Annotated in this window: 57 protein-coding genes and 1 pseudogene (1 of these 58 only partly in view); 45 read left to right on the top strand and 13 right to left on the bottom strand. The window is 66.1% G+C overall.

Features of this window, described 5'->3' with window-relative positions:
* Positions 1–111 carry the 3' portion of a CinA family protein gene (locus tag IWX62_RS08760; RefSeq protein WP_196841017.1) on the top strand. 399 nt of this gene lie to the left of the window's left edge, so the window shows 111 of its 510 coding nt (coding positions 400–510); its start codon lies off the left edge, out of view; it ends in the stop codon at positions 109–111.
* 126 nt (positions 112–237) lie between these two features.
* On the top strand, positions 238–678 hold the full coding sequence (locus IWX62_RS08755) for a helix-turn-helix domain-containing protein (protein ID WP_333483312.1): 441 nt from the start codon (positions 238–240) through the stop codon (positions 676–678).
* A gap of 80 nt (positions 679–758) precedes the next feature.
* On the opposite strand, the gene IWX62_RS08750 is transcribed toward IWX62_RS08755, so the two are convergent.
* Positions 759–1,232, bottom strand: a complete 474-nt coding sequence (locus tag IWX62_RS08750; RefSeq protein ID WP_196841016.1) for a MarR family winged helix-turn-helix transcriptional regulator — start codon at positions 1,230–1,232, stop codon at positions 759–761.
* Between the two features lie 99 nt (positions 1,233–1,331).
* Between IWX62_RS08750 and IWX62_RS08745 the strand changes: the two genes are divergently transcribed.
* From IWX62_RS08745 to dapF, 7 genes are all read left to right on the top strand, one after another.
* Positions 1,332–1,550: a DUF3046 domain-containing protein gene (locus IWX62_RS08745; RefSeq protein WP_196841015.1), complete on the top strand. Its 219-nt coding sequence runs from the start codon at positions 1,332–1,334 to the stop codon at positions 1,548–1,550.
* A 190-nt stretch (positions 1,551–1,740) separates the two neighbouring features.
* Positions 1,741–2,814 carry a recombinase RecA gene (gene recA, locus IWX62_RS08740; RefSeq protein WP_196841014.1) on the top strand — a complete coding sequence of 358 codons (1,074 nt, stop codon included), beginning with the start codon at positions 1,741–1,743 and terminating at the stop codon, positions 2,812–2,814.
* 225 nt (positions 2,815–3,039) lie between these two features.
* On the top strand, positions 3,040–3,543 hold the full coding sequence (locus IWX62_RS08735) for a regulatory protein RecX (protein WP_333483335.1): 504 nt from the start codon (positions 3,040–3,042) through the stop codon (positions 3,541–3,543).
* A 202-nt stretch (positions 3,544–3,745) separates the two neighbouring features.
* Positions 3,746–5,095 carry a coiled-coil domain-containing protein gene (locus IWX62_RS08730; RefSeq protein WP_333483311.1) on the top strand — a complete coding sequence of 450 codons (1,350 nt, stop codon included), beginning with the start codon at positions 3,746–3,748 and terminating at the stop codon, positions 5,093–5,095.
* Positions 5,096–5,171: 76 nt separating this feature from the next.
* Positions 5,172–6,743 carry a tRNA (N6-isopentenyl adenosine(37)-C2)-methylthiotransferase MiaB gene (gene miaB / locus IWX62_RS08725; RefSeq protein WP_196841011.1) on the top strand — a complete coding sequence of 524 codons (1,572 nt, stop codon included), beginning with the start codon at positions 5,172–5,174 and terminating at the stop codon, positions 6,741–6,743.
* A gap of 2 nt (positions 6,744–6,745) precedes the next feature.
* Complete coding sequence (gene miaA / locus IWX62_RS08720; protein WP_196841010.1) at positions 6,746–7,675, top strand: tRNA (adenosine(37)-N6)-dimethylallyltransferase MiaA; 930 nt, start codon at positions 6,746–6,748, stop codon at positions 7,673–7,675.
* A gap of 43 nt (positions 7,676–7,718) precedes the next feature.
* A complete protein-coding gene (dapF, locus tag IWX62_RS08715) occupies positions 7,719–8,624 on the top strand; it encodes a diaminopimelate epimerase (protein WP_196841193.1) in 906 nt (301 codons plus the stop codon).
* A gap of 38 nt (positions 8,625–8,662) precedes the next feature.
* Here the strand turns inward: dapF and IWX62_RS08710 are convergent, their stop codons facing one another.
* The gene (locus tag IWX62_RS08710; RefSeq protein ID WP_196841009.1) at positions 8,663–9,271 is read right to left on the bottom strand and encodes a class I SAM-dependent methyltransferase; all 609 of its coding nucleotides are present in this window, start codon (positions 9,269–9,271) and stop codon (positions 8,663–8,665) included.
* A 132-nt stretch (positions 9,272–9,403) separates the two neighbouring features.
* On the opposite strand from IWX62_RS08710, the gene hflX reads away from it, so the two are divergent.
* Both hflX and IWX62_RS08700 read left to right on the top strand, forming a co-directional pair.
* Positions 9,404–10,948: a GTPase HflX gene (gene hflX, locus IWX62_RS08705; RefSeq protein ID WP_196841008.1), complete on the top strand. Its 1,545-nt coding sequence runs from the start codon at positions 9,404–9,406 to the stop codon at positions 10,946–10,948.
* Entirely contained in the window at positions 10,941–12,962 is a 2,022-nt protein-coding gene (locus tag IWX62_RS08700) for an ATP-dependent DNA helicase (RefSeq protein WP_196841007.1), read from the top strand. The genes hflX and IWX62_RS08700 overlap by 8 nt, the downstream gene beginning before the upstream one ends.
* A 75-nt stretch (positions 12,963–13,037) precedes the next feature.
* On the opposite strand, the gene lexA is transcribed toward IWX62_RS08700, so the two are convergent.
* Positions 13,038–13,694, bottom strand: a complete 657-nt coding sequence (gene lexA, locus IWX62_RS08695; RefSeq protein WP_196841006.1) for a transcriptional repressor LexA — start codon at positions 13,692–13,694, stop codon at positions 13,038–13,040.
* A gap of 452 nt (positions 13,695–14,146) precedes the next feature.
* Between lexA and IWX62_RS08690 the strand changes: the two genes are divergently transcribed.
* The 8 genes from IWX62_RS08690 to IWX62_RS08655 all read left to right on the top strand — a co-directional run bounded on the left by IWX62_RS08690 (position 14,147) and on the right by IWX62_RS08655 (position 20,269).
* Positions 14,147–14,506: a LysM peptidoglycan-binding domain-containing protein gene (locus IWX62_RS08690; protein ID WP_196841005.1), complete on the top strand. Its 360-nt coding sequence runs from the start codon at positions 14,147–14,149 to the stop codon at positions 14,504–14,506.
* A gap of 157 nt (positions 14,507–14,663) precedes the next feature.
* Entirely contained in the window at positions 14,664–15,773 is a 1,110-nt protein-coding gene (locus tag IWX62_RS08685; RefSeq protein WP_196841004.1) for a histidinol-phosphate transaminase, read from the top strand.
* Positions 15,774–15,856: 83 nt separating this feature from the next.
* Positions 15,857–16,474, top strand: a complete 618-nt coding sequence (gene hisB / locus IWX62_RS08680) for an imidazoleglycerol-phosphate dehydratase HisB (RefSeq protein ID WP_196841003.1) — start codon at positions 15,857–15,859, stop codon at positions 16,472–16,474.
* Positions 16,471–17,109, top strand: coding sequence for an imidazole glycerol phosphate synthase subunit HisH (gene hisH, locus IWX62_RS08675; protein ID WP_196841002.1), 639 nt, complete (start codon positions 16,471–16,473; stop codon positions 17,107–17,109). Before hisB ends, hisH begins: the two co-directional genes overlap by 4 nt.
* A 2-nt stretch (positions 17,110–17,111) precedes the next feature.
* Positions 17,112–17,270, top strand: a complete 159-nt coding sequence (locus IWX62_RS08670) for a hypothetical protein (RefSeq protein ID WP_196841001.1) — start codon at positions 17,112–17,114, stop codon at positions 17,268–17,270.
* A gap of 40 nt (positions 17,271–17,310) precedes the next feature.
* On the top strand, positions 17,311–18,069 hold the full coding sequence (priA, locus tag IWX62_RS08665; protein WP_196841000.1) for a bifunctional 1-(5-phosphoribosyl)-5-((5-phosphoribosylamino)methylideneamino)imidazole-4-carboxamide isomerase/phosphoribosylanthranilate isomerase PriA: 759 nt from the start codon (positions 17,311–17,313) through the stop codon (positions 18,067–18,069).
* On the top strand, positions 18,066–18,929 hold the full coding sequence (locus IWX62_RS08660; protein ID WP_196840999.1) for an SseB family protein: 864 nt from the start codon (positions 18,066–18,068) through the stop codon (positions 18,927–18,929). The genes priA and IWX62_RS08660 overlap by 4 nt, the downstream gene beginning before the upstream one ends.
* Positions 18,930–18,964: 35 nt before the next feature.
* On the top strand, positions 18,965–20,269 hold the full coding sequence (locus tag IWX62_RS08655; RefSeq protein WP_196840998.1) for an MFS transporter: 1,305 nt from the start codon (positions 18,965–18,967) through the stop codon (positions 20,267–20,269).
* Positions 20,270–20,308: 39 nt separating this feature from the next.
* On the opposite strand, the gene IWX62_RS08650 is transcribed toward IWX62_RS08655, so the two are convergent.
* The gene (locus IWX62_RS08650) at positions 20,309–20,755 is read right to left on the bottom strand and encodes a DUF1844 domain-containing protein (protein WP_196840997.1); all 447 of its coding nucleotides are present in this window, start codon (positions 20,753–20,755) and stop codon (positions 20,309–20,311) included.
* A 343-nt stretch (positions 20,756–21,098) separates the two neighbouring features.
* Here IWX62_RS08650 and infC point away from each other — a divergent pair, with 343 nt between their 5' ends.
* The 4 genes from infC to IWX62_RS08630 all read left to right on the top strand — a co-directional run bounded on the left by infC (position 21,099) and on the right by IWX62_RS08630 (position 23,901).
* Entirely contained in the window at positions 21,099–22,127 is a 1,029-nt protein-coding gene (gene infC, locus IWX62_RS08645; protein ID WP_442859250.1) for a translation initiation factor IF-3, read from the top strand.
* 111 nt (positions 22,128–22,238) lie between these two features.
* Positions 22,239–22,433 carry a 50S ribosomal protein L35 gene (rpmI, locus tag IWX62_RS08640; RefSeq protein ID WP_019483418.1) on the top strand — a complete coding sequence of 65 codons (195 nt, stop codon included), beginning with the start codon at positions 22,239–22,241 and terminating at the stop codon, positions 22,431–22,433.
* 97 nt (positions 22,434–22,530) lie between these two features.
* Complete coding sequence (gene rplT, locus IWX62_RS08635) at positions 22,531–22,947, top strand: 50S ribosomal protein L20 (protein WP_196840996.1); 417 nt, start codon at positions 22,531–22,533, stop codon at positions 22,945–22,947.
* Between the two features lie 45 nt (positions 22,948–22,992).
* Positions 22,993–23,901 carry a TrmH family RNA methyltransferase gene (locus tag IWX62_RS08630; RefSeq protein WP_196840995.1) on the top strand — a complete coding sequence of 303 codons (909 nt, stop codon included), beginning with the start codon at positions 22,993–22,995 and terminating at the stop codon, positions 23,899–23,901.
* A 10-nt stretch (positions 23,902–23,911) separates the two neighbouring features.
* On the opposite strand, the gene IWX62_RS08625 is transcribed toward IWX62_RS08630, so the two are convergent.
* Positions 23,912–25,132 carry an MFS transporter gene (locus IWX62_RS08625; protein ID WP_196840994.1) on the bottom strand — a complete coding sequence of 407 codons (1,221 nt, stop codon included), beginning with the start codon at positions 25,130–25,132 and terminating at the stop codon, positions 23,912–23,914.
* Between the two features lie 195 nt (positions 25,133–25,327).
* On the opposite strand from IWX62_RS08625, the gene IWX62_RS08620 reads away from it, so the two are divergent.
* Both IWX62_RS08620 and IWX62_RS08615 read left to right on the top strand, forming a co-directional pair.
* Entirely contained in the window at positions 25,328–25,729 is a 402-nt protein-coding gene (locus tag IWX62_RS08620; RefSeq protein ID WP_196840993.1) for a DUF6855 family protein, read from the top strand.
* A gap of 40 nt (positions 25,730–25,769) precedes the next feature.
* On the top strand, positions 25,770–26,213 hold the full coding sequence (locus IWX62_RS08615; protein ID WP_333483310.1) for a (deoxy)nucleoside triphosphate pyrophosphohydrolase: 444 nt from the start codon (positions 25,770–25,772) through the stop codon (positions 26,211–26,213).
* Here the strand turns inward: IWX62_RS08615 and IWX62_RS08610 are convergent.
* Positions 26,210–27,283 (bottom strand): Rv2578c family radical SAM protein, encoded by a 1,074-nt coding sequence (locus tag IWX62_RS08610; protein ID WP_196840991.1) that lies wholly within the window; start codon positions 27,281–27,283, stop codon positions 26,210–26,212. The genes IWX62_RS08615 and IWX62_RS08610 overlap by 4 nt on opposite strands.
* Before the next feature lie 81 nt (positions 27,284–27,364).
* Between IWX62_RS08610 and IWX62_RS08605 the strand changes: the two genes are divergently transcribed.
* The 4 genes from IWX62_RS08605 (at position 27,365) to pcp (ending at position 31,264) form a co-directional block, all read left to right on the top strand.
* Positions 27,365–28,363, top strand: a complete 999-nt coding sequence (locus IWX62_RS08605; protein ID WP_196840990.1) for an ABC transporter ATP-binding protein — start codon at positions 27,365–27,367, stop codon at positions 28,361–28,363.
* Entirely contained in the window at positions 28,360–29,205 is an 846-nt protein-coding gene (locus tag IWX62_RS08600; protein WP_333483309.1) for an ABC transporter permease subunit, read from the top strand. Before IWX62_RS08605 ends, IWX62_RS08600 begins: the two co-directional genes overlap by 4 nt.
* 103 nt (positions 29,206–29,308) lie before the next feature.
* The gene (locus IWX62_RS08595) at positions 29,309–30,508 is read left to right on the top strand and encodes a cysteine desulfurase-like protein (protein ID WP_196840989.1); all 1,200 of its coding nucleotides are present in this window, start codon (positions 29,309–29,311) and stop codon (positions 30,506–30,508) included.
* 111 nt (positions 30,509–30,619) lie between these two features.
* A complete protein-coding gene (gene pcp, locus IWX62_RS08590) occupies positions 30,620–31,264 on the top strand; it encodes a pyroglutamyl-peptidase I (RefSeq protein ID WP_196840988.1) in 645 nt (214 codons plus the stop codon).
* A 24-nt stretch (positions 31,265–31,288) separates the two neighbouring features.
* Here the strand turns inward: pcp and IWX62_RS08585 are convergent, their stop codons facing one another.
* The 4 genes from IWX62_RS08585 to IWX62_RS08570 form a co-directional block, all read right to left on the bottom strand.
* Entirely contained in the window at positions 31,289–31,591 is a 303-nt protein-coding gene (locus tag IWX62_RS08585) for a hypothetical protein (protein WP_196840987.1), read from the bottom strand.
* Positions 31,588–31,833 carry a hypothetical protein gene (locus tag IWX62_RS08580; protein ID WP_196840986.1) on the bottom strand — a complete coding sequence of 82 codons (246 nt, stop codon included), beginning with the start codon at positions 31,831–31,833 and terminating at the stop codon, positions 31,588–31,590. Before IWX62_RS08580 ends, IWX62_RS08585 begins: the two co-directional genes overlap by 4 nt.
* A gap of 247 nt (positions 31,834–32,080) precedes the next feature.
* Positions 32,081–32,725, bottom strand: a complete 645-nt coding sequence (locus tag IWX62_RS08575) for an SIMPL domain-containing protein (RefSeq protein ID WP_196840985.1) — start codon at positions 32,723–32,725, stop codon at positions 32,081–32,083.
* Complete coding sequence (locus IWX62_RS08570) at positions 32,722–33,180, bottom strand: DUF4157 domain-containing protein (RefSeq protein ID WP_196840984.1); 459 nt, start codon at positions 33,178–33,180, stop codon at positions 32,722–32,724. Before IWX62_RS08570 ends, IWX62_RS08575 begins: the two co-directional genes overlap by 4 nt.
* 143 nt (positions 33,181–33,323) lie before the next feature.
* On the opposite strand from IWX62_RS08570, the gene pheS reads away from it, so the two are divergent.
* Together pheS and pheT are read left to right on the top strand one after the other, a co-directional pair.
* Complete coding sequence (gene pheS / locus IWX62_RS08565) at positions 33,324–34,415, top strand: phenylalanine--tRNA ligase subunit alpha (RefSeq protein WP_196840983.1); 1,092 nt, start codon at positions 33,324–33,326, stop codon at positions 34,413–34,415.
* 2 nt (positions 34,416–34,417) lie between these two features.
* Positions 34,418–36,958, top strand: coding sequence for a phenylalanine--tRNA ligase subunit beta (gene pheT / locus IWX62_RS08560; RefSeq protein ID WP_196840982.1), 2,541 nt, complete (start codon positions 34,418–34,420; stop codon positions 36,956–36,958).
* Between the two features lie 98 nt (positions 36,959–37,056).
* On the opposite strand, the pseudogene IWX62_RS08555 reads toward pheT, so the two are convergent.
* Positions 37,057–38,023, bottom strand: a pseudogene (locus tag IWX62_RS08555) (quinone oxidoreductase family protein).
* A gap of 130 nt (positions 38,024–38,153) precedes the next feature.
* On the opposite strand from IWX62_RS08555, the gene argC reads away from it, so the two are divergent.
* The 10 genes from argC (at position 38,154) to IWX62_RS08505 (ending at position 48,553) form a co-directional block, all read left to right on the top strand.
* The gene (argC, locus tag IWX62_RS08550; RefSeq protein WP_196840981.1) at positions 38,154–39,185 is read left to right on the top strand and encodes an N-acetyl-gamma-glutamyl-phosphate reductase; all 1,032 of its coding nucleotides are present in this window, start codon (positions 38,154–38,156) and stop codon (positions 39,183–39,185) included.
* On the top strand, positions 39,182–40,351 hold the full coding sequence (gene argJ, locus IWX62_RS08545) for a bifunctional glutamate N-acetyltransferase/amino-acid acetyltransferase ArgJ (RefSeq protein ID WP_196840980.1): 1,170 nt from the start codon (positions 39,182–39,184) through the stop codon (positions 40,349–40,351). The genes argC and argJ overlap by 4 nt, the downstream gene beginning before the upstream one ends.
* A 38-nt stretch (positions 40,352–40,389) precedes the next feature.
* Complete coding sequence (gene argB, locus IWX62_RS08540; protein WP_196840979.1) at positions 40,390–41,298, top strand: acetylglutamate kinase; 909 nt, start codon at positions 40,390–40,392, stop codon at positions 41,296–41,298.
* On the top strand, positions 41,295–42,572 hold the full coding sequence (locus IWX62_RS08535; protein WP_333483308.1) for an acetylornithine transaminase: 1,278 nt from the start codon (positions 41,295–41,297) through the stop codon (positions 42,570–42,572). Before argB ends, IWX62_RS08535 begins: the two co-directional genes overlap by 4 nt.
* Positions 42,569–43,534, top strand: coding sequence for an ornithine carbamoyltransferase (argF, locus tag IWX62_RS08530; protein WP_196840978.1), 966 nt, complete (start codon positions 42,569–42,571; stop codon positions 43,532–43,534). Before IWX62_RS08535 ends, argF begins: the two co-directional genes overlap by 4 nt.
* Positions 43,531–44,055 carry an arginine repressor gene (locus IWX62_RS08525; RefSeq protein WP_196840977.1) on the top strand — a complete coding sequence of 175 codons (525 nt, stop codon included), beginning with the start codon at positions 43,531–43,533 and terminating at the stop codon, positions 44,053–44,055. Before argF ends, IWX62_RS08525 begins: the two co-directional genes overlap by 4 nt.
* Positions 44,056–44,130: 75 nt before the next feature.
* Positions 44,131–45,333, top strand: coding sequence for an argininosuccinate synthase (locus tag IWX62_RS08520; RefSeq protein ID WP_196840976.1), 1,203 nt, complete (start codon positions 44,131–44,133; stop codon positions 45,331–45,333).
* 2 nt (positions 45,334–45,335) lie between these two features.
* Positions 45,336–46,772, top strand: coding sequence for an argininosuccinate lyase (gene argH, locus IWX62_RS08515; protein ID WP_196840975.1), 1,437 nt, complete (start codon positions 45,336–45,338; stop codon positions 46,770–46,772).
* A 49-nt stretch (positions 46,773–46,821) separates the two neighbouring features.
* On the top strand, positions 46,822–47,577 hold the full coding sequence (locus IWX62_RS08510; protein ID WP_196840974.1) for a maleylpyruvate isomerase family mycothiol-dependent enzyme: 756 nt from the start codon (positions 46,822–46,824) through the stop codon (positions 47,575–47,577).
* 82 nt (positions 47,578–47,659) lie between these two features.
* Positions 47,660–48,553: an SRPBCC domain-containing protein gene (locus IWX62_RS08505; protein WP_196840973.1), complete on the top strand. Its 894-nt coding sequence runs from the start codon at positions 47,660–47,662 to the stop codon at positions 48,551–48,553.
* Here the strand turns inward: IWX62_RS08505 and IWX62_RS08500 are convergent.
* Together IWX62_RS08500 and IWX62_RS08495 are read right to left on the bottom strand one after the other, a co-directional pair.
* Positions 48,526–49,071 carry a methylated-DNA--[protein]-cysteine S-methyltransferase gene (locus IWX62_RS08500; protein ID WP_196840972.1) on the bottom strand — a complete coding sequence of 182 codons (546 nt, stop codon included), beginning with the start codon at positions 49,069–49,071 and terminating at the stop codon, positions 48,526–48,528. The genes IWX62_RS08505 and IWX62_RS08500 overlap by 28 nt on opposite strands.
* Positions 49,068–50,600 (bottom strand): DNA-3-methyladenine glycosylase 2 family protein, encoded by a 1,533-nt coding sequence (locus tag IWX62_RS08495; RefSeq protein WP_196840971.1) that lies wholly within the window; start codon positions 50,598–50,600, stop codon positions 49,068–49,070. Before IWX62_RS08495 ends, IWX62_RS08500 begins: the two co-directional genes overlap by 4 nt.
* Before the next feature lie 94 nt (positions 50,601–50,694).
* Here IWX62_RS08495 and IWX62_RS08490 point away from each other — a divergent pair, with 94 nt between their 5' ends.
* The 4 genes from IWX62_RS08490 (at position 50,695) to tyrS (ending at position 55,576) form a co-directional block, all read left to right on the top strand.
* Positions 50,695–51,330 carry a DNA-3-methyladenine glycosylase gene (locus IWX62_RS08490; protein ID WP_196840969.1) on the top strand — a complete coding sequence of 212 codons (636 nt, stop codon included), beginning with the start codon at positions 50,695–50,697 and terminating at the stop codon, positions 51,328–51,330.
* On the top strand, positions 51,327–51,893 hold the full coding sequence (locus IWX62_RS08485; protein WP_442859249.1) for an adenine phosphoribosyltransferase: 567 nt from the start codon (positions 51,327–51,329) through the stop codon (positions 51,891–51,893). Before IWX62_RS08490 ends, IWX62_RS08485 begins: the two co-directional genes overlap by 4 nt.
* A 76-nt stretch (positions 51,894–51,969) precedes the next feature.
* On the top strand, positions 51,970–54,222 hold the full coding sequence (locus tag IWX62_RS08480; RefSeq protein WP_196840967.1) for a HelD family protein: 2,253 nt from the start codon (positions 51,970–51,972) through the stop codon (positions 54,220–54,222).
* Positions 54,223–54,235: 13 nt separating this feature from the next.
* Complete coding sequence (gene tyrS / locus IWX62_RS08475) at positions 54,236–55,576, top strand: tyrosine--tRNA ligase (protein WP_333483307.1); 1,341 nt, start codon at positions 54,236–54,238, stop codon at positions 55,574–55,576.
* The last annotated feature ends 401 nt before the right edge of the window (positions 55,577–55,977 follow it).

Below are 55,977 nucleotides of genomic sequence, written 5' to 3'. Positions count from 1 at the left end.
GAGTACCTGTTCGAGGGCGACCGCGAGGAGGTGCGGCGGCGTGCCTGCCGCGCAGCACTGGACCAATTGGGTGCTTTGCTACGCCTGCAGGACGCAGGGAACAAATCCTAGGACCGAACAGTTATTATTACTGTCAGCCATTGAACAGGTTGACAGCTTAGGCTTGAAACTACGAAACCGGTACAGCTCCCTAAGGAGACCCCGGTTCAATTGCAACGAGGGAGCATGGCGATTCAGATGGTAAAGCAACCCGTATCCATAAACGGAGTAGTCCGTTGGCGGGATGTGGGGTTGGCGGAAGACGCACAGCGCAAGCCGAAGGAGCGCAAAATGGTAGTCCTACGCCATGAGATTGGCGATGTCCTGCGGGACGTCCGCCAGCGGCAGGGCCGCACACTGCGCGAGGTTTCACACAGCGCACGAGTCTCCCTGGGTTACCTGAGTGAGGTGGAGCGCGGCCAGAAGGAAGCATCCTCGGAGCTCTTGTCCTCTATCTGCACCGCACTGGACGTTCCGTTGTCCCTCATGCTCCGCGAAGTCAGCGAACGTCTCGCCGAGGCTGAGGGCGTGTCGGTACCCGACACCGTGCCCCAGGAATTCGCCAGGGCCTTTGTTGGCGACATCCCCGATGACCTTGCCACCGATTTCGGCCGCGGGCTGGCGGCGACGAACCGCTAATAGCGGGTTTGCAGCAGCCCTCAAGAACCGCTTCAACAAAACCCGCCGGGATCATGCCGGCGGGTTTTGTTATGGGCTGGTCACCACTTGTCTTTGGTGTACGTCTCATTGAGCTGGGCGATCAGCTGGCCGAGGGTGGTGAGGTCTTTGACGTCCCAGTCATCCATCAGATTGTGGAATGCTTCCTTGCGGGCGTTCTGAGCGGTCACCAACTGCTGCGAACCGGCGGGGGTCAGGGTGATGGACTGGGCCCGGCCGTCGAGCGGGTCGGCCTCCTTCTGCACCAGCCCCAGCTGCTCGAGCATCGCGATCTGGCGGCTGACGGAAGGTTTCCCGACGCCGATGCTCGCGGCTATATCGGTCAACCTCATGGCACCCTCCCTCTGCAGGATGACCAGCAGGCCGTAGGCGGCCGGTTCCATGTCCGGGTGGACACGCCGGGCCACCTTGTAGGAGTTGGATCGTGCCCTCCGCCACAACATGCTCAGTTGTTGCTCCAGCGCCTGAATGGCGGTGTCAACGGTGGGGTCGGCTTCACGATGCTCGGCTGTCATGTGGTTCATTCTATGGTGAGCGACACAATCGTCGGCGAACGGGTTTCGTTGTGGGAGTAAGTCGACTCCACGAGCCCCGGGAAATGAGAGGATTACTCCATGCGAACCAGTGCCTTTTGGCGGCTTATGGATGACGAGTTTGGCGGTGGGTATTCCCGCACCCTGGCCCGCACCGTTGTGTTGGCGGATCTCGGCGGCCGCACGCCGGTTGAGGCGCTCGGGGCAGGGATCAGCCCCCGCGATATCTGGGCGGCTGTGTGCGAGTTACAGGACGTCCCGCCCGAACGCCGGCTGGGCCGGGACATCACGCCCAAATAGCGCCCGTACGGCTCCTGACACGCCGCGCGAGTTATTCGAATATTTGTTCGGGTAGGACTATCATTTCTAACAGACGGTGGTCGTGGTTATCCACATACGCCGTGAAGCTTCTCAATTTGTCAGTGCCCCGGGCTACGGTCGAATTGAACACGAAAACGGCCATCACGGCCACAACAAACCGAGGTGAAGAATGGCCGCACCAGCAGACCGCGAGAAAGCACTCGAAGCAGCACTCGCGCAGATCGACAAGCAGTATGGCAAGGGCTCGGTAATGCGCCTGGGCGATGAGGTACGCGCCCCGATTGAAACCATTTCCACCAGTTCCATTGCGCTGGACGCAGCGCTGGGCATAGGCGGGCTTCCCCGGGGCCGGGTCGTGGAGATCTACGGTCCGGAATCCTCCGGTAAAACCACCCTGGCGCTGCACGCTGTCGCCAACGCGCAGCGCAACGGCGGCATTGCAGCCTTCATCGATGCTGAGCACGCCCTTGACCCCGAGTACGCCAAGCGGCTGGGAGTCGATACCGACGCCCTGCTGGTCTCCCAGCCGGATACCGGCGAGCAGGCGCTGGAGATCATGGACATGCTGATCGGCTCAGGATCGATCGACGTCATCGTCATCGACTCGGTGGCAGCCCTGGTGCCGCGCGCCGAGATCGAGGGCGACATGGGCGACAGCCACGTGGGTCTGCAGGCCCGGCTGATGAGCCAGGCGCTCCGCAAGATTACCGGCCGCCTTGCCCAGAGCAAGACCACAGCGATCTTCATCAACCAGCTTCGCGAGAAAATTGGTGTGTTCTTCGGTAGCCCGGAAACCACCACCGGCGGCAAGGCGCTGAAGTTCTACGCGTCCATCCGTATCGACGTCCGCCGGATCGAGACCCTGAAAGAGGGTGCGGTTCCGGTCGGAAACCGGACCCGCGCCAAGGTGGTCAAGAACAAGATGGCGCCGCCCTTCAAGCAAGCCGAGTTCGACATTCTGTACGGCTACGGAATTTCACGCGAGGGCGGGTTGATCGACGTCGGCGTCGAAAACGGCCTGGTCAAGAAGTCCGGTGCCTGGTTCACCTATGACGGAGACCAGCTGGGACAGGGTAAGGAAAACGCACGCAAGTTCCTGCTCGACAACCCTGACCTGACCGACGAGCTGGAACGCCGCATCCGCGAGAAGCTGGGTGTGGGAGTGGCGGCCGAGGACGCAACGGTCGAACCAAAGGCAAAGGCCGAGCCCAAGTTGAAGGCGGTTAGTGGAGAGAACCGCTAGGCAGTCATGGGGTTCGGGCAGAATGGTGGCTCTAGGGGCGGGCAGAACGCCAAGCGTCAGTCCGCTGCCGGTGCCGCCGGGAAATCCGTTGGAGGATCCTCCGGGTGGTCGTCGGATGGCGGGACAGCGGGAAACACAGAACGGAAACCGCGCCGCCAACGTTCGGGCGCCGGCGGAGAAGGCCCGGAACCCGACACAGACCCGTACGCCACAGCCCGGTCGATCGTGCTGCGCCAATTGACGCTTGCACCAAAGAGCCGCCACCAGCTTGCCTCCAAACTAGCGGAGCGGGAGGTGCCGGACGAGGTGGCAACTTCAGTGCTGGACCGGTTCGAAGAGGTCCAGCTCGTTGACGACGCCGAGTTCGCGATGATGTGGGTGCGTAGCCGGGCATCGGCTCGTTCGCTCGCCCGCAGCGCTCTGAAACGGGAGCTGGCCGAGAAGGGCATTCACGGCGAGCTCGCCGAAGAGGCGCTGGCCCAGGTGAGCGACGAGGAGGAGCGGGAGGCCGCCGAGCAGCTCGTCCGCCGAAAGCACAGGCCCGGTACGGTGTCACTGGATCGGGCAGCCCGCGACAAGGAGACCCGGCGCCTGGTGAGCATGCTCGGGCGCAAGGGATACGCGCCATCGTTGGCCTTCGGTGTGGTGAGATCCATCCTCGATGAGGCAGCCGACGACATGAGCGCTGCTGATGACGAGGGCACCGGCGACGGCCCTGATCCCGACTGACCTGAGCTCAACTGACCTGAGCTCAACTGTTCTGAGGCGCCTAGCGGGCGCGGCCAGTCCGTCATCATGGGTTAAGCCTCCGGTAGCCCGTTATCTATTCGTTCCCTTAATTGACGGGTAAGGGTCTGGCGGACCCCGAACACTGAACTGTAGGCTGAGCAGCGTCATGATCGGGTTGGGGCGGACATTAACTGCTGCACGGATGGGCGCTGGTGCAGCGTTAGCCGTGCTGGTGCTCGGCGCCTCGCTCCTCACTCCCGTTGCTCCCGCCGTCGCCCAGGATTTTCCGACCTGGGACGAAATCCGGGCAGCGAAAGACAACGCCACGGCCAAGCAGGACCACGTCCTGGAGATTGAAGCTCTATTGGAAGGGCTGCGATCGACCTCGGCAGAGCTTGGCGACGCGGCGGTGCAATCCGCAGCCGACCACAGCCGTGCAGCGCAGGAGCTGCAGGTCAGTGAGCGGCTCTCAGACACCCTGGCGGTCCAGTTGGCCAACGCGAAAGCCGAGTCGGCCGACCTCCATGAGGCAGCGGGCGCCGCTGCCGCCCTGTCCTACAAGACGGGAAGCACCAGTACCGGGATGCTGGTGTTGCTGGATCCCGAGGGCGCCATGGATCTCCTCGATCGGATGATGGTGCTGGAAACAGTGACCGACCGTGCCGCCGGTTCCTATACCGACGCCGTCGCCGCGGAGCAGGAAGTGGAATCCCTGCAGGACCGCTACGACGCCGCCACCGACCGACACCGTGAGCTCACGGCCGAAGCGGCCTCCCGCCTCGACGTCGCCCAGGACGACGACGCCGCAGCACGAGCCTCGGTCCAGGAACAGGAAATCCGTGCGGCTGAACTCTTCGAACAGCTCGCCGAGCTCAACGACACCACGGCAACCCTTGAGGCAAACCGTATCCAGGGCCTGCAGGAAGAAGCGGCTTTCCTCGAACAACAGGCAGCAGCGGAGGCCGCTGCGGTGGCCAGGGCCGCAGCCGAAGCCGCTGTTGCGGCAACTACGGCGCCACCGCGTGCTCCCGCGCCGCCGGCCCCTCAGTCTCCGGCCTCTCAGTCTCCAGCGCCTTTACCCATACCCATCCCTGGCCCGGCCCCTGCCCCGCCTCACGCTGAACCGGACCCCGGACCTGCGCCAAAACCACCGGCTCCTGCCCCGGCACCAGCTCCCTCGCCAAAACCGCCAGCACCGGCTCCTGCCCCGGCACCAGCTCCGCCAGCGCCCGCTCCGATCGTCGATGACCCCGCCGGAGCCCAGGCCTACGCTTCCTCCCGGCTCCCGTCGTTCGGGTGGAACGAAGGCGAGTTCCAGTGCCTGGTCAATCTATGGAACAAGGAGTCCCGGTGGCTGACCAGCGCGAACAATCCCTACAGCGGCGCCTACGGCATCCCCCAGTCGCTGCCCGGCAGCAAGATGGGCAGCGCCGGGGCTGACTGGCGCACCAACTACCGCACCCAGATCGAATGGGGGCTGGGCTACATTTCGGGCCGGTATGGATCACCGTGCTCCGCCTGGCAGCATTCCCAGCGGATGAACTGGTACTGACTGATTCACGGGTGCGGCGCAGACCCGGAGGTCCCGCCGATTGTGGGGGTCAGCGCGGCACACGTACCCTTAACGGGTGAGTCTCATTACCCCAACCCTTCCCACAGGTCCCGCCGCAGAACAGGCCGGTGTTCCTGGCGCATCCCCGCCGGAAGCGCAGCGCACCTACGAGGTTCGCACCTACGGTTGCCAGATGAACGTCCACGACTCGGAGCGCATCTCGGGTCTTTTGGAGGCCGCCGGCTATGCGGCGGCGACAGACGCGCAGGCCGACGTCGTCGTGTTCAACACCTGTGCTGTCCGCGAGAATGCCGACAACAAGCTCTACGGCAATCTCGGCATGCTCGCCTCCGTGAAGGAAACCCACCCGGGCATGCAGATCGCCGTCGGGGGTTGCCTCGCCCAGAAGGACCGCGACACCATCCTGAAGAAGGCGCCGTGGGTTGACGCGGTGTTCGGCACCCACAACGTCGGGGCGCTTCCGGCCCTGTTGGAACGTGCCCGCCACAACAACGAGGCGCAGCTGGAGATCCTCGAGTCCCTCGATGTCTTCCCCTCCACCCTGCCCACCAAGCGCGACGCCGTCTACTCGGGCTGGGTGTCCATTTCAGTGGGCTGCAACAACACCTGCACTTTTTGTATTGTGCCCGCCCTCCGGGGCAAGGAACGCGACCGGCGTCCCGGGGAAATTCTCGCCGAGATCGAAGCGCTGGTCGCCGACGGCGCTATCGAAGTGACCCTGCTGGGGCAAAACGTCAACTCCTACGGCGTTGAGTTCGGTGATCGGGGCGCCTTCGCGAAGCTCCTGCGCGCCTGCGGCGCCATCGAAGGACTGGAACGTGTCAGGTTCACCAGCCCCCATCCCGCGGCCTTCACCGACGACGTCATTGATGCGATGGCCGAGACACCCAATGTGATGCCCCAACTACACATGCCACTGCAGTCGGGGTCCGACCAGATCCTCAAATCCATGCGGCGCTCCTACCGGTCATCGAAGTTTCTCGGCATCCTGGACCGGGTGCGGGACAAGATGCCGCACGCCTCGATTTCCACCGACATCATCGTGGGCTTTCCCGGCGAAACCGAGGAAGACTTCCAGGCCACCCTCGACGTTGTCGAGAAGTCCCGCTTCGCTACAGCGTTCACTTTCCAGTACTCCAAGCGGCCCGGCACCCCTGCCGCCGACCTGCCGAACCAGATCCCGAAGGCTGTGGTGCAGGAACGGTTCGAACGCCTCACCGCGCTGCAGGATCGGATCGCGGCTGAAGAGAACTCCCTCCAGCTCGGACGCACCGTCGAACTGATGGTGACCGCCCAACAGGGCCGCAAAGCCAGCGAAACCCACCGCTTGTCGGGCCGGGCACGCGACCAGCGGCTGGTCCACTTCTCGGTACCCGACGGCGTCGACCCACCCCGGCCCGGCGACCTGGTCACCGTTACTGTCACCGAAGCCGCCGCGTTCCACCTGGTCGCCGACCCGACGTCGAGCGCTGACATCCACATCCGCCGGTCCCGGGCCGGCGACGCGTGGGACAGGTCGCAGGCCGACTCCTGCGGAGCGCCTGCACCCGGCGCGACCGGCCCAGACGCCCTCACGCCGGGTGCCGTGTTACTGGGGATGCCCTCGCTCCCGGTCCGCGGCGCCTGACGATGACCGCGGCGGACACGGCAAATCCACCCCTGATCGCCGTCGTCGGGCCCACGGGATCGGGGAAGTCCACCCTGGGCATTGACTTGGCACACCAGTTCGACGGCGAAATCATCAACGCCGACTCGATGCAGTTCTATCGCGGCATGGACATCGGCACCGCCAAGGTCACCGTCCAGGAACGGCAGGGGATACCGCATCACCTGCTGGACACCCTCGACGTGAACGAGGAAGCAAGCGTGGCGGCGTACCAGATGCAGGCGCGCGCCACGATCGCCGCCATCCGGGACCGGGGCAAGCTGCCGATCCTGGTCGGCGGGTCTGGCCTCTACGTGCGGGCGGCCCTCGACGTGCTGGAGTTCCCCGGCACCGACCCCGCCATCAGGGTCCGGCTGGAGGCCGACCTGGACCGCGACGGTGCCGACTCCCTCCGCCAGCGGCTGGCAGAAATCGACCCGGTCTCCGCCGGTCGGGACCTCGACGACCGGCGTCTGATCCGGGCGCTGGAAGTCCACGAGGTGACCGGCCGGCCCTTCAGCTCCTTCATGCCGCAACGCCACTACCACCAGCCGGCACTCCAGCTCGGTCTGCAGGTCGACCGCGCCCTCCTCAGGGAACGCCTGGCCGCGCGGGTCCACACCATGGTGGACGACGGGCTGCTCAACGAGGTGGCCACCCTGGATAACCACGGGCTTCGCACCGGCCGCACCGCGTCCAGAGCACTCGGCTACGCCCAATTCCTCAGGGTGCTCGACGGCGAGCTGACCCAGGACCAGGCGGCCAGCGACACCATCGACGCCACCCGTCGCTTCGCCCGGCGGCAGCTCACCTGGTTCCGCGCCGACCCGCGGATTACCTGGCTCGATTGGGAGGATCCGCACCTCACCTCCCAGGCCGCAGACCACATCCGGCGGACCTTCGGCCTATCCTAGACAGGTGACTACACCACCCGACACACTGGTTTCCCCCGCCCCGATGCCCCTCACCGGAGTGGCCTTCACCAAGGGGCACGGTACCGGCAACGACTTTGTGCTGGTCACCGACCCCGACGGCGAGTTGGAGATCGCACCCGACCATGTCAGGACCATCTGCGATCGGCATCGCGGGATCGGAGCGGACGGGCTGATCCGTGCCATCCGGTCGCATCACCTGCCCGAGGGCAGGGCACTGCTGCAAAGCGATCCGTCGGCCGAATGGTTCATGGACTACCGCAACGCGGACGGCTCCCTGTCGGAGATGTGCGGCAACGGAGTCCGGGTATTTGTTCACCTCCTGGTGTCGGCCGGGCTCCTCAGCCTCGCCGAGGGTGCCACAGCGTCGATCGCTACCCGCGGAGGGATCAAGCTGGTCGAGCGGTCCCCTGACGGCTATTCGGTGGATATGGGGCCCTGGGAGTTCATCTTCCCTGACGTCGCCACCGCGCGCGGCACTGACTGCCTGGTTGAGGCTGACGGGCTAGAGGTTCCCCGACCCGCCCTGTCCATCAGCATGGGCAACCCGCACACCGTGGTGGCACTGGCTGACCCCGCAGAGCTTGAGGCGACGCGTCTCGTTGATGCGCCAGTGGTCCAGCCACCCCCCGCCGATGGCACCAACGTCGAATTCGTGGTGCCCCGCGACCCCTTGGTGCAGGACGGTGTCGGCCAGGTCAGGATGAGGGTGCACGAGCGCGGCGTGGGGGAGACCCTGTCCTGCGGCACCGGGGCCTGCGCCGCCGCCGCAGCCACCCGGTTCTGGGCTGGAGCCGAAGCGCCCCTGGTCTGGAAAGTCGACGTACCCGGCGGCGTCGTCGGCGTCCGCTTCCACGCCGGACCGGACGGGCGTGAACACGTCAGCCTCAGCGGACCGGCAGTACTGGTGGCCACCGGTACGCTCCTGTAGGCGCGTACCACCCCGGACCGGGGCCTGGATCATTGGTTCTAGGCTGTGGGCCGCTCGACCCGGATAATCCTGAACGACTTCGAAGTGGCCGTCCTGGACACCGCGAAACCGTCGCCCAATTGATCGGCGATCCACTTCTGCAGCGAGTCAGCGCCCAGGTTCTTCTGCACCACCAGCCAGGCTGAGCCGGCAGGGGACAGCCGCGGAAGCCACTTCAGCAGCAGTGCGTGCAACTCATCCTTGCCTACCCGGATCGGCGGATTGGACCAGATGGTGTCGAAGGTCGCGTCGGCGTCGACCTCCTCCGGCCGCTGGACCAGGACCTTGCCCAGCCCCAACAGCTTCGCGTTCTCCGCAGTGAGCGCCAGGGCCCGTTCGTTGACGTCGATGGCGATCACTTCGGCGTCGGGCGCCTTGAGGGCCATCGTCAGCGCCAGCGGCCCCCAGCCGCAGCCAATATCCAACATCCGCGCGCCCACCGGATCTGGCGCCTCAGCGAGCAGGATGCGGGTGCCTTTGTCAATCGAATCAGAGCTGAAAATACCCGAGGAGGTCACCAGGGTGCGCTCCAGCCCGGCGAGTACCGTGCGCAGCGGTTTGCGGGTTTCCGGGCCAGACGGCTGGGCGCTGAAGTAGTGGGAATCCATAACAAACCAGCGTAGTCGAGGGGTTGAGGCTTTCCGGAACCCGGGCAGGCGCCGGATTGCGCGCTCAGTGAATCACCTCACCCGATGACTGTGGGGGAGACTACGATTGAGGAACACCACTTTAGGGAGCGTATGTCCACGAGTAACGGGGGACCGGCCACGCCGGAACCGGAGATCGGCCCAGCTGAAATTCAGGCAGTCATCGATAGGATCCTGGCCAAGGATGAGGCGGCGTCCGCGAAGGGTGCCGGAAACCGTTTCGCAGGTCCTTCCTCGGCGAACGACGGCGAACGGTCGTCCTACGATGGCGACCAACAGGATCTCGACGAACGACGCGCGCTGAGGCGCGTCGCAGGCCTGTCCACTGAACTCGAAGATGTCACCGAGGTCGAGTACCGGCAGCTCCGCCTGGAGCGGGTGGTCCTCGCCGGGCTCTGGAGCGAAGGCACCGCCGAAGATGCCGAGAACTCCCTGCGCGAGCTTTCCGCCCTTGCCGCCACCGCCGGCTCCGAGGTGCTCGACGGAATCGTCCAGCGGCGCCTCAAACCTGACCCCGGCACCTTCCTCGGCTCGGGTAAAGCCCAGGAGCTCAAGGACATCGTGGTCGCCACCGGTGCCGACACCGTCATCGTCGACAGCGAGCTCTCACCCTCCCAGCGCCGCGGGCTGGAGGACATCGTCAAGGTCAAGGTCATCGACCGGACCGCACTGATCCTCGATATTTTCGCCCAGCACGCCAAATCCCGTGAAGGCAAGGCGCAGGTTGAGCTAGCCCAACTCGAGTACCTCCTCCCCAGGCTCCGTGGCTGGGGCGACTCGATGTCCCGTCAGGCCGGTGGCCAGGTCGGTGGCGCCGGCGCCGGCATGGGCTCCCGTGGGCCCGGCGAAACGAAGATCGAGCTCGATCGGCGGAAGATCCGCACCCGGATGGCCAAGCTGCGCCGCGAAATCAGCGCCATGAAGCCAGCCCGCGAAACCAAACGCGCCAACCGCCGTCGTAATGAGATCCCCTCGGTAGCGATCGCGGGATACACCAACGCTGGGAAGTCTTCGCTTCTGAACCGGCTGACCGACGCCGGCGTCCTGGTCGAGAATGCGCTGTTTGCCACCCTTGACCCGACGGTGCGCAAGGCCGAGACCGCCGATGGGCTGGGCTATACCCTCGCCGATACCGTGGGGTTCGTCAGGTCGCTGCCGACGCAGCTCGTCGAGGCGTTCCGTTCGACGCTGGAGGAGATTGCCGACTCGGACCTGATCCTGCATGTGGTGGATGTATCCCATCCCGATCCGGAGGGTCAGATCGCCGCGGTGCGGGAGGTCCTTTCCGAGGTGGATGCCCGTAAAGTCCCCGAAATCATTGTCCTGAACAAGGCCGACGCCGCAGATCCCTTTGTGATCGAGCGTCTGCGCCAACGCGAACCACGGCACATTGTGGTCTCGGCCCGCACCGGGCAGGGCATCGCCGAGCTGCTGGAAGCCGTCAGCGCCGCTATCCCGCGCCCCAGCGTCAAACTGACCCTGCTGGTGCCTTACGAGCGGGGCGACGTCGTAAGCCGGCTGCACCAGTCCGACGCCGAAATCCTCACCCTCGAACACGTTGAATCGGGCACCCGCCTCGACGTGATGGTTCGTGAAGGTCTCGCCGCCGATCTGGAGGAATTCCGCCAGCATGCCTGACAGTGGCGCCACTGGGCCGCTGGAACTCCTCGATGCAGCTGTCGAAGCCATGGGCGGCGAGAACCGTGCCGGCCAGCACGAGATGACCCAGCGGGTCGCCGAGGCGTTGACCTCCGGTGACCATCTGCTGGTCCAGGCGGGCACGGGAACCGGGAAGTCCCTTGCCTACCTGATTCCGCTCATCTCCCACGCACTGACTCATGACAAGCCAGCCATCGTCTCCACGGCCACCCTTGCCCTCCAGGCGCAGATTGTTGGACGGGACGTGCCACGGCTGCTGAAAGCGCTCAAGGGGAAACTGCCCCGGCCAGTGGAGGTTGTGCTCCTGAAGGGCCGCGGCAATTACGTGTGCAAACACAAGACGGGCGGCGGTTTCCCCGAGGAAGGCGCACCCGAGGCGCTCTTCAGCATGGGAGAGGACACCGCAGCCCCGCACCCGGCGGCTGGCCCCGCCACACCGCTGGGCCGCGAGGTGGTCCGACTCAGGGAATGGGCTGAGACCACCGAAACCGGTGACCGTGACGAGATAACCCCCGGCGTCAGTGAGCAGGCCTGGCGCCAGGTGTCGGTAACCAGTATGGAATGTCTCGGCGCACAGAAGTGCCCGGTCGCCGCCGAGTGCTTCAGCGAACGGGCCCGGGCCAAAGCCGGGGACGCCGACATTGTCATCACCAACCACGCGATGCTCGCCATCAGCGCCTTCGAGGGGCTGGCTGTGCTCCCCGAGTACGACGTCGTCGTGATTGACGAAGCCCACGAACTGCATGACCGCGTCACCGGGGCGGTGTCCGGGCAGCTCTCCACCGGCATGATCTCCGCCGCGGCGTCAGCCGCGCGCAGACACCTCTCGGTCAGTGCCGAGCCACTGGACGCGGCGAACCGGTTCTTCGAGTCGACAGTGGAAGGGATTCCCTCGGGTCTGATGGCTTCGGGGCTGGATGAAGAGCAGGAATCGGCCATCACCCAGGTCCGGGAGGCCTGCCGTGCCGTCCTGTCCGATGCCAAGGGCGACGGCCCAACCCCCGCCGACGGCGGACGCCAGCTGGCCAAGTCCCATGTGCTGGCGGTGTTCGAACTGTGTGAACGCCTCCTCACGGCCACCCCCGCGGGCGAAGTGCTGTGGGCCTCACGGCCCAGCACCTTCTCGCCTGGCACCGGGTACTCCCAGCCCGACGACGCCGCACCGGCCACGATCAACATTGCTCCACTGTCGGTGGCAGGGAAACTGCGGGAGGGCCTGTTCGCCGATCACACCGTGGTGCTCACGTCGGCAACGCTGGCGATTGGCTCCGAGTTCGGCCCGGTTGCCGGGTCGCTGGGCCTGGCCGGAGCGTCGGCTCCCTCCTGGACGGGCGTCGACGTCGGCAGTCCGTTTGATTACCCGAGACAGGGCGTGCTCTACGTCGCCAAAGACCTGCCGAAGCCTGAACGGGGTACCTCGGCAGAACAGCTTGACGAACTTGAGGTCCTTCTCAAAGCGTCCCGGGGCGGCGCGCTGGGACTCTTCTCTTCCCGCCGGGCCGCCGAGGAAGCTGCCGAGGCGCTGCGTCCGAGGGTGGATTTCGAGATCCTGTGCCAGGGCGAATCCTCGATGTCAGCCCTGGTCAAACAGTTCTCCGATGAACCCGACACGTGTCTCTTCGGCACCATGTCCCTCTGGCAGGGCGTCGACGTCCCGGGCAGGTCCTGTCGACTGGTCACCATCGACCGGATACCTTTCCCCCGACCGGACGATCCCCTGATGACCGCGAGGACCAGGGCGGTGGCCAAAGCCGGCGGCAACGGTTTCATGAGCGTTTCAGCGACCCATGCCGCCGTCCGGTTGGCGCAGGGCGCCGGACGCCTCATCCGGGCGACCGAAGACAGGGGAGTAGTGGCGATCCTCGACTCCCGGCTGGCCAACGCACGCTACGGGTCGTTCCTGCGCGCCGCGCTGCCACCCTTCTGGTCGACAACCGATCGCGCGACCGCGGTGGGCGTGCTCCAGCGCCTGGCCGGAGAGCCTGGCACCTAACGCGGCCAATCGCCGTCCGAACCCCATACCGCCCGGGGTGGGGGTGGTGGGGGTGAGTGGGGAGGTGGTGTGATGCTAGAGAGCGCGCATCACGGAGACAACCTTGCCCATGATCGTGGCCAGATCGCCGAGGATCGGCTCGTACTGGGTGTTCTGCGGGAGGAGCCAGGTGTGGCCGTCGCGTTGCCGGAAAGTCTTCACTGTCGCCTCGTCATCCAACAGAGCCGCCACAATGTCGCCGTTCTGCGCCTCCTGCTGTCGGCGGACTACCACCCAATCGCCGTCGCAGATGGCCGCGTCGATCATCGAGTCGCCGTAGACGCGGAGCATAAACAGATCTCCATGGCCGACGAGTTGACGCGGCAACGGCATCACATCCTCGATGACCTGATCAGCCAGGACTGGCCCGCCTGCTGCGATCCGGCCAACCAGCGGCACCATCGCCGCGTCCACCGCACCGCCGATCCCCGACGGGCCGTGGGAATCTGATCCCTCGGGCGCCCTCTTGTGATCGTGGTCGAGTGTCAGCGGAAGCAGGATCTCCATGGCGCGGGGACGTTTCGGGTCACGGCGGAGATAGCCCATCCGTTCCAGCTGTGACAGTTGATGCGTCACGCTCGACAGGCTGGCAAGCCCCACCGTGTCCCCAATTTCCCGCATCGACGGCGGGTAGCCGTTTGTACCGATGGCCCGCTGGATGGTTTCGAGGATCTTCTTCTGCCGGGCTGTCATGCCCTTGGGCACCTGCCGGCCGCGGGGGCGACCACGCGTAGGAAGCGGAGCGGGGGCCTGATCTGAAGTTTGTTCATCCAGTGGTCCGTCGGACTCTTTCACGGTCTCGGTCCCTTCGATAAGAATCCATGTACCCCGGCTGATCCCTGGATTCAGGGCGCCGAGCTTATTTTGTCAGAGGCGGATGATGTGCTGATTTCTGCTGGAACCGAACGTTCATCCTTGCCCTAACGGTAGGGGAGTTGGGACACGTTTTCAAACATTTGTTCGATCGTGTCTCGACAAAGTTCGTCAATGAGTGCTAAAAATAAGAAAGCAGCAATTCGAAGATAAGTTCGAATGAAACAGGTCAGTCCTGTTTTCGCTCGAACACTACCTTCAACCGTCACGGTTGGTTCGGGTTGAAACCCGGATTCGAATGGACTGATTCGAGAGTACAGAGAGGTCTATCCATGTCTGTCATCACCACACATCAAAACTCCCCCGTCGCCGAGAACGGCGCGGCCAAGCTCCGACTCACCCGTAGGGGCAGGCTCCTGCTGGTCGGGCTGCCAATTGTCCTGCTGGCGTCTGCCGTCCTGATGTTGTCAGGGTTCTTCAACTCGCCCGCCAAGGCCGCAGCCGAGGGTGGAGAGGTCACACAGACCGTCAGCGTCAGCGTCGCCGCGGGCGAAACCATCTGGCAGATTGCCACTGAGTTCGCTCCAGACCGCGATCCGCGCGACGTGGTCTCCGAAATCGTTGAACTGAACAGCCTGGGTACCTCAGTTCTCCAGGCCGGCCAGCAGCTGGACGTCCCGACCAATCGGTAAGACCTTCCAGAGGACTCATACCCCAGAGACTCTTTCGAGTCGCGCCATCCACGGCGGACCGGCCAGCCAGTCTCGGCTGCCGGGAGTCCCTCGGGGCGGGACGTTCGAAGTTTCCCCTGATTCTGCTCTTGCACGGCTCGGCGCATAACCTTGATAGGTGAGTGAACAGTTTGAGCGGTTGAGCCGGTTGCCCCTGCGTGATGATCTGCGGGGTAAGCATCCCTATGGGGCACCCCAGTTGGATGTGCCCATCCTCCTCAACGTCAACGAGAACACCTACGGCGTCCCCGACGACGTCAGGCAGGCAATTGTTGATGCGGTCAGCCGGGAAGTCGGCGGACTCAACCGCTACCCTGACCGGGAGTTCAGTGACCTGCGGTCCAACCTCGCGCGGTACCTGGGCCATGGGTTGACGCCTGATAATTTGTGGGCAGCCAACGGCTCCAACGAGGTGCTGCAGCACCTTCTCCAGGCCTTCGGTGGGCCGGGCCGGTCGGCGATCGGTTTCCCACCGACCTACTCCATGTATCCTCTGCTCGCCAGCAGCACCGGCACGCGCTACATCCCCGGTGAAGGCAATGAATCGTTCACCTTGGGCGCCGAAGACGCCGCGCGTCAGGTGCACGACTCCGGCGCCAACGTAGTCTTCCTCTGCTCGCCCAACAACCCGACGGGGACCGCCCTGGGCCTGGATGTGGTGGAAGCCGTTTACGAGGCGAGCGGTAAGGCCAACGCCATCGTGATTGTTGATGAGGCCTACGCTGAGTTCGCCCACTCAGACACCGTCAGCGCTTTGACGCTGTTGAAGGGACGTGAGCGTCTTGTGGTGTCCCGCACCATGAGTAAGGCCTTTGCCATGGCTGGCGCGCGGCTTGGCTATCTGGCGTCTGCACCAGAGGTCGCTGACGCGCTACGCCTCGTCCGGTTGCCCTACCACCTGTCAGCCATCACCCAGGCGGCTGCCAATGCGGCGTTGACACACTCGACCCAGCTGCTCGCCAACGTGGAAGACATCAAGACCCAGCGCGACCGGATCGTTGAGAGCCTCCGGGCATTGGGCCTGACTCCTGCGCCCTCGGATGCGAACTTTGTCCTGTTCGGTGGGCTTGAGGATCCGCAAGGGATCTGGCAGGGCCTCCTCGAGGCAGGGGTGCTGATTCGCGACGTCGGCATTCCGGGCCATCTGCGGGTCACCGCAGGCACCGAGACGGAGACCACAGTGTTCCTTGACTCCCTTAGCGCCCTGCTGGGGAAAACCGTCTCCTAGACTGGTAGGGGGCCCTCTCGATGCGGCACCCGCATGAGCCATCTACCGTCACCCATCTGCTACGTACCAATCGAAGGATAGCCATGAGCGTGGAAACCACCGTCGGACGCACCGCGAGCCGGGAACGGACCACCAGCGAATCGTCAGTGTTCGTCCAACTGGATCTCGACGGCACGGGTCGCGCAGAGATCAGCACCTCTGTGCCCTTCTATGACCACATGCTGACCGCTCTGGCCAAGCACTCGCTGATCGACCTGACGGTCCGGGCCACCGGTGACACCCACATTGATGCCCACCACACGGTCGAGGATGTCGCCATCACCATCGGTGAAGTGCTCCGCGAAGCGCTTGGCACCAAGGCCGGCATCCGCCGGTTCGGTGAAGCCACTGTGCCCCTGGATGAGGCCCTGGCCAACGCGGTAGTCGACATTTCGGGCCGGCCCTACCTGGTGCACACGGGTGAACCGGCGGGCCAGGAGTACCACCTGATTGGCGGACATTTCACTGGTTCCCTCACCCGCCACGTTTTCGAAGCGATCACCCTGCACGCCCAGATCTGCCTGCACATGACGGTCCTCGGCGGGCGCGATCCGCACCACATTGTCGAAGCCCAGTTCAAGGCGTTTGCCCGTGCGCTCCGGGCCGCAGTGGAGCCGGACCCACGGGTCGACGGTGTCCCTTCCACCAAAGGGGCGCTATGAGCGCGCCGCGCGTCACAGTCCTCGACTATGGCTCAGGCAACATCCGTTCAGCGGTGCGCGCCCTTGAGCACATAGGTGCCGAGGTTACGTTGAGCGCCAAGCCCGACGACGTCCTCAACGCCGACGGGCTGGTGGTGCCCGGCGTCGGCGCTTTTGCCACAGTCATGAAGGGCCTCAAGGACGTCGACGCGCTGCGCATGATCGGCCGACGGGTGGCCGGCGGTCGGCCGGTCCTGGGGATCTGCGTTGGACTCCAGATCCTCTTCGACGAGGGGGTCGAGCACGGCGTCAGGACCGAGGGGATGGGTGAGTGGCCGGGCACCGTTGAGCGGCTCCGGGCCGACGTCGTTCCCCACATGGGCTGGAACACGGTGACAGCACCCGAGGGGTCAACCCTTTTCGACGGCATCGAGGAGGAGCGATTCTACTTCGTTCACTCCTACGGGGTGCAGCAGTGGAAATTCGATGTCACCCAGCCGGCCATGAAACCGCCCATGGTGACCTGGGCCGACCACGGTGGACCGTTCATCGCCGCGGTCGAGAACGGGCCGCTGAGCGCCACCCAGTTCCACCCGGAAAAGTCCGGCGACGCCGGTGCCCGGCTGCTGTCCAACTGGACAGCGGGGTTGCGCTAGCCATGTGGAGCATAGTGCTGATGGGCCTGTCCGGCCTGCTGATCGGCGGGGCCATTTCCTTCCGGCGGCAGGAGTCGCACAAGGCCCTCATCATCAGTTTCTGGGTGTTGGCGGGAATGGCGTTACTGGCCGCCTACCTCCTGACCCTGACCGACCTCTGATTATCGAGACATCCGACAGCTACGAAAGAGTCACTACCCGATGAGCCCCTTTACTGAATCGCCCATTCTTGAACTGCTTCCCGCCGTCGACGTCGTCGACGGTCAGGCCGTGCGCCTGGTCCAGGGCGAGGCCGGCAGCGAAACCGGCTACGGGGACGCCCTCGAGGCGGCCCTGGCCTGGCAGCACGACGGCGCCGAATGGGTACACCTCGTGGACCTCGACGCCGCATTCGGCCGCGGCTCCAACCGGGAACTGCTGAAGCGCGTCGTCAACGAGCTCGACATCAAGGTTGAGCTGTCCGGCGGCATCCGCGACGACGCCTCCCTGGAGGCGGCCCTCGACCTTGGAGCGCACCGGGTGAACCTGGGCACCGCCGCCCTGGAGGACCCAGAGTGGACCGCTGCCGCCATCGCCCGCTACGGCGACAAGATCGCCGTCGGGCTGGACGTCCGCGGCACCACCCTCGCCGCGCGCGGGTGGACGGAGGAGGGCGGTGACCTCTGGGAGGTCCTGCAGCGCCTCGAAGACGCCGGCTGCTCCCGGTATGTGGTCACCGACGTCACTAAGGACGGCACCCTCCGCGGCCCGAACCTCGAGTTGCTCCAGCAGGTGCTCGAGCGCACCTCGCGCCCCGTGGTCGCGTCCGGCGGGATCTCCAGCCTTGATGACCTCGCAGCACTGCGCCAACTGGTGCCGCACGGCCTGGAAGGTGCAATCGTGGGCAAGGCCCTGTATGCCGGAGCGTTCACCCTGCCCCAGGCCCTCGACGTCGCTGGCCACCCGGAGCCGCAGGTGTGAGCGAGCGCCACCTGCCGGCTCACATTGCGGGGGCCCTCGCGGGCAACACCGCCGATTCGGCGGGCCAACTGTGGGAGGGTCGTGACCTTAGCGGCGACGGGAACCCGCTGCACAACTTTGACGACGACGATGGCGGCGCGCCTCCCGCCTACACCGCGGCGGTGAACCGGCTCCTCGCGGGCAAGGGCGACGAGGCAGATGTACTCGCCGCCCTCGCCGGGGTCCGTGTCTTCGTACCAGTGATACCCCAGCTGGCCGCTGGTAGCGAACCTGCCGGGCAGCACGACGGGTCGGCGGAGGGCCAGACGGGGGACAAGGAAGCCGACATGGCGCTGGTGACCCTCACAGCACCCGACGGGCGGAACGCGTTGCCGGTCTTCAGCTCAGCGGCTGCCCTCACAGCGTGGCATCCCGATGCCCGGCCCGTTGCCGTTTACGCCCCACGCGCGGCACTGTCGGCCGTGGCTGACGAGTCGGAGCTGCTGGTGATCGACCCGGGCGCGGATTTCACGTTCGTGGTGCGTCGCCCGGCACTGTGGGCGTTGGCCCAGCAGCTTCCGTGGGAGCCCGCCTACAGCGACCCGCGGGTCGCTGACCTGGTGGCCCAGGCCACCGCCGGGGAACCAGCAATTCTGCGGGTTGCAGTGAGCCCCGGCAGCGGGGTCCCGGCGCGTTCAGCAGACGGTACACTGGCATCCGGCGGCGGCCCGGGGCCAGAGGTACGGCTACAGGTAACGCTGCGCGGCGGGTTGGATGAGGACGCCGTCCGCGCTGTGGTCCAGGAGCTGCAGAGCCGGCTGCGAAGTGACAGAGAATTTGTGGAACGGGTCGACTCCCTTGAGGTGGTCTTGACCCGCTGAGAAGGTGCGGGTAGACCCGCAGAAAAGTGAACCACGTGAATTTTGCCCTCTACCGGGACCTGTTGCGCATCGTCCCCGTGCGGCGTCTGCTGATTGTCGGCATGATCGCCCGATTCCCCCACTCAGCGGCCGGTGTCCTACTGACACTCCATGTGGTCCAGACCCTTGACCGCGGGTACGCCGAAGCCGGTGCCGTGGCGGCACTCCTGACCATCGGCATCGCCGTGGGAGCCCCGTGGCGGGGGCGCCGGGTGGATAGTGCAGGGCTGCGGAAAGCCCTGATCCCCTCGGTCGTCGCCGAAGCCGTCATCTGGTCCGTCGCCCCGCAACTGTCCTACGAGTGGCTGCTCCTTGCCGCACTGATCGGTGGGCTGTTCACCCTTCCCGCGTTCTCGGTGGTCCGGCAGTCCCTTGGCGTCATGGTGACCGGGGAGAAGCGCCGGACGGCGTTCACCCTGGACGCTATCGGCACCGAGATGATCTTCATGGTGGGGCCGGCCCTCGGCGTCGTTTTGGCGACGCAGGTCTCGACCGTGCTGGGCCTGACCCTCGTGGGGCTCGCGACCGCCGGTGCCGGCTTGTTCTTGATGTGGTTCAACCCTCCGACCCGCAGTGAGCAGCTCGGTGCGGCGCGTGTCGACCCCACCGACGCCGAAGACGAGGCGGCAGCCGTGGGCGCCGTGGTCGCGTCAGCACCAGCGCACGTGGGTGAGGCGTCCGCTGAGCTGTACCCGGGGGCACGCTCCACCGGTGGACGGTCTGCGTTGAGGGAGCGGGTAGCCGGCAGCTTCGCCTGGCTGACAATCGCGGTGGCAGTGGTCATGGTGGTCGCTGCAGGAGCAGGGATGGTGCTCGCCGGAACCGAGGTAGGCATTGTCGCTGCTCTGGAGGAGACGGGACGTGAGGGCGAGCTGGGGCTGGTCTTCGCCGCCTGGTGCGCGGCCTCGGTGGTCGGCGGGCTGATCTATGGGGCGCTGCACCGGCCGGTATCGCCGCTGCTGCTGCTCCTGATGATGGGCCTGTTCACCATCCCGATGGGCTTCGCCGAGAACACCCTGACCTTATGTCTCCTGTCCATCCTGCCGGGTCTCCTGTGCGCGCCGGTCCTCTCCGCAGCCTCCGAGCGGGTGGCTGACCTCGTGGTGGAGGAACGCCGCGGTGAGGCGATGGGGTGGTACGGCTCGGCGCTGACCTCGGGTGTCGCGCTCGGCGCACCCCTGGCCGGGATCACCATCGACACGGTGGGGCCGTCTGCCGCCTTCACGACCGTCGGTGCGGCCGCCGTCGTGATCTGTCTGCTCGGTCTGGGAGCCCAGCAGGTGCGACGACGGCGCCGCTAGCCGGGGGGCCCGTCGCGGCGGGACCCCCGGGAATGAAGCCTAGTTGACCGCGCCGGTGAACTTTTCGCCTGGCCCCTTGCCGGGGGCGTCCTGGATGATCGAGGCCTCACGGAACGCCAACTGCAGTGAACGGAGTCCGTCGCGCAGCGGTCCGGCGTGCTGGCCGCCGATCTCGGGTGCCGCTGCCGTGACAAACCCGGCCAGCGCTGTGATGATCTTGCGGGCCTCATCGAGGTCCTTGAGTTCCTCGGCGTCGTCGCCTTCGGCCAGGCCACACTTCACGGCTGCTGCGCTCATCAGGTGCAGGGCGGAGGTCATGATCAGTTCCACGGCGCTGACCTCGGCGATGTCACGCCGGACCTGCCGGCCGTCATCGGCCGCAGCCGGAGAATCCTGGGGTAAGGACTCCGTGGCCGGGGCGCCGCTGGCGCCGGGTGCCTGGAAGATGTTGCGTGCGCTGTCTTGATTATTAGCCGGAGTGCTCATGCTGGTAAGCTTGTCATAGACCGACTGGAGGTCGCTATTTCCTGCGCCTGCGAAGGCCATGAAAAAGATCACTTCCAGTCTGCAAGCGGAGATTCTCCCACCCGCGATTGCCAGGTGTTTCGTTTCGGAACATGGTGGCAGCCGGGTTAGGTCGGTACGTGCTGTCTGAGGCAACTGTCTCACCAGTACGGTTCCACAGGATTGTGGATCCCGCCGATCATTGAGGCCTCTGATTGCACTGCAATCGGGGGCCTTCTTCTATTGCACGTGGTGACACTTCATAAGATTTCAGGAGCAACACATTAGCGAGCCAAGAATCAATGATCGTATCCGCGTCCCTGAGGTGCGGTTGGTAGGACCTGCGGGCGAACAGGTAGGCATCGTCCGTATTGAGGATGCTCTCCGTCTTGCCTCCGAGTCAGACCTTGATCTTGTTGAGGTTGCACCGCAGGCCAAGCCTCCGGTTGCCAAGCTGATGGATTTTGGCAAGTACAAGTACGAAGCCGCGGTCAAGGCCCGTGAGGCGCGCAAGAATCAGACGAACACGGTTCTCAAGGAGATCCGGTTCCGCCTGAAGATTGACACTCACGACTACGAGACCAAGCGTGGCCATGCGATGCGCTTCCTGGGTGCCGGTGACAAGGTCAAGGCCATGATCCAGTTCCGTGGACGCGAGCAGCAGCGACCTGAGATGGGTATCCGCCTGTTGCAGAAGTTCGCCGAGGACGTTGCCGAGGTTGGCATCGTGGAATCCACTCCACGCATCGACGGTCGCAATATGGTCATGGTCATCGGGCCGGTCAAGAACAAGGCTGAAGCCAAGGCTGAGGCGCGGCGCGCCACCCAGCGTGCCGACGCCAAGGCTGCGAACGAGGCAGTGAAAGCCGGCACCGAGAAGCTGGACACCACTCCGGACAAGGCGCCCATGACGCAGAGCCTCGCCGACCTGCTCCCTGATGGGTACTCGACCACCGCTTCCCAGGAGGCAGCCGAGGAGGCTGCAGCCCAGGAAGTGATTGCGGCTGAGGTAGCGGCGAAGGAAGCCGCGGCACAGGAAATCGTCGACCGTGAGAAGGCCGTTCAGGACAAGGCTGATCAGGAAGCCGCAGCGGCTGAGGCCGCGAAGGCTGCCAAGGCAGCTGAGAAAGCTGCCGCTGACGCACCGAAGGCACCGGCCAAGGCATCTGCGAAGGCGGCGGAGAAGCCGGCAGCGGCTGCGAAGCCTGCCGCTGCAGCAAAGCCGGTTGCGGCGCCGAAGCCGATGGCGGCGCCCAAGCCGACAGCGATGCCGAAGCCAGCAACACCCAAACCTGCCAGCAAGGCGGCTCCCCGGAGCACGCCGAACCGGCCTAAGCCAAGCACCTCCGACTAGGGTTCATCCCCGTCGGAGCCGCCAGGCGCCCGAATAAACCCGCAGGCACCCCCGCGGGTGCCGTACGAGCCACCTGCAATAGCGGGTGGAAACCAAAGGAGATCGGTTCTCATGCCGAAGATGAAGACCCACAGCGGTGTCAAGAAGCGTTTCAAGCTGACCGGAAGCGGCAAGCTCAAGCGCCAGCAGGCCAACCGCCGCCACTACCTGGAGCACAAGCCCTCCACGCTGACTCGCCGTCTCGGTAGCGACAAGATTGTTTCGAAGGCCGATACCAAGGTCATCAAAAAGATGCTCGGCATCTAACTCACCAACCAACTTAACCGGCGCTGGGCCAGTCCACTGCGAATCGCAGGACAGGCCGTCACTAGGATGCCGGTAGATCTACTGAAGGAGTACGCACGTGGCACGTGTGAAGCGGGCGGTAAACGCCCACAAGAAGCGTCGGGTAATTCTCGAGCGGGCAAAGGGCTACCGCGGGCAGCGCTCACGCCTGTACCGCAAGGCCAAAGAACAGCTGCTGCATTCGTTTGTTTACAGCTACGGTGACCGCCGCAAGCGCAAGGGTGACTTCCGTCGCCTCTGGATCCAGCGCATCAACGCTGCGTCCCGCGCCAACGGCCTGACCTACAACCGTTTGATCCAGGGCCTGAAGGCCGCTGAGATCCAGGTTGACCGCCGGATGCTGGCCGAGCTGGCAGTTTCCGATGCCAATGCGTTCTCCGCACTGGTGCAGATTGCCAAGAACTCCCTGCCCGCCGACACCTCAGCTCCCGCTGGGGCTCAGGCTTCGGCTGCCAAGGCTCCAGCCAAGGCATAATCTGCTCCGTTTCCGGCCCGGCCGGATTACTGAGAACATCAGTACATGACTAACACCGGACGCCCTGCGGCACCGCCCATGACCAACCCCCGAGCTGATCGGGTGAAGGAAGTGGCACGGCTCGCAGGGCGTCCGGCCCGTTTAAGGCAGGGCAGGTTCCTCGCCGAGGGCCCGCAGTCCGTCAGGGAGGCCCTGACCCTTCATGCGGCACGCCGGGCTGCCGGTGCGCCCGCGGTGATTGAGGAACTCTTCATCACCGAGGAGTGCCTCGAGCGGCACGCCGAGCTTGGCCTGTTCGAGGGCCAGCCAACCCCCCGGCTGGTGACCGAGGAAGTCCTGGCCGAAATGTCCTCCACGGTCACCCCCCAGGGTGTGATTGCTGTGTGCGCCTTCGTTGATGTCACGCTCGACGCGGTACTCGCCGGGGAGCCCCGGCTGGTCGCGGTGATGGTGGAGGTGCGTGATCCCGGTAACGCCGGTACCATCCTCCGCGCCGCCGATTCAGCGGGTGCCGACGCCGTGGTGCTGACGTCGTCGAGCGTTGACCTGTACAACCCGAAGGCGGTCCGCTCCACAGTCGGTTCGCTGTTTCACCTGCCGGTGGTCCTGGGCGCCGATCTGGACCTGGTGCTCTCCTCCCTGCGTGACCGCGGCATCACGGTGTTGGCGGCCGATGGGTACGGCGACGTCGATCTTGATGTCCTCCAGGAGGGGAGCGCGCGACGGCGGCTCGCCCCGGCGGCAGGGGAGGGCGGCTCGGCCGGGGAGGCGCAACTCGAGGCGCCGACGGCGTGGCTCTTTGGCAACGAAGCGCAGGGGCTGCCCGACGTCGTGCTCAAGGGCGCCGACCACCGGGTGGCCGTGCCCATCTATGGGCGGGCCGAGAGCCTCAACGTGGGGACCGCGGCGACGGTCTGCCTCTACGCTTCAGCGAGGGCGCAACGCCTCGGTTGACCGGTACGCCTCAGCTGACCGGTACGTTTTCCGCGGGCCGGACCGCCGCGCTGCGACGGTCCATGCGACCGCTGACCAGCGCTACGGCTAGGCCGACGACGGCCAGCACTGCTCCCACGAGGGCGGGCGCGGTATAACCCCACCCGGCGGCAATCACTGCGCCGCCGAGGAACGCGCCGAGTGCGTTGGCAATGTTCAGGGCTGCATGGTTCAGGGACGAAGCGAGCGAGGGCGCGTCGGGGGAGACGTCGAGCAGGCGCACCTGGAGCGAGGGGATCAGCATGGCGCCGATCGCGCCGACCAGGAAGACAAACAGCAGGGCGGTGGGCGCCCACTGGACGGCGAAAGAGAAAGCCACCAGCGCCACGGCAATCACGCCCATCACCCAGTAGATAGTGCCCATCACCGAAATATCGGCCAGGCGGCCGCCGACAATGTTTCCGGTCACCATGCCGAGCCCGTAGAGGGCGACGACGAAGGGCAGGGTCGCTTCGGGGAGTCCTGTTACTTCGGTCATGGTCGGGGAGATGTAGGAGTAAACCGCGAAGAACCCGCCGAAACCGACCGTGCCGATGAGTAGCGTCATCCAAACCTGGCCGCGCTGCAGCGCGCCGAGCTCCCGCCGGATGCTGGCGTTTTGGAGGACCTTCTGGTGCGGGACGCTACGCGAGATCATCCAGATGGTGACCAACCCGATGACGCCGACGAGCAGGAACATGGTCCGCCAGCCGAACATCTGGCCCAGCCAGGTGGCGAACGGGACACCAATGACGTTGGCGATGCTGAGCCCCAACATCACCATCGCGACGGCGTGCGCGCGTCGTGTGGGCGCGGATAGGGAAGCGGCGATCACTGCTGCGATACCGAAGTAGGCTCCGTGCGGCAGGCCCGACATGAAGCGGGAGAACAGGAGCCAGCCGTAGTCGGCGGCAAAGTAGGACGACAGGTTTCCCACGGTGAAAAGCACCATCAGGCCGAGCGCCATCCCCTTGCGGGGGAGGCGGGCGCCGAGCGCTGCAAGCAGGGGAGCGCCGATGACGACGCCGATCGCGTAGGCCGAGATCACATGCCCACCCTCGGGGATGGAAATATTGAGATCGCCCACCATCTCCTGCAGGAGCCCCATGATGGCGAACTCGGTGGTGCCGATGCCGAAGCCGCCCATCGCGAGAGCGATGATGGCAAAGTTCAGCTGACGTGGGGTCAGAGTGGTACTTCGGGCGTCAGACATGAAACTCGTTTCGGCGACTGGGTGTGATCAGTGGGCGTGCGTCTGTAGAACGCAACGCAGCGACGCCGTTGTCTATTTCAACTGTAATGCCGCACGCCAAGGCCGCACGCGCTATCGGTACTGGTTAGGGTGGTCTCCGCAGCCGTGACGGCCTAGGGTGGGCACCAAAGTCCCTCCACTGATGTAAGGAAGATCATGGCAGCCGGAACCAAAGACGACCCCTGCGTACTCACCACCGCGCCAGGATCCTCCCAGTACACGATGTATCGGGAAGAGGATGCCGATCCGCCTGCCCTGGTGTGCCAAGTTGGGAGCACCACCCTCAGGTATCAGTTGCGGGCGATCGAGGATCTTGGCGCGTGGCTGTCCTCCCAAGACGGTTGGGTGCCGCTTGGTGCCGCCGATGAGAGCAAGCCAGCACCCGACGGGTCGGTCGAGGCGTGGGGTCGGTCCGAGGCGAACCCCGTGGGCGGCTGGTATGGCCTCCGCAAGGGCTACCGTGGGCGTTTTGGCATGTATCTCCCGCCACTCCTTGAAGAGCTGGGGCTTGTGGAGCTCACCCATAACAAGAGGAACAACCAGGTCCGGGCACTGTAGGGCAGTTCAGTGGCCGGAGCCTGCCCGCTACACTCGGTTCGTGCCTGTTGAGAAGTTACCGCGCCAGATTGTCGGCGCCGCGATTGTTGATTCCCTCGCCCATCCCACCCGGCTGCTCGCTGCCCGCCGGACCGCTCCCGAGCAATTTGCCGGCAAGTGGGAGTTCCCGGGCGGGAAAGTCGAGGCAGGGGAATCTGACACGGAGGCTCTTCACCGTGAGCTACTTGAGGAACTGGGGGTGACGGTGGCGCTGGGCACCGAAGTAAGGGGACCCCTCCCCGGCGGCTGGCCCCTGAACGAGCATGCTGCCATGCGGGTGTGGCTCGCCGAGCTGACCGCCGGTGAGCCGAAGCCTCTGGAGGATCATGATGTTCTTGCCTGGGTTCCCCTCGCCGGGTCGACCGAGCTGGTGGACCTCGCCTGGATCCCGGCGGACCGTCCCATTGTTGACGCACTGCTGGCCCAGGTGAGTGCCCCGCTCTAGAACAGCGTCTGTTCTGCCCCAGCTGCCGGTAACGGTGAGGCTGGTGAGGACGAAGCTGCCGCGGGAGCGCCGTCGTCGTGGGGAACCCCCGGTTCAAGCTCCCTGAAAAACTGGGCCCCGGAGGTGAACCCATGGTTGGCCCGGTGGTGCCGGATACGGCCGGACAGCCAGGTCCGGTACTCCTTCGACGCGTAGCTTCCACCACGGTAGAGCCGCTGATAGCGCCCCACCAGTGCAGGGTGGTGGGCGGCCAGCCAGTCCATGTACCACTCGCGGGCGCCGGGACGCAGATGTAATGCGCCCGCCGAAACGCCCGTCGCACCGGCAGCTGCCAGCGCTCCAAACAAGGCATCCATTGACTCGTCATTATCCGTCAGCCACGGCAGGATCGGCATGGCCAGGACGTCACAGGGGAGGCCTGCGTCCCGCAACCGGCTGATCAACTCCAGCCGCGCCTTGGGTGTCGGGGTACCTGGCTCCACCGCGTGGGCCAACACCGGATCGATAATGGCCAGGGAAATGCCCATCCCGATCTGCACCGCGGCGGATGCCGTCTTAAGCAGCGGGATATCCCGTGCCAGCAGTGTGCCCTTGGTGAGGATGGAAAACGGTGTTCCGGAATCGGCAAGAGCGCCGATGATGGCGGGCATCAACCGGTACCGGCCTTCGGCCCGCTGATACGGGTCGGTGTTGGTCCCCATCGCCACATGCTCACGCTGCCACGACCGCCGCAATACCTCGCGGCGCACCACTTCCCCAGCATTTGTCTTCACCACGAGCTGCGAATCGAAGTCCAGCCCGGTGTCCAGGTTGAGGTAGCTGTGTGTTTTGCGGGCAAAGCAGTACACGCAGGCGTGCGAGCAGCCCCGGTACGGATTGATGGTCCAGTGGAACGGCATGCTCGAGTTGCCGGGAACCCGGTTGAGCACCGATTTGGCCAGTACCTCGTGGAACGTGATTCCGGCGAACTCGGGCGTCCTGACCGTCCGGACCAGCCCGCTGAGGGGGAGTAGAGCCTCCTGCGGACCGGGCTCCGATGTCGTCGTCGTACTCTGGCCAACCCATCTCATTAATACATTAGAACATATATTCTACTGTAATGCCGGGAGGAGTATGCTGTGGATTCTGGGGCAGGAAGCGGGTTGTGAGCCATGAACCAGGTGATTGAGGTTGAGGGACTTCGGAAGTCATTCGGCAGTCGTGAAGTGCTGCACGGCATCGGCTTTGGGGTGGAGCGCGGCGAGGTCTTCGGGGTGATTGGGCCGAACGGGGCCGGCAAGACCACCACCATGCGATGTTTGCTCGACATTATTCGCCCCAGTGCTGGAACCATCAGAATCCTGGGAGAGAATCCGGGTGCCGCGGGACCCAGGCTCAGGCGAAGGATCGGTTACCTGCCCGGAGAACTCTTCCTGGAACAACGCATTACCGGGCGGCGTCTGCTGGCCCACTATGCGGCGATCAGCGGACCGGTCCGGCAAGGCCGGGCAGATGAGCTGGCCGAACGGTTCAACCTCGATCTGGACCGGCACACCCGGAAACTATCCAAGGGCAACAAACAGAAGCTCGGCCTGGTCCAGGCCTTCATGCATGACCCCGACGTGCTGATTCTGGATGAGCCCACCAGCGGCCTTGATCCACTGATCCAGCAGGAGTTCAGGGCGCTCCTGCGGGAAGCCCAGCACAACGGCCAGACCACGTTCCTCAGCTCACATGTCCTGAGCGAGATCCAGCAGGTGGCAGACCGGGTGGCGATCCTGCGTGACGGCGACATTGTGCAGGTGTCGACGGTAGCCGCGCTGCGCGAGGGTGCCCTGCGCCAGGTCAGGATCTCCGTGACCGGCCTGAGCGGCTCCGAGCTTGAACTACGGCTTCGGGGTGTGCCCGGCCTTCAACCGATGGAGGTGAAGGAGACCGAATCCACCATTGACATGACTGCGACCCTTGAAGGTGCCATCCAGCCTCTTGTCCGCGCGCTGGCACCCCTTGAGTTGTCGGATCTGGTCATCGAGGAACCGGACCTCGAGGAATCGGTGCTCACCCTGTATGGAGGTGCGATACATGGTGGTGTGGGCGAGGCCAATGCCGGGGAAGCCCTGAATCCGGGGCGTGCGGCACGCCGCCCGAAGACTGTAGGGAGTCGGCGATGACTGGCTCGGCGCACTCCGTCACCCGTGGCACCCGCGCGGGGCCCGTGCCGACCCTGCCACTGTTCAGACGGGCACTGGTGGACCATTGGCGGTCTACGGCTGCGTGGACGGTCGGCCTTGCGGGTGCCATCCTGCTGTACCTGCCGCTGTACCCCTCGATCGGCAACAGTCCTGAGATGCAGGATGTGGTCAACGCGCTGCCACCAGAAATGACCAAGGCCCTGAACTATGACCAGATCGCGTCAGGGCCTGGCTACACCCAGGCCACCATCTTCGGTCTCATCGGGTTCCTCCTCGTGACGATCGCCTCGGTGGCCTGGGGTGCGTCAGCGGTGGCAGGCGATGAGGAGTCCGGGCAGCTCGAACTCACCCTCGCCCATGCGGTGACCCGGCCCCAGGTGGTGCTCGAAAGGGCGCTGGCGATGGGTGTCCGGATCGCAACGCTCGCCGCCGTGGTGTTTGTCCTGGTGTGGATTCTCAACGAGCCAGCCCAGCTGGGGCTCGAAACTCAGTACCTGTTTGGTGCAACAGTCCTGTTTGCGGGGCTGGGGCTCCTGAGCGGCATGACAGCCCTTTTCGCGGGGGCAGTCAGCGGCAGGAAGGTGTATGGGCTGGCCGCCGGCACGGGGGTTGCCGTTCTCAGCTACGTCTTCAACGCCGTTGGACGGCAGAGCCCCGATCTGGGGTGGCTGCTGAACCTCTCGCCCTACCACTGGGCCTATGGCAATTCACCGGTTGCCAACGGCGCCGACTGGAGTGCTGCCGCTTGGCTGTGGGGCATCGCGGTTGCCCTCGCCGGGCTCAGCGCGGTTGCGCTACACCGCCGGGACGTTGGAATCTAGCGAGGGCCAGACGTCGACGACGCCGACCGTTTCGCTGGTTAGCCACTCCCGCGTCGCGCCCTTTAGGCTGTTGCCACGCCTTGCCCACCCGTGAAAGGACCCCATGCCGCTCGACGTCGAGAGTCTGCGCTCCCATTTCCCTTCCCTGTCTTCGGGGATAGCCCACTTTGACGGTCCCGGGGGAACCCAGACGCCGAGCGGCGTCGGACAGGCCATCGCGGACACGCTGACCAGCCCGCTGTCCATCAGGGGTAGCTCGGTCGCCTCGGAACGGAACGCTGAGGCGGCGGTGCTCGGATTTCGGTCGGCGATGGCGGACTTCCTCAACGCGGATCCCCTCGGAGTTGTGTACGGCCGCAGCGCCACGCAGCTCACCTACGAATTCGCTAAGCACCTCAGCGCCCGGTGGGGCCCGGGTGACGAAGTGATTGTGACCCGACTGGATCATGACTGCAACATCCGTCCCTGGGTTCAGGCAGCCGAGCATCAAGGAGCGACAGTGCGCTGGGTGGGTTTCGATCCAGCCACCTCCGAGCTGAACCTCGACGAGATGAAGGCCGCCCTGGGCCCCCAGACGCGGCTCGTCGCAGTTACCGCAGCGTCCAACCTGCTTGGCACCATGCCCGATATCCCGGTGATCGCGACCATGGTGCACGACGTCGGGGCCCTCCTGTACGTCGATGGGGTCCACTACGCTGCCCATGCCAGCGTCGATGTGAAGGCGCTCGGAGCCGACTTCTTCGTCTGCTCGCCCTACAAGTTCCTCGGCCCGCACTGCGGCGTCCTCGCCGCCTCGCCCGCCCTGCTGGAGACACTGACCCCGGACAAACTTCTGCCCTCCACCAATGCCGTCCCCGAACGCTTCGAACTCGGTACCCTGCCGTACGAGATCATGGCTGGCGCGACGGCGGCAGTGGACTTCATCGCCGCCCTGGGCGGGGGCGGCGGGTCGCGCCGGGAGCGCCTCGTTGCAGCCCACTCCGACATCGAGCAGCACGAGTCGTTCCTCCTGCGCCTCCTGGAGACTGCGCTCGCGGACCTGCCAGCGGTGACAGTCCACTCACGTGCCGCCGCCCGGACCTCGACCCTGTTGCTCACCTTCGCCGGCCACCCCGCCGCCGACGTGAGCCGGTTCCTCGCCGAACGGAACGTCCTGGTACCTGCCAGCAACTTCTACGCCATCGAAGCGGCGGGCGTGCTGGGGCTGGGGGAGGCCGGCGGATTGCGGGCGGGGCTGGCACCCTACACGACCCTGGACGACGTCCAGCGGTTGATTGAAGGGCTGACAGCGTTCCTCGCCTGAGTCCGCGAGACTTCGGGCCCGGAAAACAGTGGCCCACCCGCAGGATCGCTGCGGGGCAACCACTCAGGTGCGGCTCCGCCACTCCTCTGAGCCGTCGCCTAGGCTTGAGCCATGATTCTCCTCACCGGATTCGAGCCGTTCGGCGGCGAAGCGATCAACCCGTCGTGGCAGGCGGCCGGGCAGGCCGCAGCAGACCTGAGCCAGTGCGGCGTCGAAGCGGTCGCCGTCGAGCTGCCCTGTGCCTTCGTCGAAAGCATCGCGGCCCTGCGCGATGCAGTTCGGCTGCATCGCCCCGACCTGGTGCTCTGCGTGGGCCAGGCGGGGGGACGGTCTAAAGTCTCCCTGGAGCGGGTGGCGATCAACATCGACGACGCCAGGATCCCCGACAACTCAGGCAACCAGCCCATCGATAGCCCGGTCCGGGCCGACGGCCCCGCCGCCTACTTCTCCACCCTGCCCATCAAACAGGCGCTCCAGGACCTGACAGATTCGGGCATCTCCGCCGAAATCTCCCAAACCGCCGGCACCTATGTCTGCAACCATGTGTTCTACGGTCTGATGGATCTCCTGGCGATGCCCCCCGACGGCGGCGCCCGCGGTGGGTTCATCCACGTCCCCTACTCATCGGACCAGGCCGCCGTTCACGCGGCCCCCGGTATGCCCGTCGCCGACATGGCAGCCGCACTCCGTGTCATTGCACTGACCAGCCAACGCACGACGTCGGACCTTCGCCTGGCAGCAGGCGCAGAGCACTAGCCCGGAGGCGGCAACCCCAACCCGCTACTCAATTTGTGGGCAAAAGACGGTGCCGGTGCCCGCCAGCCCTCCGCCTGGGCGGTAACCGTCGCCACCCCATCGGCGGCCTCGTCCGGTGTGACAAGGCCCGACTCCCAGTCCGCCGGGCGTCAACGCCACCGCCGAGACGAGCGCGATGACGACGGCGACCGCAGCCGTGGTGGTCAACGCCACCCGCCAGCGATACAGGCGCATCCCGGCCAGGAGAGGGCGGTCAATCGAGGCCGGATAGGACTGGAACCGGTCGCTGGCTTCCGCCGCGAGGAATTCGCGGAACCCCGGGTTCACGGCGCTGCCTGCTGCGCTTCAGCCTTGGCAGTACCGGCCCGGAGATCAGTGTGTACCTGGTCAATGGGCCGGTCGGTGATCCCTGCGATCTGACCGGAGGAGAGACCAGCAAAGTCGTGAAGGGCGACGGCGGACCGCTCGGGTCGGTCCAGGGTGGAGAGCACCGAGCCGGGCCCGCCCCCGAACGTGGTGGCCCGGGCGTCCAGCCCTGGTGCGCCGCGACGGGTCGGACAAGATGGCAAAGGACAAACGTGCGAAGGTCCTGGGTGACCGGGCCCAACCAATCGAGGGGCCACAGGATCCCGGCGCCAACCAGTGCAATCCCGGACGCTCCCAGCACCAACCGTTGGGGAGTCAACAGCGGCCGCCACGACCGCCTGGGAACATTACACACTTCACCCGATGCACCCCGAACCCGGTCTGCGTAGTAGTACGCAAGGCGTTACGACGCCGTTATCAGGCGCCAGGATTCAGGCAAGGAGGCGAAGACTATTCCGACCTGCCGATGCGCCAGCTCACCGTTACGCTGCAGACGACGGCGGCCTCGCCGGGGACTACCGGCATCGACGAATCCCCGGCCAGCATGGTGCGCATCATGGGGCGGGAACCAGCGCCCGCTTCTTCGGACACGCTGTCCACGGCGCCGAGAGTGCACCCGGCCAGGTCCGCCCACCGTTGTGCCCGGTCGCGTGCGTCCTGCCAGGCCGCCTTCTGGGCCAGGTTGGCCCGGGCAGCAGGATCGGAGAACCCGAAGGTCAGGGAGGTGATGCGGGCGTCGTCGCCGCCCGCGAGCACCACGGCGTCGAGGACTTCCGAAGCGGACGCCAGATTGTCGATCGTCACCGTGAGATCCTGCGAGGCAACGTACCCGGACACCTGCTGCTCCTGGTTCTCGCCCCACCGGATGTCGGCCCGCAACCCGACCTGGCGGGTGGCCCGGGTCAGGGCGGGGAAGGCCAGGGCGTCAAGGGCATCAAACACCCTCGACGCTGCCTCGGCAGCCTGGAGATAGGCGTGCGGGGCCGTCGGACGGCGAACCTCCACCCCGACGTCGAGGTGCAACCGGTCGGGCACGCCACTGACCGAGCCTGTACCGGTGACCGTGATGGTTGGAACGTCAGGGCTGGACGTCATGATGGTCCCCTTTTCGCGAAGACGGCAGAGAGCGACGCTGCAAGCGGCCGCGCGGGTCGCTGGACATACCCGCCATCGGCCAGTCCGGCCAGGCGCTCAAAAATGTTGGCGGACGCAGGGTCGCCGGTACGGAGGAGGGAAAAAGCTGCCGCCCCGAAGTAGAGGGGTAGGAAGGGTAACCCCAGGCAGACGGCGTACTGGGTGCTGTGCCGGGATTCGTGGGCGAGGAGTGCCGGTCGGGGTGTCCCCGCAGTGGCCGACGCACGGAACAGGATGACATTCCCTACGGTGAAGGCGCTCGCGACCGGCATTGTTCCGGTGTAGCCGAAGGCGAGGAGAAGTCCGTCAGGGCCGGGACGGAGGTCACACCGTTTCGCTGTCGCCAGGAGCAGCCCCGCCGCCGTGGACAGGTTCAGCCAGTTGAGCAGCCATCGCGTTCTGTGGGCCGGGACCATGGAAGTCATCCTAGTACGTGGGTCACTGCCGCCCATTGGGGACTCGGCGCCGGTGTTAGCTAGACTTGCACCGTCTGCCAACGGTCACCGGATCCGCGGTGAAAAACCAGTTGCCCACCACCACTGAAGGTATGAACATTTCGATGTCTGACTCCACACAGCCGGGCGGACCCGCCCACGCGACGTCCGCCGTCGTCGACGTTCCTTCTCCGCTGGATGCCGAGGCGATTGGCGCGACAGTCGACAGTGCGCTCGCCGCCATTGCCGCCGCAGCGGATCTTGACGCGCTCAAGCAGGTCCGCATCGCCCACACCGGCGATAAGTCTCCGCTCAGCCTGGCGAACCGGGGCATTGGCGCCCTCGCCAAGGAGGAGAAGGCGGCCGCCGGAAAGAACATCGGACCCGCCCGCGGCAGGATCAACGCTGCGCTCGCCGCCCGCACCACCGAACTAGAAGCGGAACGCGACGCGCGGATCCTCGTCGAAGAGGCAGTGGACGTCACGGCGGCCCCGCGCCGTCGTCGTGCCGGCGCCCGCCACCCACTGTCCACCCTGCAGGAACGCGTCAGCGACATCTTCGTCGGCATGGGCTGGGAAATCGCCGAAGGCCCCGAACTGGAATCGGAGTGGTTCAACTTCGACGCCCTTAACTTCTTGCCGGACCACCCGGCCCGCGACATGCAGGACACGTTCTTCGTCGAGCCACCCGAAGCGCACCTGCTGCTGCGCACCCACACCTCACCGGTCCAGGTACGCTCGATGCTTGAGCGTCCCCTGCCGCTGTACGTGCTGTGCCCCGGCAAGGTCTTCAGGACCGACGAGTTGGACGCGACCCACACCCCCGTGTTCCACCAGTTCGAGGGGCTGGCCATCGACCGGAACCTCAGCATGGCCGACCTGCGCGGGACACTCGAGCACTTTGCCCGCCTGATGTTCGGCGACGCCGCCCAGATCCGGCTGCGCCCGAACTTCTTCCCCTTCACCGAGCCGTCAGCCGAACTCGACATCTGGCACCCCGGCGCCAAGGGCGGCCCGCAGTGGATTGAATGGGGCGGTTGCGGCATGGTGCACCCCAATGTGCTGCGCGCCGCAGGCATCGATCCGGAGGAGTTCTCCGGGTTCGCCTTCGGCATGGGTATTGAACGAACCCTGATGTTCCGCAACGAGGTAGGGGACATGCGGGACATGATTGAGGGCGATGTACGGTTCAGCGAGCACTTCGGGATGGAGATCTAAGCATGCGTATTCCACTTTCCTGGTTGCGTGAATTCGCACAGGTCCCAGCCGGTGCCACCGCCGAAGATGTGATGGCCGAACTGGTCAAGGTCGGCCTCGAAGAAGAAGCAGTCCACCGGCCCACCGACACCCTGTCCGGGCCCGTCGTCGTCGGCCAGGTCCTGTCCGTCGTCAAGGAACCGCAGACCAACGGCAAAACCATCAACTGGTGCCAGGTCCGGGTAGTGCCCGAGGGGCAGCCCCAGACCCTGACCCACGAGGGCATTGACCCGTCGGGCGTGCAGGGCATCGTCTGCGGCGCCCATAACTTCGTCGAGGGCGACAAAGTAGTGGTCACCCTCCCGGGTGCCGTGCTGCCCGGCGACTTCCGCATCGCCGCCCGCACCACCTACGGCCATGTCTCGGCAGGCATGATCGCCTCGGTGCGCGAGCTCGGCATCGGCGACGACCACGACGGCATCCTGGTCCTTTCCACCCTGGGGCTCGACCCGGATGTGGGCTCCGACGCCATGGAACTGCTCGGCCTCTACGACCAGGCAGCCGAAATCAACGTCACCCCGGACCGCAGCTACTGCTTCTCGATCCGCGGCGTTGCCCGCGAGTACGCGCACGCCACCGGGACCACCTTCATCGACCCGGCGAGCCAGGTCACCGCCCCGGCGGGCCTGTCCGGAGGGTACCCGGTCGCGCTGAGCGACGAGGCGCCGATCTACGGCAAGCCGGGCTGCGACAGGTTCGTCGCCCGCACCGTGCACGGCGTTGATGCGACCCGTCCCACCCCGCCGTGGATGGCTTCCCGGCTGCGCCTGGCGGGGATCCGCTCCATCTCGCTGCCGGTGGACATCTCCAACTACGTGATGCTCGAACTCGGGCAGCCCACCCACTGCTACGACCAGGACAAGCTCTCCGGCGGGATTGTGGTCCGCCGGGCAACCCCGGGGGAGACCCTGAAGACCCTCGACGACAAGGTCCGCAAGCTCGACGTCGAAGACCTCCTGATCGCCGACGCCTCCGGTGGCATCGGTATCGCAGGCGTCATGGGCGGCGCCGACACCGAGGTCTCCGACACCACCACCACCGTGCTCATTGAGGCCGCGCATTTCGATGAGGTGTCGATCGCCCGCTCACGCCGCCGCCACAAGCTCCCGTCTGAAGCATCCAAGCGGTTCGAACGCGGCGTGGACTGGCAGGTTGCAGGTATCGCAGCCCAGCGCGTCGTTGACCTGCTGGTTGAACTCGCCGGCGGCACCGCCGACGACGCCGGAACCGACGTCGGCACCCAGCCCGGCGCCGTCGTCATCGACCTGCCCTCCGGCTACCCGGCCCTCCGGATCGGGATGGACTTCACCGACGAGCAGATCACCGGTGCCCTCACCGATCTGGGGGCGGTCGTGGAAGCGCACGATGGCGGTCACACAGTCACGGCGCCGAGCTGGCGGCAGGACCTGCAGATCAAGGACGACCTCACCGAGGAGATTGCCCGGCTGGTGGGCTACGACAAGATCCCGTCGCGGCTTCCCGTCGCACCCCCAGGCAGCGGCCTGTCCCGCGTCCAGGTGCAGCGCCGCCGGGTGCTGCAGGCGCTGGCCGACGCCGGCCTCACCGAGGTGCTGTCCTACCCGTTTGTGTCACTGGACAGCAACACCACCTTCGGTTCGCCCGACGGGTCGGAGCAGCCGTCGGTCAAACTGGCCAACCCGCTGAGCGCGGAACTGGGCTTCCTGCGCCGCTCGGTGCTGCCGGGCCTGATCGAGGTGGCGAAGCGTAACCACTCCCGTGGTTTCCGCGATCTGGCGTTGTATGAGGCAGGCCTGGTGTTCCTGCCGCAGGAAACGGTCGGTAGCCGGAGCATTCCGGTGCTCGGCGAGCGTCCTTCGGAGGAGGTCCTGGACGGGCTCTATGACGGGCTGCCCGATCAACCGTTGACCATCGCTGCAGTGTTCACCGGCAACGACTCACCCGCCGGAGCCAACCACCAGCCGCGGCCGTGGGACTGGGCCGATGCCCTGGACACGGTCCGGCTGATGGCCGACGTCGTCGGCGTGGACCTCGAGATCGCCCAGGGCGAGCATCAGGCGTTCCACCCCGGGCGCACTGCCCGCATCGCGCTGCGGACCGGCGAACTGCTCGGCTACGCCGGCGAGCTGCACCCGAAGCTCCTCGCCGCGCACGATCTGCCGGCCCGGACCGTTGCTGTGGAAATCAACGCCGACCTGCTGTTCGACGCCGCACCGGATGTGATTGTCGCGAAGCACCTTTCCACCTTCCCTGCCACCACGCAGGATGTGGCGTTGGTGGTCGTCGGCGGACTGCCCGCAGACGTCGTCCAGTCGACCCTTCGCGAAGGTGCGGGGGAGCTCCTCGAGGACGTGCACCTGTTTGACGTGTACGACGGGACGGGAATCGAGGACGGGCACAAGTCGCTCGCCTTCGCCCTGCGGTTCAGGGCACCGGACCGGACGCTGACCGCCGATGAGGCCAGCGGGGCCCGCGACGCGGCAGTCCATCTGGCCGCCGAACGCCACGGTGCCGTCCAGCGCTAGACCTGACGTCCAGCGCTGGTCCTGCACGTCGGGCAGCTACTGCCGTGCAGGTCTGCCCAGAAGCCGGGCAGACCTGCGCGGATCTATGGTCACTGCAGTTAGGGAACGAGTAGCACTTTCCCGGTGGTTTTGCGTGCCTCGAGGTCCTCGTGGGCCCGGGCTGCAGCCTCCGGCGGATAGGTCGCCCCGATCCTGACCTTCAACGAGCCGTCCACCACCGCCGCGAAGACCTCTGATGACCGCCAGCGCCGCTCTTCGACGCTGAGCAGGTGATCGAGCAGTTTCGGACGGGTGAGGTAGACCGACCCGGTCGCGGCCAGACGCTGCGGGTCGAACGCCGGAACCGGCCCGGACGCGGCCCCAAACAGCACCAGCGTGCCCCGCTTCCGCAGCGACGCCAGTGACCCGTCGAAGGTGGCCCGGCCCACGCCGTCGTACACCACATCCCCCCCCGACGCCGTTGGTCAGTTCACGGACTGCGGTATCGAAGCCTTCATAGCGCAGCACCTCGTCGGCGCCGGCCTCCCGGGCCAGCGCTTCCTTGTCGTCGGTGGACACCGTCGTGATGACCCGCGCCCCCTTGGCCTTGAGCAGCTGGATGAGCAACAGTCCCACCCCACCGGCACCCGCGTGCGTCAGAACTGTCTGCCCCACCTGCACTGGGAACGTGGTGTTGATCAGGTAGTGCGCGGTCATGCCCTGCAGCGGGAGCGCAGCCGCTGTCTCAAGACTGACCCCATCCGGCACCGGCAGGGCCCTATCGGCGTCCACCAGCGTGAACTGGGCATAGGTGCCGACTCCTTCCGCGAAAGCCACCCGGTCGCCGACGGCGAAACCCGACGCCTCGGGGCCCAACGCCACCACTTCCCCGGCGGCCTCGGCGCCTGGGGTGAAGGGGTACTTCACCGGGTAATAGCCGCTGCGCTGGTAGGTCTCGATGTAGTTGACGCCCGCCGCGGCTACCCGCACCACAAGCTCGGAGCCAGCCGGTGTGGGCTGATCCACCTCAGCGATCTTCAGTACGTCGGGTCCGCCGGCCTGCTGGATAACAATGGCTGTGGGCATCAAGAGTCTCCTTCATCGGGGTGCTGTTTCGTTGGCGCGCTGTGATCCCATGCTAGAACGCCCCGACCCCGACCCAGGGCGTATGCATAGTTATGTGGCTGTCTGTATATTCCTGTTGTAGAGTTGGATCATGACAATTTCGGTAGCAGTATCCGGTGCAAGCGGCTACGCCGGGGGTGAAGTGTTGCGTCTGCTCGCCTCCCATCCGTCGGTGACTATCGGTGCCATCACTGCTCACAGCAGCGCCGGTTCGCGGCTTGGCGAATTGCAGCCCCATCTGCACGCCCTCAGCGACCGCCTGCTCGAGGAAACCACAGTGGACAACCTCGCCGGTCACGACGTGGTGGTTCTTGCCCTCCCGCATGGAGCCAGCGCCGAGATCGCCGCCCAGCTGCCCGCCACCACGCTGGTGATCGACGCCGGAGCCGACCACCGGCTCACCGACCCCGCCGCCTGGGAGAAGTTCTACGGCTCCCCACATGCCGGCTCCTGGCCCTACGGCCTGCCCGAGCTGCCCGGCCACCGGGAAAAACTCCGCGGGGCCCGCCGGATTGCCGTGCCGGGCTGTTACCCCACCAGCTCCCTCCTCGCCCTGACGCCTGGCTTCGCGGCGGGCCTGCTGCAGCCCGGCGACGTCGTCATCGTCGCCGCATCCGGCACCTCCGGGGCCGGCAAGGCAGTCAAAGCCAACCTGCTGGGCTCCGAGGTGATGGGCGGAATGAGTCCGTATGGAGTAGGCGGCGGCCACCGCCACACCCCGGAAATCGAGCAGGGCCTCTCGCTGGCAGCGGGGGAGCAGGTCCAGGTGTCATTCACCCCCACGCTCGCGCCAATGTCCCGCGGCATCCTGACCACTGCCACCGCCAGGGTGCTGCCGGGCACCACCCCCGAACAGCTCAGGGACGCTTGGACCGCAGCGTACGACGACGAACCCTTCGTCACCGTGCTGCCGGAAGGACAATGGCCCGCGACCAAGGCAGTGCTCGGCTCCAACTACGCAAACCTCCAGTTGGCCTTCGACGAGCACGCGGGCCGGGCGATCGTGACCTGCGTGATCGACAACCTCACCAAGGGCACTGCCGGCGGCGCCATCCAGTCCATGAACATTGCCCTCGGTCTCCCTGAGACCGCCGGGCTCACCCTGCAGGGAGTAGCACCATGAGCATTACCGCACCGGCCGGATTCCGGGCCGCAGGCACCGCCGCCGGGCTCAAAGCCTCAGGCAACGCCGATGTTGCAGTGGTCGTCAACGACGGGCCGCTGCAGCACGCCGCCGCAGTCTTCACCACCAACCGGGTGGTAGCCGCGCCCGTGCTGTGGTCCCGCCAGGTGGTCTCCGACGGGCGGGTTGACGCAGTGGTCCTCAACTCCGGCGGAGCGAACGCCTGCACGGGTGCCGAAGGCTTTCAGAACACCCACGTCACCGCCGAACACGCCGCCGACGCGCTCGGCGTCTCCTCCGGTGACGTCTTCATCTGCTCCACCGGGCTGATCGGGGAGCAGCTTCCCATGGACAAGCTGCTGCCGGGAGTCAGCAACGCCGTCGCCCAGCTGTCCACAGCGGGCGGGCAGGCAGCAGCCGAAGCCATCATGACCACCGACTCGGTGTCCAAAGAAGCCCGCCACCCGGCGTCGGCCGATGCCCCCAGCGAGGGGTATTCCATCGGCGGAATGGCCAAGGGTGCTGGCATGCTCGCCCCCGGGCTCGCCACCATGCTGGTGGTCCTCACCACCGACGCCGTCGTCGATCCGGCCCAGCTGGACACGGCCCTGCGCCAGGCCACCCGCGTGACCTTCGACCGGACCGATTCTGATGGGTGCATGTCCACCAACGACACGGTGGTGTTGCTCGCCTCAGGTGCCAGCGGGGTCAGCCCCGACCCGCAGGAGTTCGCCGACGCGCTGACCGGGGTCTGCCACTCGTTGGCCCAGCAGCTGATCAAGGACGCCGAGGGGGCCAGCCACGACATCGCCATCACCGCCGTCAACGCGGCCAGCGAACAGGACGCCGAAACGGTGTGCCGGTCGGTGGCCCGCTCCAACCTCTTCAAGACAGCGATCTTCGGCAACGACCCCAACTGGGGTCGGGTGCTGGCAGCCGTGGGCACCACCGACGCGGCCTTTGAACCGGACCAGCTCAACGTGACGATGAACGGCGTGCAGATCTGCCGCAACGGCGGCATCGGTGACTCCCGGGACCTCGTGGACCTCACCGGGCGGGACGTCACCGTGGAGATCGATCTCAACGCCGGCACCGAGACCGCGACCATCTGGACCAACGACCTCACTCACGAATACGTGCACGAAAACTCGGCGTACTCGTCGTAGCCAGTATCCGCACCCCACGCTGTCACCAGAAGGACATCATGAATTCAGTCATTGCCGCACAGGACAAGGCAGAGACCCTGATCGAGGCGCTGCCGTGGATCCAACGGTTCGCCGGGACCACCATGGTCATCAAATACGGCGGCAACGCCATGGTCAACGAGGACTTGCGCCGCGCCTTCGCCGAAGACATCGTCTTTCTTCACCACGTGGGGATCCGCCCCGTCGTGGTGCACGGCGGCGGACCGCAGATCAGCGCCATGCTGCAGCGGCTCGGCATCGAGTCCGAATTCAAGGGCGGCCTGCGGGTCACCACCCCCGAAACCATGGAGGTGGTCCGGATGGTGCTCACCGGGCAGGTGGGACGCGAGCTGGTCGGCCTGATCAACTCCCACGGACCCTACGCCGTCGGACTCTCCGGCGAGGACGGCGGCCTCCTGCAGGCCACCCGCACCGGCACCGTCGTCGACGGTGCCGAGGTGGACCTCGGCCTGGTCGGCGAGGTGGTCGGCGTCAACCCCGCCGCCATCCTCGACATCCTTGAGGCTGGCCGGATCCCCGTGATCTCCACCGTGGCCCCAGAGATTGACGACGACGGCGACGGCACCAACCAGGTGCTCAACGTCAACGCCGACACCGCAGCGGCGGCCCTCGCCCAGGCGCTGCATGCCTCCAAACTGGTGATCCTCACCGATGTCGAGGGGCTGTACGCCAACTGGCCCGACAAGTCCTCGCTGATCTCTTCCCTCACCGCAGGCCAGTTGCGCACCATGCTGCCGCAGCTGGAGTCGGGCATGATCCCCAAAATGACCGCCTGCCTCGCCGCCATCGACGGCGGAGTGGAGCGCGCTCACATTGTCGACGGCAGGCTGGCCCACTCCATGTTGCTGGAAACCTTCACCACCGCCGGGATCGGCACCCAGGTAGTACCGGACGAGGACGGCTCATGACCCATCGCCCCACAGACCTCACCCCCACCCAGCAGCTGGATCTGGTGCTCGATCAGCAGGCCTCCGGCGCCGACTGGCTCGCACGCTACAGCTCGTCCCTGCTCGGGGTGTTCGGCACCCCGCAGCGGGTCCTGGTCCGCGGCTCCGGCTGCACCGTCTGGGATGCAGACGGCACCCAGTACCTCGACCTGCTCGGCGGCATCGCCGTCAACGCCCTCGGCCACGCCCACCCGTTTGTCACCTCGGTGATTTCCAGCCAGCTCGCCACCCTCGGCCACGTGTCCAACTTCTTCACCAGCCCCACCCAGATTGCGCTGGCCGAAAAACTGTTGCAGCTGTCGCAGGCGCCCGACGGGTCGAGGGTGTTCTTCGCCAACTCGGGCACCGAAGCAGTTGAGGCAGCGTTCAAGCTCGCCCGCCGCAACAGCACCCCGGCGGCGGCCGGCACACCGGCCCGGACCCGGATCCTCGCCCTCGAGGGTGCCTTCCACGGCCGCACCATGGGGGCCCTGGCCCTGACCGCCAGGCAGGCCTACCGGGAGCCGTTCGAACCGCTGCCCGGCGGCGTTGAGCATCTTCCCTTCGGCGACATCGACGCCCTGGTGAATGCCGTCGACGATACCGTTGCCGCCGTCGTCATCGAACCCATCCAGGGGGAGGCAGGCGTCCGCCCGCTCCCGCCCGGATACCTGCAGGCCGCCCGTGACGTCACCACCCGGGCCGGCGCGCTGCTGATCCTCGACGAGGTCCAGACCGGAATCGGCCGCACCGGATCCTGGTTTGCGCACCAGCCCAGCGGGATCGTACCGGATGCGATGACCCTGGCCAAGGGGCTCGGGGGAGGGTTCCCGATCGGGGCGCTGGTCACCTTTGGCGACGCGGTGTCCTCCCTGTTCGGCCCGGGCCAGCACGGCACCACGTTCGGCGGGAATCCCGTCGCGACGGCCGCGGCGCTGGCCACCCTGCACACCATCGAGGCGACCGACCTGCTGGCCCACGCGCACGACGTCGGAGCGTGGCTCCGCGCCGAGCTCGCCACACTGGACCAGGTCACGGAGGTCCGCGGTGAGGGTCTGCTGATCGGCTTCGACCTGGACGGCGACTACGCCGCCGCGGCAGTGACTGAAGCGTTGCGCCGGGGCTTCATCGTGAACGCTCCCACCCCGCATACACTGCGTCTGGCACCGCCGCTGATCCTCACCCGGGACCAGGCTGCCACCTTCACCGACGCGCTGCCCGGCATCCTAACCATCGCAAAGGAACGTACCCCATGACCCGCCACTTCCTGATCGACACCGACCTCACACAGGCTGAACAGACCGAAGTCCTCGACCTGGCCGCAGAGCTCAAGCGGGCCCCCTATTCGCTCAGCACCTACGCCGGCGTCGACCCGGACGGTGCGGTCACCACCGGGCGTCAGACCGTCGCGGTCATCTTCGACAAGACCTCCACCCGCACCCGGGTCTCCTTCGCCACCGGCATCGCCGATCTGGGTGGAGTCCCGTTGATCATCGGCGCCGGGGACTCGCAGCTGGGGCACAAGGAATCCATCACCGACACCGCCAAGGTGCTCGAACGGATGGTCTCCACCATTGTGTGGCGCACCTACGCCCAGACGGGGCTGGAAGAAATGGCAGCAGCATCGAAGGTGCCCGTGATCAACGCGCTCTCCGACGACTACCACCCGTGCCAGCTCCTCGCCGACCTCCTGACCATCCGCGAACACAAGGGCCAGCTCGCCGGACTCACCCTGGCCTACCTGGGCGACGCCGCCAACAACATGGCCAACTCCTACCTGCTCGCCGGGGTCACCGCCGGCATGCACGTGCGGATCGCCGGTCCCGACGGGCACCTGCCCCAGCAATCAGTAGTCGACGCGGCCAACGATAGGGCCGCCGAGACCGGCGGGTCGGTGCTGGTCACCACCGACCCGGCAGCGGCACTGGCCGGCGCCGACGTCGTCGCCACCGACACCTGGATCTCCATGGGCCAGGAACCCGACAGCGCCACCGCCAAAGACGCAACCTACGAGCTGTTCAGCAGCTACGGGGTGGATACCGCCGCGATGGCGTTGGCCGCACCGGACGCCGTCGTGCTCCACTGCCTGCCCGCCTACCGCGGCTACGAGATCGCCGCCGACGTGATTGACGGCCCGCAGTCAGTGGTCTGGGACGAGGCCGAGAACCGGTTGCACGCCCAGAAAGCCCTGATGGTGTGGCTGATGGACAGGCGATGACCCAACTGCAGCCCACCACCAAAACAGCACGCCAGGCCAGGATCCGGGCAATCCTCACCGGCCAGTCGGTTCGCTCGCAGGCCGACCTGGCGGCGCTGCTGGCCGATGACGGCGTCCTCGTCACCCAGGCGACCCTCTCCCGGGACCTGGTTGAGCTCGGCGCGGTCCGGGTGCGGGCCGGCGAGGGGACGCTCGTCTATGCCGTTCCCGCCGAGGGTGGCGGACGGACCCCGCAGAGCGGTGTCACCCAGGAAATTCTCGACTCCCGGCTGACGCGGCTCTGCTCGGAACTGCTGGTCACCGCTGAAGCGTCGGGCAACCTGGTGGTGCTCCGCACCCCACCGGGTGCCGCCAATTTCCTTGCCCTCGCCATTGACCATTCGGTGATGCCCTCGGTCCTGGGCAGCATCGCCGGCGATGACACGATTATGCTGGTGACCCGCGACCCGGCGGGTGGGCCGGACGTCGCCGCACGCTTCCGCCAGTTCGCTCAGGACCCCATGAACAAGCCCCTGTCCTAAAGCCTTTCCCGATCCCCGAATCTTCCTCGACCTGTTTCTTGACCTATCAACCGCAACACCCTAGGAGCACACCCCATGACTGAACGCATTGTCCTCGCCTATTCCGGCGGACTCGACACCTCAGTGGCCATCGGCTGGATCGCGGAAGCGACGGGCGCCGAGGTCATCGCCGTCGCCGTCGACGTCGGACAGGGTGGCGAATCCCTTGAGGAGATCCGCCAGCGCGCCCTCGACTGCGGCGCTGTCGAAGCCTACGTTGCTGACGCCCGCGACGAATTCGCCACCGAGTACTGCATGCCGGCGCTGAAGGCCAACGCCCTCTACATGGACGCCTACCCCCTGGTCTCCGCCGTCTCCCGTCCGGTGATTGTGAAGCACCTGGTCGCCGCGGCCCGCGAGTTCGGCGCCACCACCGTGGCGCACGGCTGCACCGGCAAGGGCAACGACCAGGTGCGGTTCGAGGTCGGCATCCAGACCCTCGGCCCCGACCTGCACTGCATCGCCCCCGTGCGTGACCTCGCCCTGACCCGGGACAAGGCCATCACCTTCGCCGAAGAACACAACCTCCCGATCCAGACCACCAAGAAAAACCCGTTCTCGATCGACCAGAACGTGTGGGGCCGCGCAGTGGAAACCGGTTTCCTTGAGGACATCTGGAACGGTCCCACCAAGGACGTCTACGAGTACACCGATTCCCCGGAGTTCTCCCCGGCAGCAGACGAAGTGACCATCACCTTCCGTGAGGGAATCCCCGTCGCCATCGACGGCGTCGCCGTCACCCCGCTGCAGGCCATCGAGCAGCTCAACCGGCGCGCCGGAGCCCAGGGCGTGGGACGCATCGACATCGTCGAGGACCGCCTGGTCGGCATCAAGAGCCGTGAAATCTATGAGGCACCAGGCGCCATGGCCCTGATCGCCGCCCACCGCGAACTGGAAAACGTCACCGTCGAACGTGAGCAGGCCCGGTTCAAGAAGACCGTCGGCCAGCGCTGGACCGAGCTGGTGTATGACGGCCAGTGGTTCTCCCCACTGAAGCGTTCACTCGACACCTTCATCGACGACACCCAGAAGTACGTGTCGGGCGACATCAGGATGGACCTGCACGGCGGGCGCGCCACCGTGACCGGCCGCCGCTCCGAGACGGCCCTGTACGACTTCAACCTCGCCACCTACGACACCGGCGACACCTTTGACCAGTCGATGGCCCGCGGCTTCATCGAAATCTTCGGCCTGTCCTCCAAGGTGGCCTCGGGTCGCGACGAGCGGGCGGGTCAGTAACTGTGTCCGGAGCCACCACCAACGAGGGAGCCCTGTGGGGCGGCCGGTTCGACGGCGGACCGGCCGACGCGCTGGCCGCCCTGAGCAAGTCGACCCACTTCGACTGGCGCCTCGCCGTGTATGACATCGCCGGTTCCCGGGCCCATGCCCGGGTGCTGCACCGCGCCGGTCTGCTCGACGACGCCGAACTCGCCGGGATGCTCACGGCCCTCGACACCCTCGACGACGACGTCCGGTCCGGCGCCTACACGCCCGCGGCATCGGACGAGGACGTGCACGGGTCGCTGGAACGCGGCCTCATTGAACGCGCCGGGGTCCAGCTGGGCGGGAAGCTCCGTGCCGGACGGTCCCGCAACGACCAGGTGGCCACCCTGGGCCGGATGTATCTGCGGGACCACGCCCGGATTGTCGCCAGCGGGGTCCTGGCAACCATCGACGCGCTGGTCCAGCAGGCCGAGGATCATGTGAGTGTCCCCATGCCGGGACGCACCCACCTGCAGCATGCCCAGCCGGTACTGCTCAGCCACCACCTGCTCGCCCACGCCTGGGCGCTGCTGCGCGATGTGCAGCGGCTCCAGGACTGGGACAAGCGGGCCGCCGTGTCGCCCTACGGGTCGGGCGCGCTGGCGGGGTCCTCGCTGGGACTCGACCCTGCGGCTGTCGCCGCGGAGCTGGGCTTCAACTCCGCCACCCACAACTCGATCGACGGCACTGCGGCGCGGGATGTCTATGCCGAGTTCGCATGGATCGCCTCGATGATCGGTGTTGACCTGTCACGGATCAGTGAAGAAGTCATCCTGTGGGCCACCAAGGAGTTCTCCTTCGTCACCCTGCATGACTCCTACTCCACCGGGTCGTCGATCATGCCGCAGAAGAAGAATCCCGACGTCGCGGAGCTGGCCCGCGGCAAGGCTGGCCGCCTGATCGGCAACCTCACCGGGTTGCTGGCCACGCTCAAGGGTCTGCCGCTGGCGTACAACCGCGACCTGCAGGAAGACAAGGAGCCGGTGTTCGACGCCACTGACACCCTGGAAGTGTTGCTGCCGGCCGTCTCGGGGATGATTGCCACGCTGACGTTCAACACTGAGCGGATGGCGTCCCTGGCACCCCAGGGGTTCGCCCTCGCCACGGATATCGCCGAATGGCTGGTTCGCCAGGGGATTCCGTTCCGGGAAGCCCACGAACTCTCCGGAGCGGCAGTCCGGCTGGCCGAAGGGCGCGGCGTCGAACTGTGGGACCTCAGCGACGCTGACTACTCAGCCATTTCGCCGCACCTCACCGCCGGCGTCAGGGAGGTGCTCTCCGTTGAGGGCTCACTGAACAGCCGCGACTCGCAGGGGGGAACGGCCCCCGCGGCGGTGCAACGCCAGTTGCAGGCACTCAGGGACGAGCTGGCCACTGTTGCCAGCTTCCCGGCGGCTGTGCGGGGTACGCTCTAGGACAGGATCCAGCAAGCGCCCGGGACAGGGCCAAACGAAAGGCGCCTCGGTGATTGAGCATCTCATCCGGGAAGTATCAGCCGGCCTCGCCGTCGCTGGCGAAGATCTGAAGGCAATTGTCAAAGGGCTGGACGAGAATTCGTTCAGCGAACCGACTGCGCTGGCCGGCTGGTCCCGGGCCCACGTGGTGGCCCACGCGGAGGGAATTTCCCGCGCGATGCAGCGGCAGGTTGAACACGCCGTCCGGGGCGAAACGATCGAGCTGTACGACGGCGGCTACGAAGGCCGGGTGCAGGCCATCGAGGCCCGGGCGCAACGCGATCCTTTATTGCAGAAGGAGGCGCTGGTGGCGGCGGTTGACGACGCCGTCGGCGCTTTCGAGCATGCCCGCGACCATTGGGAAGCGAAAATCTCCTACCGGGACGGGACCATGTACGACGGGGCCCTGGCCCTCTGGCGGGAACTGGTCATCCACGCCTCCGACCTCGATGCCGGCGCCACCTCGCGGGACTGGAGTGACCGCTTCTGCCACTATCTGATCGATTTCCTCGCCGCACGGGTTCCTGAGGGCACCGCGTTGAAGCTGCACCCGCTGGGTGAGGAACCCCTCACCATCCAGGGCACCCTTGACGACGACGGCGCCGCCCACACCGTCGTCGTCACTGGTGCCCTGCAGGACATCGCTGCCTGGCTGGCTGGCCGCGAACCCGTCGGGGGGCTCGAAGCGACGGATACAGCAGAAGCCGCGGACACCGTCGACCTGCCTGAGCTGCAACCCTGGCCCGCCGCGGTAGCCCCCGGATAATACCCGGGTAGTACCCGGGTAGGACCCTTCCGGAAGGCTGGACCCTGGGGTAGGTTGGGAGCACCCTGTCGCAGGAGGCAGCATGAAATCCCAACTCACCGGCGAGTTGCAGCTCGAATCGATCACGGATCGCGAGGATCGCGAGGACCGTGCCGAGCCGCTGGGCCGGATCGAACGGCTGAGCGATGGCTACGTGCTCGCCTTTGACCGGCAGTACGACTACCCGCGGTCCTACATCTGGGACCTCCTCACCGACCCTGCCAGGGTCGCCCAATGGCTCGGTAAGCTCACCCCGGGCTGGGAACTGGGGAAGGAATATTCGCTGGACATGGGTGGGGACCTGTGCACCGGAACAGTCCTGCAACTCAATCCGCCCACCAGCCTTCAGGTCACCTGGGACGACAACATGGGACTCGAATCGCTCCTCGAGTGGCGCGTCCTCGACTGTGCCGGGGGGGCCCTGCTCCAGCTCCGGGCCAGGTCGGAAACCACCGAGTTCCTGACCGAAGGCGCGGCTGGCTGGCAGCTCATTCTTGACTCACTCGACGACGTCGCCGCCGGGCGGCCCGCCCGGCCCGACGCGGACTGGGCGGCGCTCAGGGACGCGTACGCCACCAAATACCAGGTGTCCCACACCATGGGCGAGCTCGAGGTCACCGACGGCATCACCATGATCCACTTTGACCGGCGGTTTGAGGCGCGGCTGCCCCGGGTCAAGGACGCGCTCACCGCTGACCCCACCCAGCAGCCGCGCGTCGAGCAGGCGGAAGTGGATTTCACCGCCACCGGGCCGGTGACGCTGGTGACGGTCCGGCACGTGGTGGAGGATCCCTCCGAGACCGCGGCGCTGATGGCCCGCTGGCACGCGCACCTCGACGCGGTGGGGGTGGATCTGGACGGCGACACCCCTCACATCAGCGTCCGTAAACTGCGGGTCCTCGAAGACTTCTACCGGGCCAATACCGCCGCCGAGTGAGTCGCCTCCCGGGCCAGGAGGCTGGTTTTGACCTCCAGTCCCCAGCGGAAACCCCCGAGGGATCCGTCGGTGCGGATCACCCGGTGGCACGGGACGAACAGCGCTGCAGCATTCTTGGCACACGCTCCGGCAGCGGCACGCACTGCTGCAGCGTTGCCCGCCAGGGACGCATATTGCGCGTAGGTCACCGGCTGGCCGGGTTGGACGGTCCGCAGCATGTCCCAGGCGTGGCTGCGGAACGGACCCGACATCTGCCGCACCATCACCGAGTCGATTGCCCCGACGTTGCCGTCGTAGTAGGCGGTGACGGCCGCGCTGATGGGGCCCAACTCCGCCGGGTCCACTAAGCGGGGCACGTCAGCAGGGCGGAGTGCGGGATGGATTTGCCCGGTGAGATCTGAGAGGTCCGCGGTCCAGCCGGACGCGAGCACAGCGCCGTCCTGTTCCAGGATGGTGAACGGCCCATCGGGAGTGTTGACCGTGGTCTGCCGGTACGTGGGGGACGGGTCGAGGGTCATGGAGATAGCGCTTTCACTGGTGGGGGTGTGGGGGTGGCGGCACGGCGCCACAGGTGCATCGTCGCGTACGAACGCCAGGGACTGAACCGTTCCATGGCGACCGAGACCCGGCGGGGATCGGCTTGCTCGGAGGAGCCGGTCAACGCGGCCCACCCGTTCCGGACCGCGGCGTCATTATTCAGGTGGATGTCGGTGGCGCCGAGAACGCGCATCGCCACATAGTTGACCGTCCATGGGCCAATGCCCGGGAACGGCAGGAGTTTGCGCTCAAGATCGGCACGATCGTCCTGCACCCCGAACTGGAGGCTGCCGTCGGCCAGGGCCGCGCTCACCCGCATCACACTGTCGATCCGCCGCGCCGGACCCTTGAGCAGCCCTGCTCCACCATCGGCTACCTGCACGGCGGTAGGAAACAGCCGGTCCACCCGGTGCCCTGCGGGTATCCCGGACCGGCCCAGCGTAGTGGGGCTGCCGAGTCCGGCCAGGCGGTGCAGAGCGGTGCGTGCCGCCTTGACGGTGATCTGCTGGCCGATCAGGGCACGCAGCAGAATCTCCTGCGGGTCGATGGCGCCGGGGAGCCGGATGCCGGGGATGAGGAGGATCCGGCCAGCGAGGAGAGGGTCGGCTCCCAGCACGGCGTCCACCGCCAGCGGGTCAGCGTCGAGGTCGAAAAGCCTGCGGATCCGGGACAGGAGGACCGGCAGATCGGGAAGCTTCTCGACCATGACGTCAACCGCCAGGGCCGGAACACCGGTGCCCGCCGTCGCCAGTCGTGCGCTGAACCACGCCTGCCCGCCGGGCAGTTGCAGGAGCCGTTCATACGTTTCCGTCGTGGCGTGCTCCACCCCGTCTACGGCACGCAAGCGGAGGAACTCGAAGATGCCGGGGTCGTAGGGGGCACGCAGCGGCAGCAACAGTGACAGAGTGGTTCCCGGCTCGCCGCCAACGCCACTGGTGCTGTGGCGAGGGGGGATGGTTGCGCGGGCCCGCAGCTCGGAGGGAGTCAGCGCAAACACCTCCTGCACGGTGTCGTTGAACTGTCTGACGCTACTGAACCCGGCGGCGAAGGCGATGTCGGCAAACAACAGGTCGGTTGCGGTCAGCAAGGACCGGGCGGTCTGCGCGCGGGAGGCCCGGGCGAGGGCCAGCGGGCCGGCACCGAGTTCCTGGTGCAGGATCCTGTTCAGCTGTCGGCTTGAATAGCCCAGCCGCGCGGCAAGCCCGGTGACCCCGCTCCGGTCCACTTCGCCGTCGGAAATCAGCCGCATCGCCCGGGCCGCCGTGTCCGAGCGCACGTTCCAGGCGGGGGTGCCCGGCACCGCCTCGGGGAGGCACCGCTTGCAGGCCCGGTAGCCCGCCTGATGAGCCGCAGCGGAGGTCTGAAAAAAGGTCACGTTGGCGGGCTTCGGTGTCCGTGCCGGGCAGGACGGACGGCAGTAGATCTTCGTCGTCGCCACGGCTGTGACGAACTGCCCGTCAAAACGGGGGTCGCGCGAGTCGATCGCGCGGTATTGCTGCCAGAAGTCCATCACCCCATCGTCGCAGGTTCCACCACCCGCAGCTAGCGGGAATCGGACATCAGGGTGGGCGGTCGGCGTCAGGTGTTTGCTACGGTTTTGTGCTGTGGATCCCACGACCGACCGAAACCGCCTGGCCCTGCCCGCCACCGCGGTTGCCCACAGCCTGCTTGGCGCCAGAATCACCCACGACGACGGCGCTGACCGCGTTGCGGTGCGCATCACCGAGGTGGAGGCCTACCTCGGCCCCGACGATCCTGGGTCTCACGCGTTCCGGGGTAAAACCGCAAGGAACGCAACCATGTTCGGCGCCCCGGGCCACCTGTACGTGTACTTCACCTACGGCATGCATTACTGCGCCAATGTGGTCTGCGGCCACGAGGGGGAGGCCACCGGACTGTTGTTGCGGGCCGGCGAGATTGTTGAGGGCCACGCCGCCGCCCGGGAACGCCGCGGCTTTCCCCGCGTGGAGCGTGACCTGGCGCGTGGACCCGCCCGGCTGGCGCAGGCCCTTGGCCTGAACCGGGCGTTGGACGGCGCCGATTTGTTCAGCGGGCCGCTCGCCCTGATCCTGCCGGAGACCCCCGTTGATCCCGCCGCCGTGTCGAGCGGCCCCCGTGTCGGGGTGGCGGGCGTCGGTGGGAGCACCGAGTACCGGTGGCGGTACTGGCTCACCGATGACCCCACGGTGTCCCGCTACCGCGCGGCCAAGCCCCGCGCAGCCCGTACAGTTAACGGGTGAATAATTCAGTGCCCGACGCCGCATCGTCGACCATCGCCGGAACCACAGCCCAGGATCACCTCGACCGGCTCTGTCTGACGGTCGAGGACTTTCCCCGGCCGGGGATCAGCTTCCGCGATCTCACCCCGGTGTTCGCCGACGGCCCCGCATTCCGGGCCGTCATCGACGATCTGATGGGCCCCTTCACCGGCCAGTTCGACGTAGTAGCAGGAATCGAGGCCCGCGGGTTCCTCCTCGCCGCAGCGGTCGCCTACGCCACCGGCACGGGCGTGGTCGCGGTCCGCAAACCCGGGAAGCTACCCCGGCCGGTCCACTCCGAGTCCTACAGCCTTGAGTATGGGGAGGCGTCGCTGGAAATCCACCGGGACGACGTCGTCCCCGGCACCCGGGTGCTGATCCTTGACGATGTCCTCGCCACGGGCGGAACCCTTGCCGCAGCAACCGCGTTGTTTGATTCCTGCGGGGCTGAGGTTGTCGGGTGCGCGGTGGTGCTGGAACTCCAGGCCCTGCAGGGACGCCAGACGGTGCAGCAGTACCGCGTGCACGCCGTGGCAGCTGCCTAGGCTTCATTGATCATGCCAAAAGTGCCGCCTGCACTGTAGAATTGACGGTCTGCCTTTGGCGAGAGGGAAACGCATAATGCATCACACATCCACGGCCCGCAACGAGCTTGAGCACGAGCGCGGCTATGTGGCAGGGCTATATCAACGGCTTGACGAGCTCCGCGAGGAAAAGCGCGGGCAACTCGCCGAGGTGCGCCGTTCCCTGTCAGCCGGGTCACACCAGAATCGTTCCGAGCGGGATGCGTTTGCCACCATGTACGAGGACCGGCTGGCGCAGCTCAACGCGGTGGACGATCGCCTCGTGTTCGGCCGGTTGGACCTCGACGACGGCGACGAGCGGTACATCGGCAGGATCGGGCTCTCCACCGAGGACCTTCAGCAGCTCATGGTCGACTGGCGCGCCCCCGAGGCGGGAACCTTCTACCAGGCCACCGCCTTCGAACGGATGGGGGTGCGACGACGTCGGCACCTGATTCTGTCCCGGCGGAACGTCCTCGCCATTGAAGACGACGTGTTGGACGCCGCCCTGTTGACCGAGGACGAGTCACTGCAGGGCGAGGGAGCGTTGCTCGCTGCGCTCAATTCCAAGCGCACCGGGCAGATGTCTGACATCGTCGGCACGATCCAGGCCGAGCAGGACCGGGTGATCCGCGCGCCCCTCCAGGGCGTCGTCGTCGTCCAGGGCGGACCAGGAACCGGCAAGACCGCTGTAGCGCTGCACCGCGCCGCCTATCTCCTCTATACGCACCGGGAACGGCTGAAGTCGGCCGGCGTCCTGCTCGTTGGCCCGACCAACGCGTTCATGAAATACATTGAGCGGGTGCTGCCGTCCCTCGGCGAGACCGGCGTGGTGATGTCCAGCATCGGCAGCCTGATGCCCGGCATTACCGCAGTGCAGGAACCGACCGAGGAGGCAGCCGAGATCAAGGGTCGCCTGGAGATGGTCGACGTGTTGCGGCGGGCCCTGGCGAACCGCCAGCGGGTCCCGCACGAGGACAAGCGGCTCAACGTCGAAGGCACCCTGTTGACCCTGTCCCCTCAGCAGGTCCGCAAAGCCCGTGACCGGGCCCGCGCCACGGGAAAACCCCATAACGAAGCCCGGGTGACCTTCGTCAAAATTCTGCTGCGGGAATTGACCGAGCAACTTACCGAGCAGCTTGAGGAGTCGTCGGGGGCGGGGAACACCGCCGACCGGTCCTACCTGGCCGAGGATGTGCGCAGCTCGCGGGATGTACGGATAGCGCTGAACCTTGCATGGATGCCCCTGACGCCCGAAAAGTTCATTGCCGAACTGCTCACGAAACCCGGCATCCTTGCTGCTGCGGCGCCAGGATTCACCGACGCCGAGCTGGCGCACCTCACCCGGCCCGTAGGCGCGCCGTGGACCGAAGCTGATGTGGCGTTGCTCGACGAGGCCGCCGAGCTGCTCGGAGACCTCGACCCGTCGGCTGGGCGGGACACGGCGGTCCGGGATCAGGAGCGTCGGCGGGATCTGGCGAACGCGGAGCGGACCCTGGAGAATGTCAACGAGTCGCTTGCCGATTCAGGGGTTGATGGCGTGCTCACCGCCGAGGACCTGGCCGACCATAACGCGGTGACCGAGGCCAGGATGAGCGCGGCCGACCGCGCCTCGGTCGACAGGACCTGGGCCTTCGGCCACATCGTGGTCGATGAGGCGCAGGAACTCTCACCGATGCAGTGGCGGGTCCTGATGCGCCGCTGCCCGCTGAAATCGTTCACCATTGTGGGGGACATTGCGCAGACCAGCTCGGCGGCGGGGTCAAACTCCTGGCAGCAGGCGCTTGAACCGTTTGTGGGGGAGCGGTGGCAGCTCGAGGAACTGACTGTCAACTACCGCACACCCGCACAGATCGCCGAAGCCGCCGCCCGGATGGCCAACGCCGCGGGCCTGGTGGTCTCGGCACCCAAGGCAGTCCGTGAGGGACGCTGGGCCCCGATCGTGGACCGGGTGCGTGAGCTGATTCCGGCGCTCCTGAACGCTGTGCCGGAAGAACTCGACGCGGTGGAGGGTGGACTGTTGGCCATCATCGCCCCCGAACGGCTCCTGGTGGAGGTGCGGGCGGCACTGACCGGGGTGTACGGGCGCAGGATTGGCTTCGGCGCCGGCAGTATGGGCCAGGACATTGTGGTCACCAGCCCGCGGGAAGCCAAGGGCCTGGAATTCGATGGCGTCGTGGTGCTGGAACCAGCGGAAATGCTCGACCCCCGATCCATCAGGGTGGGCGACCTGTACGTCTCCATGACCCGGCCCACCCAGCGGCTGCGGCTTATTGCCACCGGTGAAATACCCGCAGGCATCGAGGACTGATAATTTAGAGCCTGTGTCCCAGCAAACAGAAACCACAGACCCAGGCCCCGCCGAACTCCTGAGCGGCCAGCGCAACGACCCGTCCTTTGCCAATGTGTGGCAGGAACTGAAGTGGCGTGGGCTGGTTCACGTCTCCACCGACGAGGAGGCACTTGAGGAAGCCCTCGCCGGCGACCCGGTCACGTTCTACTGCGGATTCGATCCGACCGCTCCCAGCCTGCACCTCGGACACCTGGTACAGCTGCTCACCATGCGCCGGCTGCAACTCGCCGGGCATCGCGCCCTGGGCCTGGTCGGGGGCTCCACCGGCCTGATCGGTGACCCACGACCCACCTCGGAACGCGCACTGAACACGCCCGAGACCGTCGCCGAATGGGTCGAAAAGCTGAGGGCGCAGGTCGAAAAATACCTTGATTTCACCGGATCCAATCCTGCCCGGATGGTCAACAACCTGGACTGGACGGCACCGCTGAGTGCTATCGACTTCCTGCGGGAGATCGGCAAGCACTACCGGGTGGGAACCATGCTGGCCAAAGATGCTGTCAGCGCCCGGCTGAATTCCGACGCCGGGATCAGCTACACCGAGTTCAGCTACCAGATCCTCCAGGGCCTTGACTTCCTTGAGCTCTACCGCAGCTACGGGTGCACCCTCCAGACCGGTGGATCCGATCAATGGGGCAACCTGACCAGCGGCACCGACCTGATCAGGCGGGCCGAGGGGAAGAGCGTCCACGCCATTGGTACCCCGTTGATCACCAACTCCGACGGCACCAAGTTCGGTAAGAGCGAGGGCAATGCCATCTGGATCGACGCCGAACTCACCAGCCCCTACGCCTTCTACCAGTTCTGGCTCAATACTGCCGACGCGGACGTGGTGGGCCGGCTGAAGGTGTTCACGTTCAAGTCCCATGAGGAGATCGACGAGCTGGGGAGAGCCGCCGAGGAGCGGCCGCACCTACGAGAGGCTCAGCGTGCCCTGGCCTTCGAGGTGAATTCCCTGGTGCACGGGGTGGACGCGACCGAGAAGGTGATTGCCGCGTCGGCAGCCTTGTTTGGGCAGGGTGAGCTATCCGGGCTGGACAACACCACGCTGTCTGCTGCGATCGCCGAACTGCCAACGGCACAGGTGTCCAGGGACTCACTGGGGATTATTGATCTTTTGGTTGCCAGTGGGCTGTCCGCGAGTAATTCGGCGGCCCGCCGCACGGTGGGGGAGGGCGGCGCCTACGTGAACAACGTCAAGGTGCAGGATCCCGATGCCGTGATCACTGAGGACATGCTGCTCCACGGCCGGTATTTGGTGCTCCGCCGCGGCAAACGCACCCTGGCGACAATCGATGTGTCACCGGTCTGACCGCCTGAATCCGGGGCCGCGCAAGGGGATTTGCGCGAACCCGGATCCACGTGTAATGTTTTCTGAGTTGCCGCCATTGAGTGGCAACCAACCCCTTCGAAAATTCAACAGGTAGTCCGGCGTGTGCTCAGCACAGAAGCCAGATTTACCTGAACTTTTCGTCGGTTCATTCGGTTGTTTTTGCCGAAATCCGGAAATAACGCGGATTTGACAAAGAGAATGCGGATGGAATAACTTATAGATAAGTCGCAGCGAGGAAATGTAAATAGAAAGTATATTTACAGAAAATTCGAATTGCGCCTGTTATTTGAGAACTCAATAGTGTGCCATGTTTGTTGATACCGATTGTTTTATTGATTGGTTGAATTTGATCATGTGATGCCACCCCGTGGTGTTGTGTG

The organism is Arthrobacter sp. CAN_A1 (assembly GCF_015751665.1).
Lineage (GTDB): Bacteria > Actinomycetota > Actinomycetes > Actinomycetales > Micrococcaceae > Arthrobacter_D.
This window is presented reverse-complemented; position numbering and strand designations above follow the sequence as displayed.

What these genes read in the sequence shown, in the direction of transcription:
- IWX62_RS08755 (WP_333483312.1), top strand. Translation starts at nt 238, where the DNA reads ATGGTAAAGCAACCCGTATCCATAAACGGAGTAGTCCGTTGGCGGGAT.
- IWX62_RS08750 (WP_196841016.1), bottom strand. Translation starts at nt 1,232, where the DNA reads ATGACAGCCGAGCATCGTGAAGCCGACCCCACCGTTGACACCGCCATT.
- IWX62_RS08745 (WP_196841015.1), top strand. Translation starts at nt 1,332, where the DNA reads ATGCGAACCAGTGCCTTTTGGCGGCTTATGGATGACGAGTTTGGCGGT.
- recA (WP_196841014.1), top strand. Translation starts at nt 1,741, where the DNA reads ATGGCCGCACCAGCAGACCGCGAGAAAGCACTCGAAGCAGCACTCGCG.
- IWX62_RS08730 (WP_333483311.1), top strand. Translation starts at nt 3,746, where the DNA reads ATGGGCGCTGGTGCAGCGTTAGCCGTGCTGGTGCTCGGCGCCTCGCTC.
- miaA (WP_196841010.1), top strand. Translation starts at nt 6,746, where the DNA reads ATGACCGCGGCGGACACGGCAAATCCACCCCTGATCGCCGTCGTCGGG.
- dapF (WP_196841193.1), top strand. Translation starts at nt 7,719, where the DNA reads ATGCCCCTCACCGGAGTGGCCTTCACCAAGGGGCACGGTACCGGCAAC.
- IWX62_RS08710 (WP_196841009.1), bottom strand. Translation starts at nt 9,271, where the DNA reads ATGGATTCCCACTACTTCAGCGCCCAGCCGTCTGGCCCGGAAACCCGC.
- hflX (WP_196841008.1), top strand. Translation starts at nt 9,404, where the DNA reads ATGTCCACGAGTAACGGGGGACCGGCCACGCCGGAACCGGAGATCGGC.
- IWX62_RS08700 (WP_196841007.1), top strand. Translation starts at nt 10,941, where the DNA reads ATGCCTGACAGTGGCGCCACTGGGCCGCTGGAACTCCTCGATGCAGCT.
- lexA (WP_196841006.1), bottom strand. Translation starts at nt 13,694, where the DNA reads ATGACAGCCCGGCAGAAGAAGATCCTCGAAACCATCCAGCGGGCCATC.
- IWX62_RS08690 (WP_196841005.1), top strand. Translation starts at nt 14,147, where the DNA reads ATGTCTGTCATCACCACACATCAAAACTCCCCCGTCGCCGAGAACGGC.
- hisB (WP_196841003.1), top strand. Translation starts at nt 15,857, where the DNA reads ATGAGCGTGGAAACCACCGTCGGACGCACCGCGAGCCGGGAACGGACC.
- hisH (WP_196841002.1), top strand. Translation starts at nt 16,471, where the DNA reads ATGAGCGCGCCGCGCGTCACAGTCCTCGACTATGGCTCAGGCAACATC.
- IWX62_RS08670 (WP_196841001.1), top strand. Translation starts at nt 17,112, where the DNA reads ATGTGGAGCATAGTGCTGATGGGCCTGTCCGGCCTGCTGATCGGCGGG.
- priA (WP_196841000.1), top strand. Translation starts at nt 17,311, where the DNA reads ATGAGCCCCTTTACTGAATCGCCCATTCTTGAACTGCTTCCCGCCGTC.
- IWX62_RS08650 (WP_196840997.1), bottom strand. Translation starts at nt 20,755, where the DNA reads ATGAGCACTCCGGCTAATAATCAAGACAGCGCACGCAACATCTTCCAG.
- rpmI (WP_019483418.1), top strand. Translation starts at nt 22,239, where the DNA reads ATGCCGAAGATGAAGACCCACAGCGGTGTCAAGAAGCGTTTCAAGCTG.
- IWX62_RS08630 (WP_196840995.1), top strand. Translation starts at nt 22,993, where the DNA reads ATGACTAACACCGGACGCCCTGCGGCACCGCCCATGACCAACCCCCGA.
- IWX62_RS08625 (WP_196840994.1), bottom strand. Translation starts at nt 25,132, where the DNA reads ATGTCTGACGCCCGAAGTACCACTCTGACCCCACGTCAGCTGAACTTT.
- IWX62_RS08620 (WP_196840993.1), top strand. Translation starts at nt 25,328, where the DNA reads ATGGCAGCCGGAACCAAAGACGACCCCTGCGTACTCACCACCGCGCCA.
- IWX62_RS08610 (WP_196840991.1), bottom strand. Translation starts at nt 27,283, where the DNA reads ATGAGATGGGTTGGCCAGAGTACGACGACGACATCGGAGCCCGGTCCG.
- IWX62_RS08605 (WP_196840990.1), top strand. Translation starts at nt 27,365, where the DNA reads ATGAACCAGGTGATTGAGGTTGAGGGACTTCGGAAGTCATTCGGCAGT.
- IWX62_RS08600 (WP_333483309.1), top strand. Translation starts at nt 28,360, where the DNA reads ATGACTGGCTCGGCGCACTCCGTCACCCGTGGCACCCGCGCGGGGCCC.
- IWX62_RS08595 (WP_196840989.1), top strand. Translation starts at nt 29,309, where the DNA reads ATGCCGCTCGACGTCGAGAGTCTGCGCTCCCATTTCCCTTCCCTGTCT.
- pcp (WP_196840988.1), top strand. Translation starts at nt 30,620, where the DNA reads ATGATTCTCCTCACCGGATTCGAGCCGTTCGGCGGCGAAGCGATCAAC.
- IWX62_RS08575 (WP_196840985.1), bottom strand. Translation starts at nt 32,725, where the DNA reads ATGACGTCCAGCCCTGACGTTCCAACCATCACGGTCACCGGTACAGGC.
- IWX62_RS08570 (WP_196840984.1), bottom strand. Translation starts at nt 33,180, where the DNA reads ATGGTCCCGGCCCACAGAACGCGATGGCTGCTCAACTGGCTGAACCTG.
- pheS (WP_196840983.1), top strand. Translation starts at nt 33,324, where the DNA reads ATGTCTGACTCCACACAGCCGGGCGGACCCGCCCACGCGACGTCCGCC.
- pheT (WP_196840982.1), top strand. Translation starts at nt 34,418, where the DNA reads ATGCGTATTCCACTTTCCTGGTTGCGTGAATTCGCACAGGTCCCAGCC.
- argC (WP_196840981.1), top strand. Translation starts at nt 38,154, where the DNA reads ATGACAATTTCGGTAGCAGTATCCGGTGCAAGCGGCTACGCCGGGGGT.
- argJ (WP_196840980.1), top strand. Translation starts at nt 39,182, where the DNA reads ATGAGCATTACCGCACCGGCCGGATTCCGGGCCGCAGGCACCGCCGCC.
- argB (WP_196840979.1), top strand. Translation starts at nt 40,390, where the DNA reads ATGAATTCAGTCATTGCCGCACAGGACAAGGCAGAGACCCTGATCGAG.
- IWX62_RS08535 (WP_333483308.1), top strand. Translation starts at nt 41,295, where the DNA reads ATGACCCATCGCCCCACAGACCTCACCCCCACCCAGCAGCTGGATCTG.
- argF (WP_196840978.1), top strand. Translation starts at nt 42,569, where the DNA reads ATGACCCGCCACTTCCTGATCGACACCGACCTCACACAGGCTGAACAG.
- IWX62_RS08525 (WP_196840977.1), top strand. Translation starts at nt 43,531, where the DNA reads ATGACCCAACTGCAGCCCACCACCAAAACAGCACGCCAGGCCAGGATC.
- IWX62_RS08520 (WP_196840976.1), top strand. Translation starts at nt 44,131, where the DNA reads ATGACTGAACGCATTGTCCTCGCCTATTCCGGCGGACTCGACACCTCA.
- IWX62_RS08505 (WP_196840973.1), top strand. Translation starts at nt 47,660, where the DNA reads ATGAAATCCCAACTCACCGGCGAGTTGCAGCTCGAATCGATCACGGAT.
- IWX62_RS08500 (WP_196840972.1), bottom strand. Translation starts at nt 49,071, where the DNA reads ATGACCCTCGACCCGTCCCCCACGTACCGGCAGACCACGGTCAACACT.
- IWX62_RS08495 (WP_196840971.1), bottom strand. Translation starts at nt 50,600, where the DNA reads ATGGACTTCTGGCAGCAATACCGCGCGATCGACTCGCGCGACCCCCGT.
- IWX62_RS08480 (WP_196840967.1), top strand. Translation starts at nt 51,970, where the DNA reads ATGCATCACACATCCACGGCCCGCAACGAGCTTGAGCACGAGCGCGGC.